We start from the raw sequence: 57,671 nt of genomic DNA, 5'->3' as shown, positions 1-57,671 counted from the left end.
CCTTCCATCCACAACTGTCTTGAATGTCACGTCAAATTGAGGAAGCAAGCCGATTTTGTCTAAAAGGTTGATGTTGTTTGTCCATGATGCCTTAAGTGTTAGTGAATCTGAAATGTTGAGCTTTGAATAGTCAGGAGTGAGGTTGAAAATCAGCCATGAGTTGATTTTATTCACATTTATTTTTGAACCGGTTGAATAAGGGTTTTCGTTGGTGTTCCACCAGTTATCATCCAAGCTGATGATTTCGCCGCCGTTGAAGTAGACGTCGGATGAAATGCCGTAAAAGTTATTGTTGTCTATAAAGGCGTTGTAGGTCAAATCCAGGTTACCTATATTGTAAATGTTTGGAGAACCCATATAAGCAGTTATTGGAGCTTCATAGTAAGCGGTATTGTTTCTGAATACGCTTCCCCTTGCAGTCAATGTTCCTGAGTTATAGATTACTCCGTAGATATAGTTGAAATTAGCCCTTTCGATGTAATTGTTTTCGATTATGGAATCTGTCAGTGTACAGTTTCCTGTATTGTAAATTGCTGAACCTTTGGTTTCGTGAGTGGATAGTGAATTTGAAACAGTACAGTTATTTAATGTAATATCCCCATCATTGGCGATTCCGGCACCATAACCGAAATCAACGCTTTTTGAACCTATGATGGAGGTGTTGGAGATAATTGCCTTTCCCTTATTGTATATTGAACCGCCATATGACAAAAGACCTCTTGTTGATAATGCGGTGTTGTTAGTGAATTTGGAATTTGTTATTGTCAAATCACCGAAATTGCTTATGGCACCGCCGTAGACAGACTTGTCGCCGGATCCATAGGACACTGCATTGCCTATGAATTCACAGTTGTCGATTGTTACTTTTGAATTTTTAATATCAAGACTTGCTCCGTAGACATTTTCATTGAATGTGGATGAATATGATCCCGGAGACTTGTAGGCATTTATGAATTTGATATTTTTGAAAGTGACTGAAATGCCATCGGCAACATCAAATATGTAGAACTGGTTTTGCCCGTTTATTCGGGTGTTGTCACTACCTATGAAAGTCAGTGACTTGTCAATTGTCAGTTTGGTGTTTCCTGCACCTGCAAATTCCCCATCTGACAGATATATTGTATCATTATCGCTGGCTATTGAAATTGCCTTATCTATTGTCATTAGTGGTGAGGCCTGAGTGCCGTTATTGGCATTTGCGCCATGTACGTCAACATATATTTCACCAATAGTGTTTTGGCCGTCCAAAGCCATTGTAGTGTTTTCACCGATGTCGGATGCTCCAACGCAAGATAGAGACATCACCATTAGGATAAAACACAGCAATAATATTATTCTGTTAAATTTCAAACTCTATACCTCTAAAACATTTAATGTAAATTTTTAGTCGCCAATGTTTTAAGGTATGATAAAAAGAATATATAAAATTATCTGAAATTACTATTAAAATAAAAAAAATAGTGAATTAGTTGAAAAAACAAACAACTAATCTTTATTCAAATCTTGATTTTTTTCGTTTCACTCCAATGAGAAGCAAAATGAATACAGGTATTATGAAAAATACTGATGGAATAAATCCGTTATCACTTTTCTCTTCAATTTCATAGACCTTTTTACTGACGGAATCGCCTGCAGCACCTGAATCCAAACCGCTTGAAGACTTGGACTGGCTTGCAGCACTGTTTTCCCCTTCTGCTGATGGAGTTGAATCACTGTTGTTTGAAACCGCATTCGTATTCTTTCCATTGAATGAGGTAGTGTTAACAGCTCCACCTTCAGTATTTGAGTTAATGAAATTAATCAAGTAATCTTTTAAAGACATACCCTCTTTTGATGAATCGCCGGTTGTACTTCCGGAAGGGAATGTTCCCTGATTTTGGGACTCATCATCCTTTCCTTCTTCCGGTTTGCTGTCATCAGGAAGACCCTGTTCCTTAGAGGAACCTGGAATCAAAGGATTGAATGAATATTTGCTTTCCTCTTCACTTTTTGAAAGTTTGGATCCGTCAATTTTATTTGAAATGTCCTTATCGTTTTTTGGAGTTGAATAATCGTTGTCATCCCCATTGTCCACATTGTTGTTGTTCAATGCGAAATAGTCAAATGCCCTCATGACCTGATTGTTGTAGAATTCCATGTTCTGATGGGAATTGATGTCCCAATATCTGAATCCTCCGTTGCCGTTGTTGGCTTTGGAGTTATATGAAACCAGCAGGTTATTGATAACATTTGAATCGACTGAAGATAAAAGATTTACAGCATAAAAACCGTCACTGAATACTGTATTGTTTTGAATGTCATACTGATGGTCACCGTTTGTTTTTTGGCGATAACTTATACCATATATGTTATCGTCAATTGAAACGTCTCCGACACTGTGAACTTCAATTGTATTGTTCAAGATTGTCGAATGGGAATCCTGAGATTCGATTCCTGCAACCAACGCCCATTCATGAGTTCCGGCAAGTCCTGTTACATTGATTTTGTTATTCGTAATGGCCAGTGAAGTTTCCCCAAAGAAGTTCTGTGAGTAAACTCCGATGTTGGGACCATTGGAGAATGAATACAAATCGTTTTCAGTTATTGTAACGTTTGAAATCGGACCGGTAATCTGAATAGGATATGCAGTACCGGCGGCAAGCTTACCGCCTGTTGTTACAATACGTATGTTGTTGTGACACGCTGTCAGATTATCCAAATTGTAAATGTCCAAACCATAAAGATAATTGTCTGTACCCGGGTAGGTCATAAAGTCTGTCATGAATATTGAATTGTTGCATATTAATGAATTGTATGATTTACTCACAAGCATGCAATCAAGAGAAGGATATAATGTCTCGGGTCTTTTGTTAACCTCTGAAAATAGAGTGTTTTCCATAAAAGACAGGTTTTGGCATCCTTCAACTCCAACAGTCAATACCAAATCGGATGCAAGTTCTGCACCGTTGATACCGAATATGATATCCTTTAAAGGCAATGCGGATGCAATGGTATTGTTTTTTATCACCGCATCATCACAATCCACAACCTTAAGCGCACAATTATATACATTTACATCGTCGTTATGCCCTTCAAAGTTAATGTAGGAATTCAATATCTTCAAATTCCTTAAAGGATTATCAGGATATCCTATTGCATAAATACCATACGCTTCAACATTTTTCGGCACGACATAATTGATGCTGATATTAATCAGGTTCACATAATCGGACAAGACTTCAATGCCCGCACCGTCATTGTCTGCAAATCTGCTGTCAAGATCCATCTTCAAATCCTGCAGAGTCACATGGTCGGCATCTATTTGAAATACTGTATTTTTCAGGTTATATCCGATGCCCTTTATTGTCACGTTATCGGCATCGATTGACAGTTTGCCCAAATCTTCAAAGTCCTGATTGAATATTATTGTTTTGTTGGAATATTTTGACAATAACACATTATCGGTAAAATAATCCTCAAAATTATCCGAATCAATATATATCGTATCGTTTGAAACCAAATCCGGCACGTCCGGAACCTCATCATCAGGATATGTCATTTCGCTTGCTGAAATTATTTCAGTGGCATTTTTAGACAAATCTGAATCATCGAAATCCAATGCTGAAACGGAAGACATCGATACAATAAAACAGACTACAACTATTCCAATCAATAGTTTTAGACTAAACCGTATATATCCACCTCCTTTAAATTAACTTGCTTTTAGGCAATTAAACAATGGATTGCTAAAAGATGGTAGTGGTTTATGTAAATAATACTTAATAAAGTTATCTTTAAAAAAATATCAAAACTGTTTAAAAAAAGAAAAAAAGTTAGTGAGAAGTCAATTCTCACTAGTTAATTTTTATTTTTGCGCTTGCCTTAGCAGCGGCGTATGTGTTGTCTCCTGCATAGCTTACATCAGCAGTGTAGGTACCTTTCTTGGTTATGTCAAGTTTGAAGGTAGCCTGTCCTTTATCATTTGTTTTAGCAGTGTATGTTTTACCGTTCAGTTTCAATGTAACTTTCTTACCGGCTGCGAAGTAAGTTTTACCGTCAAATGGGTTAGCATCGGTTTTTAAAGTTACAGTGTATGATTTGGTTTTAGCACTTGCTTTATATGATTTTGCAGGAGCGTTGATGGTAACTGCCTTTTTGGTTATGGTAATCAGGTATACTGACATGGATGCATCGTAGTAGTCATCACCTAAGAATGCTACAGCAAATGTTAATCTGTTTTCAGCAACGAGGTTGATTTGAACACTAGCGAATCCGTTTTCATCAGTAGTACGGTTGAGCATCTTACCGTTGTAACCAATGTATACAGTCTTGTTAGCTAATGGGTTGCCCATTATATCAACTAGTTTAACTGTGAAGTTACCTCCACGTTCACCTAAATTGTATTCAATTGCAGGTTGAGTGTAATTGTTTCCAACAACTACTGTTCCGGTTCTTGTAGGAGCGATGTTTTCCAATCTGATGTTTGCATCAGTTGGTAAAATAGTATCGGTTCCTGCATAGCTGATTACAACATTAGTGTTGGAAGCAGCTTTAATGAAGAACTCACCGGTGTCTAATGTAGTTGTGTTTCCACTTACGCCATTGATGCTGTAGATAATAGTAGCATCAGCAATAGGTTTGCCTGTACTGTCCATTAAAACAGCACTGATATATCCTTCACCGGATACGGTAATGTTTGCGAATTTACTGTCTAAAGCAGTTTGTTTGATTTCTTTAACTACAAAAGCAGAATAATGTGTATCATCACCAGAGTAGACAACAACAACACTGTGGTCTCCAGCAGCTAAACCTGAAACAGGAACAACAGCAGAACCGTTTTCATCTAAAGGCACAATAGTTTCATTACCGTCAACAATAACATCTACTTTGCCTGTAGCACCAGGAATGGATATGGATACATTGGTATCTATACCAATAGCAATGTCACCAATGGTTACATTAACATCAGCGCTCTTTTTAGCAACTTCTAAATTTTTGGATATTTCGTTAGGATAGTTGTCTTTATCACCACTGTAAATTACAAAAATGGAGTGTTTACCTGCGACTGCATCAGCAATTGCATATTTGGCAGTGCCGTTTTCATCTAAAGGTAAAATTGTTTGATTACCATCGTACACTACAAGAACATTACCTGTAGCGTTAGCAACACTAATGGTAATAGTAGCATTATCTCCAGCTGCAATTGATGGAATTTCAGCAGTTATTTCAGGGAATGCCTTTTCTGTGATAACTAAACTAGCAACATTGGAAATAGCTGAATCGTAAGTGTCATCACCTAAATAGACTGCAGAAACATTGTAGCTTCCTGCATCTTCGAAAGATACTTCAAATACATCCATATCTGCATCAATTCTGTAGTCAACATCACCAACAGTCAGAATAACACTGCCTGTAGCTTCCGGAGTCACATTTATAGTAATAGTTGCGGTTTCATCTACGTTAGCACCGACAGCAGATACGGTTATTGCACTGGTTAATCTGTCGACATTGAATGATATTGCAGATGCTGATGCTTCGTGAGTATCGTCACCTAAGTAAGCAACGAAGAATGTGTGAACTCCTGCTGCAACTTTTTCAAAGGTATAATTAGCTTTACCTTCAGTTACAGGAATTGTTTGAGCTTCACTTCCGTCAGCATAAACCATTAATGTGCCTGTGACATTGGATACTGATATGTTTACAGCAACATCATTATTGATTTTTACATCACCCCTTGTGATTATGACTTCAGTAGCTTGCCTTACAGGAGCAATGTCTTTTAAGGATATTGCGGCGTAACTTGCTTTGTAATCGTATGTTTCAGCGAAGTTGAATACAATATCATCATTATCTGCTGAAATTGCAAATGAACCGTTTTCATCGGTTGTGACATTGGAAATCAGATCACCGATTGTGTAATAAACTGTTGCATTTTCAATTGGATATCCATCAGCATCGGTTAAAACACCAGCGACATTTAAGAAACCGTCTACAGCAACAACAGCTATATTGGTATCTTTTCTTCCATTGAATACAGTTACGTTTTTCTCTGCATTTCCACCATAATAGGTATCATCACCATCATAGGATACAATAATGTCTACAACATCTCTTAATCCATTTATAGCTAATTGACCGTTTTCATCAGTGGTACCGTTGCCTTCTACACCATCAACAGAGTATGATACGAAAGCGTTGGCAATCTTATTGCCGTCTTCACCGGTTAAGGTAACAACAACTTGGTCTGTTACATTGGATTCGAATGAGAATTCTGTATCGAATTTCAAGACAGTTAAATTAGCTGAATTTGAAGCAGGATAACATAAATCATTGTCTTCAATGAAATATTCCAAGGTGTAGTCTCCATATCCTAATTTTTCAATTTCGAAACTTGCCACACCGTCAATGACAGGAGCGGAGTAATCTTTTTTGTTTACAGTTAAATTGATGTTGAAGTTACTGAGTGAAACGTTGTTTACTAAAACAGTGACGTTGAATTGGTTTTCACCGATTTTAAATACAATGTCTTCAGCGAGAATATCGGCAACTCCTTTTTCAATTATATTGAATGTTTGGTCGTTGACTGTGATTGTAATGCGGTATAGACCTTTGTCCAAATCTTCAAAGTGGCCGCTGACTTTATTGTCAATGGTTCCTTTTGTTAGGTTTAGGACACAGTCATATGAGGTTACTTCATATTCGCAAGGATAAATTGTATCATTAAAGTCTGATACGTTTTCACCGTCGGTGACTTTGAAGGTTAAGTTCAGATTGTTTTCTATGCTTGAGTCATTGTTGAAGTCCAAAGCCAATACCAACCAGGTATTAGGTGAAGTAGCTACATTGGATACTTTATATACTGGTTTGTCATTGCTTCCCCACCAGTTGTCATCTAAAACAACGTTAGCGGTAGCCCTTTTGGTCAACATGGTTGTACCGTCTGCGAAGCAGGAGTTAACTACAGTAAGATTGTAATCATATGAAGTTCCTTCAGCCACATATGTAACGTTTTCAATGTAACATGTATCAAACATGTTTGTTCCTCTTGAATTGGAAATCAGATCTCTTAAGTTCAGGAGTTTGGTATTTACAACTTCCAAACCATATGGAACAAATACACCGATACTTCCAGCACCACCAAATGCAACATTTGAGATGTATTGTGCGGAATATGCTTTATTATGTCCGTCAATTACTGAATCGATTACTTTTATATTACCGGTTGCACCTATGGATATTGCAAAACCAGGATTATTAGCCCAGGTTTGACCTGTACCGATAAGTTCGTTGGAAGTTTTACCTGATCTGAATATGGTTGAGTTGACCATTGTAATGTTACCTTTTCCACCCATAACCATTGCGTTACCTGTAAAACCGTTTACACGCATTGAATCTTGGAAAATGGAATCGAAAATATACATTTCACCGTCATTGTAAAGGGTTGAGTAATATTTAGCGTGGTTTGCAATGAATTCTGAGTTGTCAATGGTTAAAGTACCTGTGTTTTTAATTGCAGCACCGTTATTGGAATCCCCATTGTTGAAGAAACGTGAGTCAGTTACAATCAATGTTCCCTCTGAGAAAATAGCTCCACCTTCGGTTCCGTGACATCTGATGAATTCAACACCGTCAACCACTGCAAATGCACCATTTTCAATGGTTACAGCAGGCATTTGATTATATAATCTTGCATCGACATAGTTTTTGGTTATATTTGCTACAGTCATGTTGGATAGTCTGACTATTCCGTTACCAGCGAGGATTTTTAAGAACCAGTTGACGTCTTTACCGTCAATGATGGTTACTCCCTGACCGTCACCGACAATGGAAATGTCTAAAGATGAGGCAACTGTTAAATTATTGTTGGATTCACCGTAGTAACTTCCTTCTAAAACACGAACAACAATTACTGCAGACTGTTTATAACCATAGTTTAAAGCTGTTTTAATAGTTTTGAATGGGTTTTCCAAAGTACCGTTACCTTTTTCATCGTCACCTTTGCTGTTGGAAACATATACTGTTATATTGTCTTTCAATGGAGCAAGAGCGACAATTACGGTAGCGTTATTGTATACTGTATCTTCACTTGCAATGTTATATTCGCCGGACAATGCGAAAGTTCCATTGGTTTTAAATCCTAGGTAATCCAATTCTGCAACACCGTCAACAACATCTGCAACGCCCATGTAAGAACCGTCTAAATAGAATGTGACAGCTCCGCCACCAACGACAGCTCCTGATTCATGAGTTACATTTGCTGAAACGTAATCCTGTAATGTTGATGTTTTTAAATCGTTCATTGAAACGGTTATGCCGTTTAAGTTACAGTGTAAGTTGTTTGCATTTGTGGAAGGAACAATATAAATGTCCTGACCGTTGGTACCTGCGGCATTATCTGCAAATTTAGCTCCATCCAATGTCAAGTTATATAAATAAACAGAAGTTGAATGGGTAGGCATGTAAATTGCACCACCTAAGGTTTTTGCAGTGTTGTTTTCAAATGTACAGTTAATGAGTTCCCCACCGTAGATACCTAATGCTCCACCAAATCCATCAGCAGTGTTGTTGATGAATTTTGCATTGATGACTTGGACAGATGATTTTTCATTAGAACTGAAGAATGTAGCAGCACCGTAATTCTCTTTAGCATAGTTGTTTATGAATGTATCGTTAATTGAAACTATCTGGTTTGCATAAACATAAAGTGCACCATAGCTTCTGGAAGTTGCTTTGTTTGAATCGTAAGTGTTGTTTTTACTTATGAAATTACCTTGAACATATGCCACACCAGCACCTGAAGTACCGGAACATACCATATTAATGAATTTTGAGTTTTCAATGATTACCGCATCATTGTCGTGTGTGGCCAACCAGAGGTTACCTGTTCCGGTAGAAGTAATGTTTTCAAAGTGGCAATTGTAAATTTCACCATCATACATTGCCAGCTGTTTGGCGTTTGTCCAGATGACATTGTCGAGCACTACATTTGCAGGAGAGTTTTGCGCATACAGCTGTCCAATATTATTTACTATACAGTCTTTCATGGTCATGTAATAGGTAACGAAGGATCTGCTGTATTGGCCGGTTCCGTTTACAAACATTAAGTTTTGCAAGAACACTTTGGTGTATACACCGGATGTTAAAAATCCGTTGGCGTTTTTACCGTCAATGATTGCCTTACCGTAGTTTTCACCTATAATGGATAATGAAATTACATCACTGTAGGACAATCCGTAATCACCTGCAATGTCATAGATACCGTCTTTTGCATGAACTGTAATAATTACTGAATCCTCATCAATTGCATAATCAATTGCAGTTTTAATGGTTTGGAAAGGATTAGTTTCACTTCCGTTACCTGTTGTATCGTTACCACTTGGTGATACCCATACATCCATTGGATTGTGGTCGAAATCAACAGTTACGGTTGCATTTTTAATTTCACATTCCATCGGGTTTTCGTCACCGTAATCTCCAGACAATGCATATTTTCCGTTTTCCATTAATTTGTTAACTGTTAATGTGGCAACACCGCCTGTTGCAGTGGCTTCGCCTATCTTTTTACCTTCAAGATAGAAGTTAACTTTATAATATGAAGTTACCGGGTTGTCTGCATCATCAGTCAGGTTAGCGGTTAACTTGAATGTAGTTCCATCTACAGTCAAATCATTGAAAGCAACTTTAGCATTATAGTTCATCAATGCATAAATAGGAGCATTTGATGGAGTAGTACAATCTTCGAATTTGTTATTTTCAAGATAAATTCCGTTACCTGCAATGTATAAGATTGCACCTGAACTTCCAGTATAAGAACAGTTGTTAAATATGTTGTCTATAATTTTACCGTTAGGACTTCTTACATATAATGTACTTTTACCTGAAGAGGTTACGTTTGTGAAAGTGTTTCCTTGAACCAATGCATTTGTGGCCTGAATGACAACACTTGCTGAGTCTCCCCATTGGTAGCTGGAAGCAGCATTATAAAATGATGAATTGATTAAAGTAATATTGTATCCTGAGGATTCACTGATATAAGCATAAATGTCGTTGTTTGCTGAACCTGCAAGATTATCCCTGAATACTGAATTAACTACTTTGAGGTTGTTTGCCTTGTTTTGGTAAAGGGCAGCATATGCTCCTGCTGAGTTATTTTCAAATACACAGGTATCAATTGTCAAGTCACCATCATTTGTAATGGCTGAACCTAAATTCTTTTTACCGTTGATAAATGTAATGTCCTTTAAAACAACAATGGAATCAGCACTGATTGTGTCGAATATCGGACATTCCAAGTTTGCATCCAAGATAGTTTTGCCATTACCGGCACCGATAATAGTCAAACTACCGTTATAATTCTTATGAGCCAAATTAATTTTTAAATCTGTATTGTTCTCACCGGTGAAAATTCCAGCCCCCACATAAATGACAGCATTATCAGATGCATTCACTTCTGATATTGCCTTATTTAAAGAGGCATATGGGCTTTTGTCAGTGCCCGCACCAGAATCGTCCCCCTGAGAGTCAACGTAAATCGTTTTATCATAACTACCTGATTTTAACTGGGTTGTTTCATGACTTACTGATATTGCATCAGAATCGTCACTTATAGCTATATCATTAGCTGAGCTGTCCTGTGCGCTGACAGCAGCTAGTGATAACATAGCCAATAAAACAACAGTTAAAAATAAAAGTGTTTTACTAAATTTCAATTTCAATCGACCTCTATATAACAAATTAAGTATTCAAATATAATTGAATACTTATTAAGTATATATTAAAAAGAAGATATTTAAACATTATTACAGAAGGAAAAAAAAGGATTGTCAAAAAAAATTATTTCTTGATGACAATCGTATTTTTGTTATTCATACTGCCGTAACTTGAAGTGATGGAATATTTTCCTTTTTTCAAAGTCAATTTAATTGTAGCTATCCCTTTGGAATTTGTTTTGGCAGTATATTTTTTATTTTTGAACTTGAAGGTTACCTTTTTGCCTGACAAGACCTTACCTTTGTTGTTTAGAAGCTTTGCTGTGAATTTCACTGTGTGGGAATTCTGATTAACGTTTTTAGTTATCAGAGTAGGCTTAACGGTAATCTTGTTTGTAACCTGACGGCCCTTATATTTGGATATAATCTTATAGGAACCCGGTTTCAGATTTATTTTCAATGAAGCGTAACCGTTCTTATCCGTTTTGACATTGTATGTTTTTCCGGCTACCTTGAAAGTTACTGTTTTACCCTCGCCGATTGGCTTTCCTCCGGAAGTGAGAATGCGAACAGTGAATTTGGACCCGCTATTGTAATACATAGTCAAATCCTTGTTTTGAGATATAGGATGGAGAACCTTGATTGATTTTTCAGCGTATTCTTTTGATACGGGATTTATGACAGTTACAAGATATGTTTTTGGAGTCATTTCCATATTCAATCTGATTTCACCGTTACTGTCTGATGTTTTAACATGCTTTAAACCATCTATGATTATATCGACTGAAGCATTCGCCAGAACAGAACCGTTTGTATCGTAAAGGCGAATAAGATAATTCCATCCGTCACCTAAAACCTTAACTATGGAGTTGGTCTCGATTGTAGGAAGGATTTCCAAGGTATAATTCATATACAAGCCATCATAAGGATTGTTGGCTGAAATGACATGCATTCCGGAATCCAGGACAATATTCAAATCAAATATGCCTTCGCTGTCTGTTCTTGCAACATAATTCTTTCCGTCAACACCAATTACGAATTCAGTGTTTTTAATAAGCTCTCCCGCTCCATTTAAAAACTTAAATGACATGTATGGTGTTTGACCATAATATTTTATTTCATTGTGACCGATTACAGTCATCAAGACGTCTATTGTGGTTTTATCGAATGAATTTTCATCAGGATTTTCACCCCAATAGTAACATTCAACGTCATAATGGCCAGGTTTCAAGTCAACTGCCAGTGTAATCCATCCGTTTTCATCTGTTGTGCAGTTATAGGTTGCATTGTCCAGGATGACTGAAACTGTTCTTTTTGCCATAGGCCTGTCGTTTTTATCCAATAGCTGAGCGTGGAACTGGGTTCCGTTTCTGTAATATTTAACCAGCTTTTGGGCGTTGAGCTGTGTCAGACTGCCGGTGACAACAAGATTTGCTGAAGCGTAAACCGGTTTATATGATTCATCACCGTCAAATACTGCCTTTACAACATATTTTCCAGGAATCAGGTTTGCATTCAAATAGGCTTTGCCGGAACCGTCAGTATTGGCAAGGTAAGTCTCATTTCCAATTGAAAATCTGATTTGTCTGTCCTGCAATGGTGTGCCGTTTACATCGGCCAGGGATATGTAAAACCTTTCGTTTTTGTTTATTTTTGTTTCTGACTTAAAGAGCACTGTTTTTGTACGGTTGTCAGAAGATTGGACATTGATTGTATTTACACAACCGCTTGCAAGATAAAGGTCATTTCCCAAATAGGTTGCCCTATACAAATAGCTTCCATATTCAAGGTTGACATTGAAAACAGCAAAACCATCCCTGTCGGTGTTTGCGGAAACGTTTTTGACGGATTGGCCTTCCAAATCCAATATTTCAACATATATTTTTGAAGCAGATATTGGTTTGTCCAGTAAATCCCTCAACATAACTGTAAGATTGATCACTTCATCGTCACGGGCTTCCACGTCATTGGCAACCAGTTTTGAAGAGGTCTTGTCGCTGTCGACTACCATAATCCTGGAAGTGCCTGATGCAGGCGGGTAATTAGGATTGTCAACGGAATATGTAATGTTATATTCGCCAATGTCAAGGTTGACAAGCAGGCTTGCAATTCCGTTGTCATTTGTTGTGATTACATGCTCCTCACCGTTTATTTCCATTAAAACCTGGAGGTTTTTAAGTGGAATGTTGTTTACATCACGAAGAGATACTTCATAAACATTGTTTTGTGCGGATTTGATTATCAAATCATTTGCAAGCATCAAAACAGGCATTCTGAACACTGTTATTTTGTTACTTCCGTTTCCGTAAATGTCATAATAAGGATTGGAATATCTGTAGGTAATGTTGTATTCACCAGGGTCCAATTTGATTTGAAGCCTTGCCATACCGAATGCATCGGTATATACCTCATATGCCTTTGACCATGTTTTTGAAGCTATTGTGACAACGATGGTTTTTCCATACTGGCTGTATGCATTCGGATCATTGAATTCTATTATAAAGAACTTGTTTTCACCATAGTATTGGACTAAATCTGTTGAATTGATATGGATTGACTCGAAAGCCACATCCTTACTGACAACAATTGTTGCTGCATTTGTAGAATCCTCGTACCATGTGCTTCCTTCATAATCAAGGGTTGCCAAATAGGTTGCCTCATCCAAATCGATGAAAAATGAAACTTCCCCATTTGCATCGGTAGTTCCTGTGAAAGTTTTAATCAGCTGGCCCCTGTAGCAATTAAGAGTTACTGTTTCATTGCTGATGCGGTGGCCATAAATGTCACTTAAGACAACAGTGTAAAATCCGTTTAGAGGAATTATCTTATAGTGGAATCCTGAAACCATGGTCTGAACCTTTTCTATATTGATTACGGCCTCTCCGCTGGAAGGGCTGTAAATCTTATCTCCCAGATAGCTTGCCTTAATCGTGTATGATCCAGGAACATAGTTTATTGTCAGTCTTGCAACGCCGTCATCACCAGTCTTTAGTATGAATTTATCTGACTGCTTACCGTCACTTATTGTCACTTCAATGTTTTCTTCTGAAATCAGATTTCCGTAAACGTCCTTCAGGATGATGCCATATTCATTTGCGATACCGTGCAATGTTTTGTTTTCAGCAACAATAACTGTGTTGGCAGGTTTTATAATGATGTGGGCACTGGATGAACTTGGCATGTACCATGAATCGCCAAGATAATCAATCCTGATGTCATATTCTCCCAAATCCAAACTCAAAATCACATCTGCACGGCCATAAATGTCAGTGTTTGCAACTATTGTTTTGGAATTGCCGTTTGAGTCTTCAATTGTAAATGAAAGAGGGAAATTGACCAGATTTCTGCCGTTTTCATCCTGCAATATTCCATGAAACTTATTGTTTTTACCGTAATATGTGTAATTATATGATATTAATCTGGTATTTGATACAATAACCTCAATTTGGGCGGTTGCATTTGACTTTTCAAAAAATCCGTTTCCGAGATATGTAACCAGAACCTCATATTTTCCCACAGGGCAGTCAATGTCAAAGCTTGCATGACCATTGTCATCTGTTAGAACATTGAAAAGTTTTTTGGTTCCGTTTGAATCGCTCAATTCGACAAACAGTGTCTGGTTGGATATCTTATAACCGTTAACGTTAATCAGGTCAACTTCAAATTTGCCGTTGCTTCCTTTTACGGTTACATTTTCCATGATTATGCGGGTGTTAGAGTTTCTTACATCCACATCCATCATCTGATTGTCGATTATTGCATAGGCCCTGAAGTCACTTGCATTTTCATCATAGCTCAGATTTGCAGAAGCTGTGTTAGCATATGTAAATGCAATTTCAGGTGTGACATTAGCTCCATCAGCTCTGAAATAAATCGGCCTTACAGGAATGCTGTATTCCAACTTGCGTATGTTACCATCAACGTCCATGACTCGGTCAAGTGAAGCTTCAATGACATATGCTGAACGGGATTCCAAAGACATTACAACCCAGTCTGTCAGTTTCAGATTTCCCAAAAAGATGAAAATGTTTTGTGAGTCGGGCTTTTGGTTGTCTCCCCACCAGTTGGTTGAGTAATCCACATCACCTTCAGCGGAATAGACATCATTACCTGCATATTTGGCAGTATTGTTTACAAAAACACAATAATGGATTGTTTTGGTGTTGGAAACAGCCCCGCCGAATGAAGCCCTGTTATTGATGAATGTTGAGTTTAAAATTGAATTTGCTGATGCTATTCCCTCTCCTATGTATGCACCGTCACCGTCGACATACTGGTTTAAATTTCCCACAAACAGAGAATCTTCAATTGATACAGCCTCAACCAAAGGCTGACCGCCGTAAGCCTGACCTGTATTGTTGATGAATGATGATGAAACAACCTGATTTACAACGGCTATTTTACCCTTGTTGGCCAGGAATGTAGAGTTGATTATGCATCCGTCAAAAGAGCCGTAGCGGTCATATATATTAAATCCGACACCGTTTGAGGTGTATGAAGAATCAATATCGTTGAAAACGTTGCCTATGAAAGTTGAGTTTACAACATAGGCATATATTCCTCCAGGACGTTCGATATCAACGGCACCAAGCATTGAATTTGATGCTGATGAGTAATAGAACGGATGGAGATTGACAATTCCAACCGTATTTTCCTTAAACATTGAATTGAATATTTCAATGTAGGATGTAACTGAAAATACGGTATTGTAGCTTTCAAGACCTCTTGTGTAATAGTAGTTTGATACCTTTTCAAATGAACTGTTATCAACATGGGTTTTGGCAGTACCGCTTACCACCGCACCTCTGATTTTTGAAAAACTGGAATTGATAATATTGACAGCAGCATTTTTCTCATTTCCGAAACTTGCTGAAATAACAGCATCTGATTTGACGTCATAAACGCTGCAGTTGATTAAAGTCAGGTCTCCTCCGACAACCTGGAATATGTTGTTGTGGAAATCATCATTGGCTACTGTGATTTTGGCATTGACGATTGTCAGACTTCCCCATTCCCTTACATAAAACATTGTCTTGTCGTTAGCCCTGCTCAATAATACATCGCCAAGTCCCACAAGAGTGATATTTTTTTCAACGGAAATTTCAGAGTTTGCATTGTTTCTGTATACTCCTTCAAGAAGACAGATTGTATTTCCGTTTCCAACACGTCCTATGGCATATTTGATTGATTTGAACGGTTTTTCAAGAGTTCCACTATCAGGAGTGTTGGTTCCTGAAGGGGATACGAAATATGTGTATGCAGAAAGTCCCTTTCCGATTGTCATTGAAACTCTCTGATTGTCGACAATGGCAAAAACATTACAATCAAGAACATTTCCAACCAGGTAATTGCTGAAACTGCGTGAAATTACACCTGAAGAATACAGGAATCTTCCGCTTTGGGCTTCAAAGGAAATTGGCCTGTAAGGCAGGCTTTCATTGTCTTTAAACTCAGTAGTGATGTTTCCATCATACCACTTGAATGAAGCGATGAATCTGGAGTCAGTTCCGACGGACAGATTATTATCTTCCGCTTCAAATGTCAATACCGCCCAATCGCTGATTGAATTATTGTTGAAGTAGGTGTATGAAGGTCCGGCATTCTTTGCCCACCAGTTGTGAGGAGCATACAGGTAACCTGACCTGCCGCTTCCGCTGATTGTATCCAGAATTATGCTGTAGGTAATGTTTAAGTTTGAATGGTCTGCAGATACATAAGGTTTGAAAACACAATTTTTGGCTGTGAAATCAGTGTAAAAGACTGACATTACTGTCCATGATGAATCCGCCCTGAACACTGTGCCTGAAACATAGACACTCATGTTTTTGAAATATGCTCTTGCATTTATGTTTGAATCCAATATTGTGCTGCTTGCGTTTTCAAATTCAATTGTGGCCAATGTGGAATTTTCAATAAGAATGAACGCCTTTTTATAATTGAATTCATCATAGTTTGTATTTGAACTGAGGGATGTTATCTGAGAGTTGATAATTGTGATATTTTTGAAATTATAAACCGTATTCAAATTATTTGAATCTGGATCTGTCAGTTTAGAATTTGAAATGGTACATTTGCCCAGATTTGTAAGTGTCAATGCCATGTTTTTGGAATTGGAACCGCTTACATCAACATTGTCCATAATCAGTTCCCCTTCATTGAAAAATGTGGACATGACAGTTTCCATGGATTTGAATGAAGAGTTGTTGACAAGCAGTTTTCCCTGATTGTTTATGACTCCCAGCTGAAGGTAGGAATCAGTGTATCCGTTGATGAATCTGATATTGTTCAAGACCAGTGATGAATCCTTATTAACATTAAAGAAGTAATTTTTCTTTTCTCCGTTGATTGTTACTCCTGAAGAATTTGATTCTATTATGACATTTTTGTTTATGATAATCTTCGTATTCAAGTCACCCTTATAAACCCCATCCATCAGAATGATTCTGGAATTGTTTGATGCGCTTTCAACAGCATATCCAATTGACAAATACGGAGCATCTGAACTTCCGTTACCCCACTGGTCATCTCCATCTGGGCTGACGTAGACAGTCTGGTGAACGCCTTCATCTGATGTGACATTGCCATCATTTGCACTGACTGCCATCATGGAGGATAACAGTATAATAAAAACCACCAGAATCGGAATAAATCTTTTATTTAACATCATAACACCCCGTTTAATATTCATCCTCATTTTCCTTTTGTTTTCGTCTAAATCCGATAATCAGGAAAATCAATGCAATTGCAATCATAATTAATGCAATCCAAAGATTATTGTCATTAAAGTTATCGTCAATATTTTTAGTAACCTCATAAGCCCTTGAACTGTCAGAAGAGCTACTGCCTGACTCGCCTGATTCGGCACTTGCACCGGCAGACACTGAAGCTGCATTTGATGTTGTACCGACAGACTGCAAGTCGGAATTGTACTGGGAACTGTTTGATTTACTTAAGCTATCTGAATCAACTGTTCCATGAACTTTTGAATTGCCGTTGGAATCATCAGGATTATATGTTCCAATGATGCTCTGGCCGCCGTACTCATCACGTCCTGTCAGAGGACTTAATGAAGACCCGCTTCCGGAACCGCTTCCAGGACCCAAATTATTGCCATCACCTGAACCTGAATATTTTCCGTTGCCTGCTCCATTGCCGTTTCCTCCAATGGAAGTTCCTGTTGAAGTGCTTGAACCTGTGGAGGTAGGATTTACAGTTGCACTAGGAGTGCTTGGATGATTATTATCAGGTTCTTCCGGATCGACCTCAACCGGATTTACAGGATCTATTTCAATGGTTTTCGGTTCCCAGTGGACCCACTGCTTGTACCATGGCCTGAAAAGGTTATTGGCCACTTTCCAAACAGAATCATCAGGACCTGTGTATCCGTTTTGGGAAGTTCCCCAATAGTTGTATCTCATGTCAATGGCAAGACTGCTGCTTGATGATGAATGGATTGTTTCATATGCCGGAGCAAGATTGTCAACAATATTGGAATCTCGAATTGTAATGTTTCCGGCACCTACATTGAATGCTCCTCCCACGTTCAATGCCCTATTGTGGGAGATTGTTGAGTTATAAATGTTCAAATTGTCCTGAATGTGACCGTAATAGACAGGAGTGGTGTACTCAATGGCTCCACCATATCTTGCGGAATTGTTTGAGATGATTGTTCTCATAATGACAAAATTGCTTGAAAGCTCCAAAGCCCCTCCGCTGATTCCCGCTATGTTTGATATGAATTCGCTATCCAATATTTTACCGTCACTGGATTTTGCATATAATGCACCACCGTCATCGTTTGCGACGTTTGAATGGAATTTTGAATCTGTAATGTGAAGTTTGTTGAATGTTCCGTAAACAACACCCCCATGGTGTTCCCTGTTATAGCTGAAATCACCCAGGTCAATTGAACCTGAAGATGATCGGGTATCATTGGCCCGGTTGTTTGAGAAATAACAATCATCAATTATCAAATCGACCTGCGGGTCTGTTGATGATATGGATGTGAAGCTATCTGCTGAAGTTGCAATGACACCTCCAACCCTTGCAGAATTGCAGGTAAATGTTGAATTTGACAATTCCACGCTGGTATCTATAGTATAGACCACACCACCTATACCGACAGGATTTCCGCATTCAGAACGAATCTCATGCCTGTTTCCCTCATCAATGGACCAGACTGTAGTTACAATAACCAGTGAACAGTAATCTATTGACGCAATTGCAACATTTCCGTTGAAAAGTGAATTTTCAATTACCAAATCCTGTTTGGAGTTTGAATAAATGACCCCGCCATGGACACCCTTATTATCAATGAATTGGGATGAATCAATGGATGTTTTGCCGTAATTTGCTATAACACCACCCCAATGCCCTAGATTGTCATAAAACAGTGATGAATTAATCACCAGATTTCCCCTATTGAGTATTGCACCACCCATTCCAGTATTGATGCAGTCCTGAGTATGTCCCCTGTAGAGACCTCCATCGTTATAGACCAGGTCCCTGTCGAAAACAGGATTTGAATTGTCATGATATGCTGATGAATTGCAGATTACTGAATTGCAAATGTACAAATCACCATTGTTAAAGAACACTGACCCTCCCATCTTACTGTGTGCATTTTGGATTATGAGTGAATCAATGGTTAAAATTCCCTTTTTGGTAATGTTAAACAGCTGTCCTGCGTTTGCATCAATCACAACATTGCCCGGATTGATTGCAACGATGGTTAAATCCTTATCAACAACAATATCGGATTCGTTGTAATAACCGTCACCTACACATATTATTGCATGGTTTAGGGATTTTTCAACAGCCCCCCTAATGGTTGCATACGGATTTGAAAAGCTTCCGTCACCCTTGAGGTCATCCCCCTCGACAGAAACGTAAACGTCCATTGGAGTGTTCTTATCGACGTGGCAGTTAGGTGCAAAGACAGCTGAATTGGCCCTTTTCAAACCGTTTGAGCTTAAAAGATAATTCCTGATTATTTCATTTGATGAATCCATACTTGAAATTACAACCACAGCATAATCGTTGATGCCTTTTGAAGACAATATGATGCTGTTTGAGGCCACCATATTGTTTGATGATGAATCAGAATATGTGATTGCTGATTGGGATGCGTTTGCGTTTGAAGCGTTCAATAAAATATCATTGAATCCAACGAAACCATGATGCAGGTTTGATGCAATTAAAGCACACGGATTTGATGCATTTGCAAAAATACCGTTGTTTGTAACATTTTCATATTCGGAATTTATCGAACGGACAAATACCACATCACCGCCCAATGCATTGAAAGCGTTAGAGTCAATCAAAGTGCGGGTGGAGTTCAAATCAAGAATGATGTTGATGCTGCCACCATAAGCGTCAATACTATTGTTTATGATGTTGTTTGAGCGAGTAGAGTTCAGTATTATACCAAATGCATCAGTTGAATTGAATAGGACATCATTGCCAATCAATGTATTGTTATAACCCCCGATTACTGTAAGGAAGTTCGAATAATTGGACACTATTTTGGAATTGGATATCCAGACATTTGAAGTTCCGTTCAAAAGAATTGTTGAATTGACCAATTTCAGATTGTCCAATGTTGAATTTGAAGCATTTCCACACAACACAAGTGAAACGACAGAAGATGTGTTTTTAAATGATGAAATATTTAACGGCTTGTCAATTATCATCAAAGCTCCGCCAGTGATATTGTATAAAAGCAGATTGGAGTTGGAAGCTATTACATCAGATTTTAACAGCCCGTCAGAAGCAAAATAAACGTTGAAGTTGTCCCCATCAACAACAAATGAATTGACGACCAAATCAATACCTCCAACATCACTGACATTGATTAGTGAAATCGGATTTGCGGCATTCGCATAAATCAGGTTGCCGTTTATAGTTACGTTAGATGAATCGCTGATAACGGATATAGGTGAGTTTCCTATTCCCAACACATCTGAAACTGAGGATATCTTACTTAAATTGCCTGCAAACAGTGAAATGTTATTTCCTTCAACTGAAACGTTATTGGAGCGATATAGCCCAACCGAATAACTGCCGTTGCAGTCACTGTATAGAGTGTTGTTTGCAATCACTGAATTGTCCACATCATGAAGTTCAACAAGATATGCCATCTGCTTTGAGTGAATCACAATCTCATTTTCCGCAACTGTGATGTTTGAAAGTCTGCCCATAATATTTGCAAATGCAATGCCGTAACCGTAGCCTTTGGAGATTATGTTGATTTTATTGTTTAGAAATTCGCTTTGGCCAATCGCATCATTGTAGATGGCCTCTGCCACATCATCTGAAATCATGATAATGACGTTGTCCTTAACTGAAAGTCCCTTGGAAAGTCTCTTGTTCATCATTGCGTTAGACGGATTTATTGCCGAAGCGTCAATGGCGTATGCGTATTTCACTTTGGAGTTGACATAAATGTTGTTGCTTGAAACCGCTACATCGTCACAGACATCCTTAATGAGAATGACTGAATTGGAAACGCTTCCCTTTTTCATTATGCTTGTAATGTTGTTTCGGGAAACGGTGATGTCATTGACATGGTCTATTACAATGGATTCCCTGTCGTTGTTTATGAAATTGAAATCGCTTATCAATGAACCTTCGGAATCGCCGTTGAAAGTGATTGTAACGTCATATAATAAATTGTTTTGTTTGTTACTGATTACATTGATCTTATCGTCAAAGAATATGTTCTTGTTTGTCAGGAATGTCAATATAATAATCTTTGTCTTGCCTTCAGGGAACTGATATGTAAGATAACCGTATTCATCGAAGTACTGGTGGAAATTGGAGTCATTGACAACAATGGCTGTTGAATTCAGTATGATTCCGTTGACCATGTTGTCCAGTTCGGTATTTGACAGCCTGTCTGTAATCTCCAGATTTATTCCGTTTGTGGCGTTGGTTTCGATGACATTGTCTGTTATGACAGAGTTGTAAACCAGCCCCTCAATTGAAACACCATAGCTTTCGCTTGTAATCCTGTTGTTGATTATGGTGTTGTTGTAATATCTTTTGCCTGTTGAAGCGGCAGGAATTGAAACACCAACACTTTTTGTGTTTATTATGTTACTGTTTAAAGTGTTGAAGTTACCTAAAATTGAAACGCCGGCGTCATGTCTGTTTTTGATGTTGTTATTATGAACGTTGGAGCCGTTTCCAAATATAGATATTCCTATACCGTAATTGCTGACAGTTATCCGGTTATTGGATGCATCGACATTGTCCCCTATATTCATTGCAGAGACTACATCAGTGTAATTTAGAATGTTATTGAAGACTGCTCCTGATGAACCGTCATCGGCTGTTGCGGAAATTCCGCTCTGCATGCTTGAACCTGATACATTATTGTCATTTATGCAGAAATCACTTCCTGAAACTGAAATTCCAATGGCACTGCCTTCAACAGTATTTCCATAAACGGAAACATTTTCCCCTCTTAAATTGACACCGTATGAACCTTTAAAAATAGTGTTGTTTGCAATAACCGTACCGTCATGGTTTACATATGTGCACTGAAGGATAATGGACATAGGCATTGTGCAGAATCCCTTAAGATAATTATAGGAAATAACGTTTCCTCTGCATACAGGAGAGCCTGAATAGTCGGCATGGCCGAAGGGATTGAAATAAATCAGGTTTGTAACTGACACGTCCGAATAGGACAGGACCTCAATCCTGTTGTGTGAAATCAGATTGTAATGACATTCTCCCATGATGATATTTGAAGTGACATATGTTTTCATGTCATTGTAGATAATCCTGTTGTTGCTGGACCATCCCATAGGCATTGCATAAACACCTCCGGTATTTGCAATTCTTATTGTGTTGTATGCTATGAGGTTGTTGTTGGAATTTGAAAGCCAGATCCCATGCAGCTGACCTACTGTCACTCCCATGATTGATAAGGTTCCCTTGGTATTGTTGATTGTAAGGTTTGTGATTGTGGATCCGTCACTTCCCTTAACCAGATGAATGAATCCGTTGGAAATCTCATCTGCCGGTGAAATAGGCATTAAAGTAAGCGGACGGTCGATAACAAATGCACGGCCTGAAATATTACCTATCTTTAAGATATCTCCACTTGCTATATTTGCATCATCTAAAATTTTACCGGTTCTTGGATTGAAATAACTTTCATAATTGTCCTGAACTATTTCTATGACCTTTGGAGAACCTGCAGACAAATTCCGATTGTCAGAACTATCAAGAACAGATACCTGCTCACCAGCTGAAACTTCAGACACTGACAGATTGTCCTGTGACTGCGGACCGTTTTTTAGACATGAATCAGCATCGGCTGCAAATGCAAAATTTAGCGTAAGCACAATGCAAGACAGAAATATTAATGAAATCAGCATTTCCCGTTTTATGTTATCACCTCCACTACACCAATTGACTAAATTAAATCAAAATCAGTTAATGAAAACTAATTTTAAATTGATTATATTTTAAATTTACATTGAATAAATATTTAAATCTATGCAAAAAATTTGTTATATCCGAAAAATAAGAACATTTCCGCATTTTCTAAATAGATTTATGGCAAGAATTTTGTAAATAATCTGAAAGATATATATGGCAAATTAAAATGTTATGTAAAATTGACATAAATAGCATCAAATGAAAGATTTGATTGATAAAAATAAAAATCCATGAAAATATCATTGATTTAATCAAGCGTTTAATGAATTTAATCGAAGAAAAAAAGTGTCCGGATTATCGGATTAAAAAAAGAAAAAAAGTTAGTGAGAAATTAATTCCCACTAATTAATTTTTATTTTTGCGGTTGTCTTAGCAGACTTATATGTGTTGTCTCCTGCGTAGCTAATATCAGCTGAGAAAGTACCTTTCTTGGTTATGTCAAGTTTGAAGGTAGCTTGTCCTTTATCATTTGTTTTAGCAGTGTATGTTTTACCGTTCAATTTCAATGTAACTTTCTTACCTGCACCGAAGTATGTTTTACCGTCGAATGGGTTTGCATCGGTTTTTAAAGTTACAGTGTATGATTTGGTTTTATCACTGGCTTTATATGATTTGGAAGGAGCGCTGATTGTAACTGCCTTTTTGGTTATGGTAATCAGGTATACTGACATGGTTGCGTTGTAGTTGTCATCACCTAAGAATGCGACAGCAAATGTTAATCTGTTTTCAGCAACGAGGTTGATTTGAACTCTGGCAAATCCGTTTTCGTCAGTAGTACGGTTGAGCATCTTACCGTTATAACCAATATATACAGTCTTGTTAGCTAAAGGTTTACCGTTTTGATCTACAAGTTGTACTGTGAAGTTGCCTCCACGTTCACCTAAATTGTATTCAATTGCAGGTTGAGTGTAGTTATTACCAAGAACTTGTGTAGCCATTCTTACAGGAGCAATATCTTTAATAGTTATTGCAACATCAACAGGCAGGATTTCATCAGTTCCAGCATAAGCAATGACAACTTCAGTGTTTGAAGCAGCTTTGATAGTTACTAAACCATCTGCACCGGAAACAGTGCTGTTTGCAACACCGTTAATAGTGTATGTTACAGGTGCGTTAGCGATAGCTTTACCAGTACTGTCTTTTAAGATAGCAGATACAGTTCCATCACCGGATACAGTGATGTTTGTGAATTTACTGTCTAAAGCGGTTTGTTTGATTTCTTTAGCAACGTATGCAGCATCGTGTGTATCATCACCTGAGTAGACTACAACAACACTGTGGTCTCCAGCAGCTAAACCTGAAACAGGAACAACAGCAGAACCATTTTCATCTAAAGGTACAATATTTTCCTTACCGTCAACAATGACAGATACGTTACCTGTAGCACCAGGGATAGATACGGACACGTTGGTGTCTTTACCAATAGCAATGTCACCAATGGTTACATTAGCCTGGCTAGTTTCTTTAGGAACACTGAATGTTTTACTGTCATAAACTGCTTCGTGTGCTTCGTCACCTGAGTAGATAACTACAACATTGTGGTCACCAGCTGTTGCATCAATAGGAACGCTAGCAGAACCGTTTATTAATGGAGCAATAGTTTCGTTACCGTCTACAATGACAGAAACATAACCTGTAGCACCAGGAACATCAACGGTTACATTAGCTTTTTCACCTACTTTGATGTCAGCAGGAACAGTAATATTTGCTTCAGTTACTTCTTTTGCAGATACAACAACAGTAATGTCTTTACTGTTGGCAGGATCATAAGTGATGTCACCAAGGTAAGTTGCATAAACTATGTGGTTGCCTGCTTCATCAAATACTACGTCAACACTGCCAGTATTTTCATGCAAGTATTCAATTGCATAGAACTGTTCATCATCAACAGTTACAATTACAACTCCTACTGCACCTTCCGGAATTGTTACAGTAATAGTTGATTTTTGACCTACGAAAACATTAGTAGCGTTAATTTCAACTGTAGCTTCTTTTTTATTCACATTGTATGAATCGAATGCCATTGCAGCAGCAAATGCATCAGTTTCATTTACATATGCAACGATATCGTGAGCACCTTCTAAATTATAGATGGTTACAGTACCGTTGACAACTTCTCTTTCAATACCGTCAATTAAAACAACTACTTCAGCATCACTGTTGTATACAATGCTTATATTCATTTCTTCACCAATAGTGATGTTTTCAGGCAATTTGATTTCAACTGATGCTTCACGTTTGGTAACATCAAATACTGCGTTTCCGTATGCTTCTGTATAATTTTCATTTTCAAAAGCATAAATTTCAAGCAGATAACCTCTTTCTTCAAGAGGAATTACTGTAATTGTTCCATTGACAATTTCTACAGGTTCACTATTTACCATGACCGCTATGTCAGGATTATCAGAAGTAATATTGATTACTACTTCATCGCCGACTTTGATGTTTTCAGGAATTTCAGCATTAATGTATGAAGGCTCTTTTTCAATGATATTTAATGTAGCAACATCAGAGTAGTTGCTGTAATAAATATCGTCACCCATGTAGTATGCAGTGACATTATATGTGCCAGCTACATATCCAAATATTTCAAGAACGTTTCCTTCATCTAAATCAATGAAGAATGTACCATTGCCAACAGCAATAAGCACAATACCTGATGCACCTTCAGTAACGTTTACAGCAATAGTAACTTTTTCATTCACTTTAGCGTCAGTGACATTTACAGTTACTTCACTATCTAATTTTAATACTTCAAATGATACATCATCGACAGCTGCAGTGTATTTGTTAGTTTCATCTGCAAATGCAATAATGGTATGAATGCCTGCAGTAGGAATAAAGGTTACTTTATCACCTATTATATCTACAGCCTGACCGTCAATAGTAACGACTACTTCAGCATCAGTATCACTTAAAATGGTAATTTCCATTTCTTTACCGACAGTGATGTTTTCAGGCAATTTGATTTCAACAGATGATTCGTATTTGTAAACATCAACTACTGCTACTGCTACTTCATATTTATAGTCTTCATTTTCAGAAGCATAGATGGAAATTATGTAATTTCCTTCTTTATCAGGAGTAAATCTAATTGTTCCATTGACAATTTCTATAGGAGTCTCGTCAAGCATTGCAATTAAATCAGGATTATCAGCTGTAACATTAAGTACAACTTCATCACCAACTTTGACGTCTTCAGGAATTTCAACTGTAATGTTAGAAGGAGATTTATCAACTATTTCTACAGAAATTACATCAGAAGCATTAGCTTCATAGTATGCGTCACCTAAATATATTGCAGATACATTGTAAACACCAGATTCAAGGAAAGTAATGTTTACTGATTTGCCCATATTTAAGTCAATACCCCAAATAAACTCATCAACAGTAACTAATACCAAACCGCTAGCAGCATCAGGAACATCAACTGTAATAGTTGTGATTTCACCCACTTTAGCAGGAGTGACGTTGAATGAAATAGGAGTTTCAGTTCTGTTGATTGTGAATGCTGTAAAGTTATAAGCATATTCGTTGTTGGCATCACCTTCATATATTGCAACAATGCTATGCTCACCAGCAGCGATTTGTTTAATTGTTGCAGTAGCAATACCTTTATAATTAATTCTTAATACTTGTTTTTTACCGTCTATAATTGCAATTACATTACCTCTTGCATTACCTAAATCAAAGGTAACTTTTGCATCCTTGCCCGCTTTTACATCAGCGACATCAATAATAATATCAGTAGGATATTTAGCTACGGTTAAAACAGCTTCAAATTCGTCAGGTCCGTATGGAGCAACTTCAGTCAAGTATGCAATTACGGTGTATTGATTTGCTTCCAATCCGGATACGTTTACCTGACCTGTACCGTTGGTAACATTTACATCGTAAGCTCTTCCGTTAACGATTAATGTTACTTCACCAGTGTCATTAGCATCGAAGGTGATGTTGAATACTGCAGTTTCACCGACAGTAATGTCATCAAATTCAACTAATAAGTATGGGTTCATTGGAGTGTTGTTTGCAACAATACTCATGGATTCATCAACATTTACAGATCTGTCACCGTATAATTTTTCAGCGAATAGGACATTGTCAGTTACATTGACCGGACTTCCTTTTTTGACTGAAACAGCATAGTCTCCGTTAACATCAATAGAGTTATATTCAATATCTAATGAACAGCCATAACCCCATTGAGCATAGCTTATACCGTATACCGGAGCGTTTTTAACGTAACCTGCTTTGTTGACAACATTAATTGTATTCAATACTATTTCAGCTTCACCATCTTGCACTTCAATACCTGATACTAAAGCATCAGTATTTTTAGAAGTAGCATATCCTGCAACATTAATATTGTTACTTACAATATAAAGTTTAGTTTTAGGTTCTGCAGCCATAGGAATAGACACATAAATACCTAAGTTAGGTCCACTTGATTCAGTTGTAATGTTATTGCCAGCTATATAAAGTTGGGAATTAAGAATTTGCATTGCGTATGCTGCTCCAGCGGAATCCTTACCTGCTTTAGTGTATAAATTGAAATTATTCTTCATTACAAAAGTATTTTTATCATATCCAAAGTTAATTGCATAAAGATAAATTGTATCTCCTGCTTTTGAATAAGTATCAACCATTGTGAAGTTATTGTATGCAAATGAAGCATTAGTAACTCCAACTACATATAAACATTGAACAGTCGGGAAGCTGTATACGCTTTTTACTCCGGAATCAATAGAATTATATGTGAAATTAATATTTGTACTGTTCCTTATTCTAACAGGATTAACAGTATTCAATCCCATCATGTAGTAATTCCAATCATAATTAGAAGCATATAAACCAGGCAATTTTGTAGTTATGGTGTTGTTGTAAACTAAAGCATAGTTAACACCATCTAAATTGATTGCGTTTGCACTATATTCATCATCAGAAACGGTACTTTCAAATACAATTGTGTTGTTAGCAATGGTAATATTGTTAACACCAAATGCATCAATAGCTATTGCATCGTAATCTCCTCTAGTAACTTTGTAAGTAATGTCTAAATTAGTTAAAGTTACATTGTTTCCGCCAACGGTTATTAAATCACCTAAAGCAGAAGTTGCACTGTTTACAGTAGTGGTTAATTTTAAACCATCAACAGTTACATTGTCAGAAGCAATTACTAATCCCATGAGGCTGAATGATGCAGCATCACTTGAAATAAATACTGGTCTGTCAATAATAATGTATTGAACAGTGCTAGATTTAGCGAAAGCTCCTTTAAAGACCAAATCATCGTAAGGGACATCTGCTTTCAAGAAACCTTCTTTATCAAAGTAGTTGAAGAATATTTCAGAAGTTATGACATTATCCAATCCGTGGAAAGTTACGGATTTGGTTTCAGGATTAATTATGTCATCACCACTGTAATCTACAGTAAGATCATTTAATCCCACTTCAATAACGTTTGCAGGAATTTCGAAAGTAGCTTTACCATATTTATCTAAAGTTATAGGTTCAAATTCTTTACCGTTGACTCTGATAGTTATGTTACCGGAAGCTTCCACTACAGTCACATTAATTGTGTTGTTGTATCCGCTCCAAGAGTCAGCCACATCAATTTCAATAATAGCATTTAATCCATTGTATTTAACTACATTGTCTTTATCTTCCGCATATTTAACAGCTTCATCACCCATTTTGTCAGCACTGGATAAAACATTCTTGGTAACTGTGTTACCGGAAGTTGATTTCAAATCAACAGCATATGCTTTTTCTGTAGAAATTTTGTTACCAGTGATGATATTATCACTTGAACTAACAGTTAAAGCATCTTTAAGATAGTTATTGGTGAAAGTAGTGTTTTTAGCGCTGGATGAAGATATATAAACTGCACCATTATTACTTACACCGAAAAATGTATTGTTGTCCACAACAGCATTTTTACCGGAAATAGTAGCTGTTTTTGCAGTGTTGCCGGTAGCAGTACAACCTTCAGTAATAGTCATTGCACCATCAATATTGTTGTTTTCAATGATACTGTATGTACCTGCAACAAAGCTTGCTCCACCAGTCATAGTATTGTTTCTGTAGATGTTTTTAGTGGAAGTTGTACCCCATTGATTTACAATACCGCTTCCTTTGAAATTGTGGATAGTGTTATTTTCCACTAAATTATTGTCACTGGATACAGTCATTGCATACATTGTTCCAGCTTCAGGCATTGCATTGTAAATAATGTTGTTAGTATAGTTAACAGTACCAGGTTCTTCACCTGTACCTACAAAAATGTTGGATGCTACTACATTACCTGATGAACCGGTTACATTGAATATGTTGTGGTCGAATGAAGCGTATTTACCACCATTACCAAGTACTAAAATACTTGAACCAGTTCCACCATTTTCAAAGTATGAGTTTGTAACAGTTGTGTTGTAAGATCCTGAGTGAATAGCAACAAATCCAGTACTCTTACCGATTCCACTCATATTAGCTTTTACAGTAATTTTATCAATATTTACGCCAGAAGCACCTTCAACAAATAAATCACCGTTAAGAATAGTGATGCCTGTAATATTTGTGTTATCTCCACCAGCAACAACCTTGAGTTGAATACAATTTACTTTGTTAAGGTTACTATCGCCTAAATCTGTAGCATATTCAAATACTGCATCACCAGTTGAAGAAATTATATTTACAGGTTTGTTGATGAAAGCGGAATATTGGCTGATATTTCCTATGAATACACCTTGGAAGTCTAAGGTAGCTCCTTCAGGAATATGTTTAGCTAAGTAATTATTTTCATCAAAGAAACTGTAGAAAGTTGCATTAGTTATGACAAATGGAGGGCAGTTGTTTTCTACAACAGAAGATCCACCAACAACAGATACAGCGTCGTTACCAAGTAAGTCATGAGCGTATAAAGTGTTTTCAGCAACAGTAGCATTTGATTTTTCTAAATAAACCGCATATTTACCATTAGCTTTAACAATATTATCAGCAATAGTTAAATTATGACTTACACCGTCATGAGCTTGAGCATAACTTACACCATAAACGTTATTTGCATCAGCATATGTATTATTATTTACAACAATAATTTCATTTCCGATAATGTATACATCAGAAGCTGACATTTCAATACCAGAAAGTAATCCCCATTGACCATCACTAACTTTACCCATTACTCCAATACGGTTATTAGAAATAATTCCTTCAACGGAACCTGCCCAATCTTGAGCATAAATTCCTAAATTGTTACCTTTACTAAATGTAACTAACATATTATCATCAATGATAAAATCAGTTACAGGACCAGTAATTTGAATAGGATAAGCAGCACCGGAATCAGTTACACCAGAAGTGGTATTTACAAAAATATCATTTCCGGAAATAACAATTCCTTTAGAGTTGTATAAATCCACCGCATATAAATAAAGTACAACACCGTCGTTTGTTGAAGCAAATTCAGTAAATTCATTACCAATTATTTTTAAGTTTGTGGCATTATCAACCATCATAACATCAAGTGTTTGGTAATCATTCACAGTATTAACAACTGCACTTACAAGGTTTTTTTCAAAAGTGAAATTTATACAATCCTGAACACCAATTGCCAATGGATAATCTTTGTTAATACCTATTTTAGACCATGAAGCAGTTATAGTTGGTAATTGTGCATCAATACTGTTCTTTTTAACGTTTACATTATTTGAAGCACGAACCTCAATTACATGTTGATATATTTCAGTATTGGTTGCATTATATCCTGCAGCATAAGTAATAATATTGTTCAGTAACTTGAGATTATCACTTTCAATTGCACGAATAGCAAATGAATCCTTGTTACCTACACTTTTAATATCAATAAGTACATCGTCAACAGTTACATCTGAAGCTTTAATATCAATTGCAGCACCGTCAATGGTCCTTACAATATCAAAACCATTTAATGTAACCTTATCGGATAAAATTTTAAATCCAATATTATAAAATACGGTATCATTTTCACAAGTAATAACTATAGGAGTATCGATAGTTATGGTATCAATTCCCAAACCGGAAAAATTACCGTCAAATGTTAATTCTTTTGCGGAAATACTTTTGTTAATAACACCATTTTCATCGAAATAATTGAAGAAAGTGGAGTTGGTTACAACATCTGTTGCAAGTATTTCACCAGAGCTACTGCCCTCATCTGTATCAGATAGAGTTTCACTCTCCTTCACATTACTAACAGATAAATCTACAGCATCAGATGCATCAGCACCCAAATTTGCATTAAGATTATCTTCTGCACTAACCGCACTGACACAAACAAGCATCATTACGACCAGAAATGCGCAAATAAAAATATTTTTATTCATCTTCATTTTTCTTATGGCAATAATTACTCAACAATTACCGTTGAGAAGGAATTGCCGACCTCCTTTTTATTAAATAGCCATTAGATTTAAATAAATTCAACTAATGGGTTTTTAAAGCCCCTACTGAATTAAAACAGTAGTTGACTCAATCACTCGATTAATAATTATAAAGTTTACCTAATCAAAATTAAACCAAACTTTACAAATTTAATGTATGTGTAACATCCTATTTAATATTAATGAAAATGAGAAAAATAGAAAATATTTGAAAAAAAGAATAGGAGAAATCAGTTCCCCTAGTTAATTTTTATTTTTGAACTTGCCTTAGCGGAACTGTATGTATTATCACCTGCATAAACAATATTTGCAGAGTAAGTTCCCTTCTTGGTAATATCAAGTTTAAAGGTAGCTTTCCCATTACTGTCTGTTTTTGCAGTGTATGTTTTGCCGTTTAATGACATTGTAACTTTTTTGCCCGCTGCGAAATAAGTTTTACCGTCAAATTTGTTTTTATCGGTTTTTAAAGTTACAGTGTATGATTTGGTTTTCGCACTTGCTTTAAATGATTTTGCAGGAGCATTGATTGTAACGGCCTTTTTGGTTATTGTAATCAGATATACGGACATTGAAGCGGCATAATCATCATCACCTAAAAATGCAACGGCAAATGTCAGTCTGTTTTCAGCTACCAAGTTAATTTGAACTCTGGCAAATCCATTTTCATCTGTAGTACGTTCCAGGCATTTACCGTTGTAGCCTATATAAACAACCTTATTAGCCAACGGCTTGCCATTTTGATCTATCAATTGAACTGTGAAGTTACCTCCCCTCTCGCCAATTGCATATTCAATGGCAGGTTGGGTGTAGTTATCTCCGACAACAGATGTGGCCAATCTGGATGTGGCTAACTTAAGAGTTATGGAAATTTTACTTGGTAAAATTAAATCAGCACCCTCGTAAACGATTTCAACGATTGAATTTGAATTAACTTTAATTTCAAATTCCCCATTTTCATCAGTTGCAGTTGTATAGTTGCTTTCTCCTATTTTATAGGTTATTTCGGCATCTCCAATACCATTTCCATTACCATCAACTAAAACAGCAGATATTATTCCCTTACCGCTTACGACAATGTTTCTGAAACTGCTTAAAACGGCACTTGCAGGTATGAATTTACTAACAGTTGCAAAATAATGAGATTCATCACCATAATAGACCACATTAATGTTATGGCTTCCGACAGCAAGACTGGATACGTTGAAATTAGTTTTACAACCTATTAATTGCTTAATATACTCATTTCTATCCACATAAACATAGACTTCTCCAGTGGCGCCAGGAATTTCTATATTGATTGGAGTATCAGCACCTATTTTTATATCACCGACTGTTAAGTTAATCTCGCTGGCAACTTTGGAAACATCAATGATTTCACTAGCATTAGACATCTCATAAATATCACTGCCAAGATAAACAACATCTAAAACATGCCTACCAGCACCAATCTTTTCAATAACAAAACTAGCATAACCACCTTCATCCAAAGAAACAGTCTCATTAACATTATCAAACACAACAAGAACATCACCACTGGCATTCACAACACAAATACCAACACTAACATCCTCACCAACAACAACATCACCAACAGTTAAATTAACTTCACTGGCAAGTTTAGAAACATCAATGATTTCACTAGCATTAGACATCTCATAAATATCACTGCCAAGATAAACAACATCTAAAACATGCCTACCAGCACCAATCTTTTCAATAACAAAACTAGCACTACCATTCTTATCCAAAGAAATAGTCTTATTAGCATTATCAAACACGACAAGAACATCGCCACTGGCATTCACAACACAAATACCAACACTAACATCCTCACCGACAACAACCTCACCAACAGTTAAATTAACTTCAGTAGGTATTTTTGAACCTCTAAATACTGTGAAGTTATAAGAGATTTGTTTTGATTTGAACCTTCCATCCCCTGAATAAACAATATGAGCAGTTTTATTACCGACACTTAAATTAGGAACTGTAATTGTAATATTATTTTCTGAAATGTTGCAGCCATAATTGTTTAAATCAACTTCAACATTAAATGTGCCTGTCAAATCATCGTGAACTGTTATTATTACAGAAGCATTTTCACCCAAGGTAATGTCTGAAATGTTTACATCGAATTTCGGATCTAATAAACTTGATTTTCCAATGGATTTCAGTGCATTGGAAGTAGTCAAATAGATTATTCCGTCTTTATTCATCACAGGTGTTCCTACAATTTTTTCACCCATATCAGACTTCCATAGAATATTTCCACTATCATCAAATGCATATAACATTTCATTCAATCCAACATAGACATTTCCGTCAGTTCCAATCAGCATTCCTGATGTGAAATTTAAAGAGGAAATTAATTTTTCACTACCGTCAACAAGATTATATTTGTATAAATTACCTTTAGAATTAATGAAATACAATCCATTGTCTTCATCCAAAGCCAACTGACCTCCCAAACTGGTTATAGGAGTTTTCCAGATGATATTTCCTTGTGGAGTCATTGCCTGAATATTATTATTCAATACTGCATAAATAATGCTTTCAGAACTTACAGCTGGACGTACTGACTGAGTATTGCCTGACAATGAGGAAGATATTTCTTTTTTATCCAAATCTATGATTTTAATGCCATCATTGCATGCAATTACTGCATATTTATCCCCAACAAGCACCGGAGCAGATACCGGCTGAGATTTACCCAATGAAATCATTATAGGATTTCCTCCATATTCCCATAATGAATAAGGAACAATAACTAATTTATAATCACCACTGGCGTGTTGATACTCGCTTGAAACATAGATATTTGATTTTGAATCAACTATAGGGGCAAATAAGCTTGATGCCTGATATACATGAGAATAACCATAGCGTTGACCGGATGTCTGATTAACAAAGTATAATGAATTGGCTGAAATAGGCACAATCACTACATCACGACTGATGGCAATTCCAGAGATATTTTCACTCACATAATTATAGTTCCAGCGCTCTTTTCCAGCATCATCAATAGAATAAACGCCAGATGATGTGACTATGCAAATATTGCCTTCACTATCAATGACAATATTTTCAGTTACATTTCCATTAGTGTTATAACTCCAAACAATTGCACCATTAGAATTACTGTAATATGGAGATTTTCCATCGTTTCCAACATCATAGCCCTGATTAGGCCATTGCGGAGTCTGATAATCTGAAACAGTGAAATTGGTTGTATTTCCAGCATTATTGTAATTATCACTAATTAAAGTTGCTGATACTGTGTATGGACCTACAGGCAAGTCAGATAATGTCCATAAAACCTTTCCAAGTACATTGACTTCTTTTGTAATGTTATATTCGCCACAAACAATTGTAACCTTACCAGTAACGCCACTTGGGACAGTTACTTCAATATTTTCTTTTGCACCAACTTTAATGTCCGTGGCAACAATTGTTAAAGTAGTATTCGCTTTTAAAACATTGAATGATGCTGTATCATTGATTGAATCATAATAATTATCACCGTCATAGCTTACATAAACTGTTTTTGGCCCAACACTTAAATTGGAAATGGAAACATTTGCTTGGCCGTTTTCAAGTTTTGAGGTTTTATTTTTACCGTTCACATCAACATATACATATCCGGTTGCATTTCTATTCAATACTACCTTAATGATGGCATCCTGACCATAAACAATATCCGAAACGTTGAGTGAAAACTCAGGTTTGATTCTTCCAACACCAAAATTAATATTGTCTCTGCTTGATAAATACTTTGAATCACCATCATAAATTGCAGTTATATTGTAATTGCCCTGAGGAATGGATTTTATAGTGTAGTTGGCATTGGAATTTGTAAGTGTTAATGTTTTATTTTCATTGTTGATGATTAAAGTCACATTACCTGTTGCTGTTTCTGTTACCTCAACTGTTAATGTAACTTCCTTACCTATTTCAACATCACTGGAAGTGATTTTTGTTGTTGAATTGTTTTTATATACCGTAACTGTGACATTTTCTGCTGAAGGTTCCCAGTGATCGTCACCGGAATAGAATACTTCAATCACATTTTCTCCAGAACTCAAATTATTAACCTCAAATAAAGTCTTAAATCCGGCAACAGGTTTTGTTTGGTTGGCAATTGTCAAATTACCAGTTACATCTTCCGAAAATTCAACTTCAACAATCACAGGTTTTCCAACATAGCTATCATTGGCATTTACGGTCATGTTTACCTTACTTCTCAGATGTGTGAAGTTAAATGTCACTTGAACACCATAATAGTCCGCTGTAATTTCCCCATAAAAAGATGTTAAAGTGTAAATTAACTGTGCTGTACCATTAACCAATAATAGTTCCTCGTCTGATGAAATACCACCAATGGTTTTGACTTTAAATATCACATCGGCCAAATTACTTGCATCATAATATGAAATATCACCCGCTCTTGTAACCAGATTATTTAAATCAAAGGTGATTAAAACCTTTTCATTTTTGGATATTGAAGTAGCATTTGCAGATACATTCAAAAACAGCCAGTCCCCACATGCAGATGAGTATGCTGCAGGTACGACAGTGTAATTTTGCCAGGTATTGCCCCACCAATTTCCGCTAAGATTACGGTAAACACCCAAATAATCAGATTTTGATGCAGAAAATACTACCTTGTTTGAATTTTCATATGAATTATTTACTATGATTGAATTTGATACATAAACATTGGCACTGTTGCCATCAACATAGATTACTGCAGATCTGGTTCCCAAATCAACATTGCCGTTAAACGCACAGGAATCTATTTTAACTTCAGGAGAGTTTGCAACTTTAATACATGATGCATGATCAGCAATTGAGGATACCCTATTTGCAATGAATTGCGTGTTTGTAATGGTCAGTGGCCTATTACTTGCATCAAAGAATATGCAACCATATTTAACTGTGTTTGATTTGAAAATTGAATTTGTTACAGTTCCTTTAACGCCAGTTTTTTCACCGCCAGTTGAAATTAAGGAATAGTATGTTGAATCTGAAGCCATATTATTTAAAAAAGTACAGTTATCAATTAAAAATTCATTTGATTTGATCAACATTAACTGATTTTTACTGTTATTTGCAAATTTGGAATTGAACACGTTAATGCTTCTCGCTTCGATTAGTGTAGTTCCAGATGAGCGATAAATATTATTAAATTCACAGTTGTCAATTTCGGTAAAACCTGTGGATTGCCTTATAATTCCCGTATTTTTGGCAGCAAATACCATGTCCTCAAAAATGATATTTGAAATTTTGAAATCGGAATTGTTTGTAAGTGTAAAAATTGTATTTGGTAAATTTCCGGTGAATTTTACATCATCTTCACCTTTTATTATCAAGTTATAGTCTATTGTAATATTGGACTCTGAATATGTTCCATCCATAATTATTATATTTTCAGATTCCCTTGCAAGTTGGCATGCCTTTGCAATTGTGGCAACAGGGCTTTGTCTTGTTGATCCGTTATTGTCATCATTTCCATATTTTTGTGAGACAAAAATATATTGCTTAGGAGTACCGATAGAAACTTCATTACTTTTACTGTTTGATATACATGGGACGATATAAACTTGACTGTTTTCAATGTTTTTCACATTTATTGTAAAATCTCTGCCAGTAACGGTCCTATAATAATTGCCGTCCATGTAAACATCATAATCAGATTTATCCAAAATGTCTGAATCATAATATTTTTCATTGGTTAAGCTTGCGTCAATGTGTAATGTTACTTCATCCCCTACCTTTTCATCAGCAGTTAGTTTAAGTTTGGAAAACTCGATTGAATTATTTAAATAAAAATTATCCTTGATTTCACATGAAGAAACAGAATTCAGATTAACAATTAAAACATCACCCACTCTTGTATGGTTAATGAATCTATTACCTATAATAGTAGTATCAGTAGGATTATTATCACCTTGAGCAATAATACAAACAGCAGTACCTATAGCAGCACTATTTTTTATAAAAGTATTATTCAATAAAGTAACACTACCCTTACCAGTAAAAGATATACCTCCACCACGACCAATACCATTAGTAGACAGTTCAGACAATGACCAGCATAGGTTCTCATTATCCTTAAACAATGAATCTTTAATATAAACTTGTGGAGTACCTATAGTTGCTGGTTGGTCATATGCAAATATAGCACCACCACCATTATCAGTAGTACAATTATTACCAACAAAGGTAGTATTATAAATCTGCAAATAACTATAGGTACATAATGCACCACCATTCCAACCGGCTAGATTATCAGTAAAGTTGGAATCATATATTGTTGTATTAGCACTTTCATGAGTATGTATTGCGCCTGCCCACCAGAAAGCGGCGTTTTTATAAAATGTTGTATTCCTTACAACCAATTGACCGCAGTTGTTAATACAACCGGGTTCTGTTTTTGCATAGTTACCTTCAAAGTATGAATCGGTAATATCCATACGTGCACCATTACAGACCCCAATATTAACATTATCCATAGGGTCGTAAATGCTCACACATCCAAAATCAGAAATTATGTTTGTAAATGTGGAATTTTCAATTGATGCATAACCTCTCAAAAGATAAACCAATGAAGAGTGGCCTCCGTCCAAGGTACAGTTTGTAAAGTAACAGTCTTCAATTAAATTATTGGAATTTCCAGCCATTTGAAGAAATACTGCATTAGGTTGATATTCAGTTGCAATCCATTTGAATGTTACTCCCCTCAATGTTATTCCCAAACCTGAATTTTCAGGAACATCTATTGCCAAGTAAGTGATAGGTATTGCTTCAGGATTTGCATCTCCAAAATAGGCTCCTGAACTACCAATAATAGTCACGTTATTCCTAACTTTAATTTGATAGGAATTATCCTCAGGATCTGTCGGATAATAATTTGTATTTTCCTTAAGTTTCAATACATAATCTTTATCATCCAATGAGCAATATTTTTGTAAATCATTCCAGTCATTGACAGTAATTACACCAGATTGCTCTGTTAACAAATCATTTTGGGAGTCAACCTCCAAATCCAATGATTCGTCAACACTGGCTGTAAGATTAGTGTTTTCCAAATCATTAGCATATGCACTACTGATACCGAAAATCAGAATCAATAATGCTAAAATCATTAAATACTTTTTATTTAACACAATAATACCAACCTATTTTAATAAAATATTAAATTATGTTAAATATTTATGTTAATTACATTATATAAACTTTAAAGTCTGTTTGAAAAAAAATAATGAATGGAAGAATTAATCTTCCTAATTAATTGTTATTTTGGCGGTTGATTTTGCAGAAGCATAAGTATTGTCCCCTGCATAGCTAATGGTGGCAGAATAAGTTCCCTTTTTGGACATATTTAGTTTGAATGTTGCATGACCGTTACTGTCAGTTTTTGCAGAGTATGTTTTGCCGTTGACAGTCATTGTAACCTTTTTACCTTCACCAAAGTATGTTTTACCATCAAATTGATTTTTATCAGTAGTTAATGTTACTGTGTATGATTTGGTTTTTGCACTTGCCTTGTATGTTTTTGGCTGAGCATCAATTTTAACGGCCTTTTTGGTTATTGTAATCAGATATACAGACATTGTTGCATTGTAGTATTCATCACCAAGGAACGCAACAGCAAAAGTCAATCTGTTTTCAGCCACAAGATTAATTTGCACCCTAGCAAATCCGTTTTCATCAGTAGTTCTTTCAAGACATTTACCGTTATATCCAATGTAGACTGTTTTATTGGATAGCGGCTTGCCGTTTTGGTCAAGCAATTGTACTGTGAAGTTACCTCCACGTTCACCTAGTTTATATTCAATTGCAGGTTGTGTGTAATTGTCTCCAACAACAGTTGTAGATGATCTGATTGGAGCAAGATTGTTTATTGTAATTGCAATATCAGCCGGTAAAATCAAATCATCGCCACAATAATTAATCTCAACAACAGCATTTGAGTTAATCTTAATCGCAAATTCCCCATTTTCATCAGTGAAATTGGAATAAGTAGTGTTTGCAATTTTATAGATTATTTCTGCATTAGGGACAATGTTTCCAAATCCGTCAACCAAAACAGCAGAAATCAATCCTTTACCATCAACTGTCATGTTTGTAAATCTGCTTGAAATTGCACTGGCAGGTATGAACTTATTTAAATAAGCCCAATCATGAGTATCATCACCCAAATAAATTATATGGATATTATGGTTTCCAACTGCAAGACCTGACACATTAAAATCAGTTTTTCCATCAGTCAGTTGTCTTACTGTTTCATTTTCATCAAAATAGATGTGAACTTCCCCAGTTGCTCCAGGAATTTCAATGCTTATTGGCGTATCAATACCAATTTTTATATCTCCAATTGTCAATTTGATATCACTGGTCAGTTTAGAAACATCAATGACCTCACTGGCATTTGACATTTCATAAATGTCGCTTCCAAGATAAACAACATCCAAAACATGTCTGCCAACACCTATCTTTTCAATGACAAAGCTAGCAGTGCCATTCTCATCTAAAGAAACACGATTACTGACCCCATCAAACATAACAAGAACATCCCCACTAGCACCAGGAACACTAATAACTACATCAATATCCTCACCAACAACAGCAGAACCAACAGTCAAATTAACATCACTGGACAACTTAGAAACAATAATGGAAGCACTAGCGTTAGACACCTCATAAACATCACTACCAAGATAAACAACATCCAAAACATGACTACCAGCACCAATACTTTCAATGACAAAACCAGCAGTGCCATTCTCATCTAAAGAAACACGATTACTGACCCCATCAAACATGACAAGAACATCACCAGAAGCATTCAAAACACAAATATCAACATTAACATCCTCACCAACAACAGCAGAACCAACAGTCAAATTAACATTACTGGACAACTTAGAAACCTCAATAACCTCACTGGCATTTGACATTTCATAAATGTCACTTCCAAGATAAACAACATCCAAAACATGCCCGCCAGCACCAATACTCTCAACAACAAAAACAGCAGAACCATTATCATCTAAAGAAACACGACTGCTGACACCATCAAACATGACTAAAACATCACCACTGGCACCAGGAACGTTAATAACTACATCAACATCCCCACCAACAACAGCAGAACCAACAGTCAAATTAACATTACTGGACAACTTAGAAACCTCAATAACCTCACTGGCATTTGACATTTCATAAATGTCACTTCCAAGATAAACAACATCCAAAACATGCCCGCCAGCACCAATACTCTCAACAACAAAAACAGCAGAACCATTATCATCTAAAGAAACACGACTGCTGACACCATCAAACATAACAAGAACATCACCAGAAGCATTCAAAACACGAATACCAACATTGACATCGTCACCAACTTTAGCGTCAGTGAGATTAATCAGCACCCGTGTAGGTTCCTTAATGAATTTCTCAACACTGATATTTACTGTTGCATTGGATTTGAAATGATTATTGTCCCCATTAAATTCAACATAACACCCATATTCACCATTTTCCAAGAAAAGAGGAAGAGTATATTTGCCCTCTTCATCGCTGATGCCGATAAATGAGTAATTTCCCAATTTGAAGTTTAACAAACGATTGGCTAAAGGATTGGAGTTTTCATCAACCAATGTGACATTCAATTTTCCAACTTCCCTTTCTCCAAATGTCAAATCATCTGCAATTATTCGTGTTTTGCTGACATTTACAACAAATGAGTCAATTATATCCTCACATTCATAAATTGAATCAACCGGAAGAGTAATATTAATATTATAAACACCATTGGAAAGATTGATTAGATTGATTCTGGTTTTACCGTTGATTAACCTTGATTCGGAAGATTTATCGTTTATATTAATAATTAATGTTGCATTAATTTCATTAAGACATGTTATGTCCAATACAGCATCATTTAATGTCTGAAATATTTCCAAATCCAAATCAACTTTTGTTTTTGGAAAAACAACACTGTCTTCAGCATAGGATGGTGAATAACCGACAGCACCAAAAACAGCAGATACATTATTTGAAACCTTTTCAAAGTCATATCGCATGCTGGCTTTACCATCAGAAAGGTTTAAGACATATTCAATACCACTTAAATTTAATGTAACATTACCATAGCTGACCAGATTCCCATACTGATCAATTACAGTAACTGTAATGTTTACAGGATTTGTAAGATTATAGGAAATATTCAAGCTTAAAGATGTTTCAATCGGATTTAAGAATGTAAACGCTTTAATGCAGGCAACCTGTGAATTATATGAATGACTGGAATACTTAAATTCAAAATCATATAAATCAACCCAATTTTCACCATCCCAACTTGCATAAGAGGTGCCTGCTGAATAAATTTTACTGGTTAGTGCTACAGCTTCTGAAATTGGAAAACCTGCACTGCCGTCAGTTGTAATATTAAATATCACTTCAAAAATATCACCCTTTTTAAGAGGTACAAACTCATCCAAGTAAAATGTATAATAGCCTGAATTGGAAATTCCAGATTTGAAAGTCTTAAACTCTCCATTTACCTTAACTGTTACAGTCCAATTGGTTAATTTTTCAAAGTATGTTGAAACCGCTGCCAAAAACTCATCATCGGTTGATGTGTATAGATTCTTATAGAGAACACTTGAAGGAGCATTGTAGAAATAATCTGTCACACCTGCAATGTCATACTGATAATTCTTGTCAAGGGCAATGGTATCGTTTAAAATGAAAGTATATGCAATTGCCCTTTGAGGATTTAAGAAAATATTATCATAATATGAAATATAAAAATCACCTTTATCTCCCCAATCTGAACCCCAACTGTTTCTTACAATCCATGCTCCATCACCTTCAATGCTACTTCCTGATTTAAAGTTTGATTTGGAGTAATTATCATCCCATCCGACAATTGTTACAGCATGATTTGGTGAGTAATCATCCTTATACCAATAGCTGTGTGTATTGAAATTATAATAATTATAATTATAATACATTGCAGTAACTACAGCACCGTATTTCATTAAAGCCGTCTTGATTGTATCCCTGTCACCAGAATATTTAGGAGTTACATCCACTATATTTTGAACATGAACAATACTGTTAAAAACTGGAGATAATGTGGATAAGGCATCATATACATCATCCATATCATTTATAGGGCCCAACCAACTTGAAAGATAAGCCCAAGACATCATATCGAACCCACCATTATTGGTATCGAGAGTTACTCCGTAATTATGATCCCATCCATAATTGGAATATAAAGCCATCAGATTTTTTATGTTTTCTTCTGAAAAATCATAGGTGACATTTGAAATCTTTAGGATACATGATTCCAGGGCAGTAACCGGTGCAAAAGCCCAACAGTTCCCGCCGTTCTTTTGATCCTTTGCAACTGTAACATAACCTTCATCAACAAGACTGAATTTGCTGGGCAGGTCACCAACTGATGAGGGATTAACTTTAAACATGGCATAACTGCCGTTTCCAAGGTTTAGATTAAACTTATCGGTTACATATACATCCTTATTTATTTCGGCAGTATTATCCAAATACCAGTTGTAATTTGTAAGAGAAACTTCAAGTGTGTTTAAAAGAGAATAGACTGCACCGGCACATGATGCATTATTATGCTCAAACCTGTTGTTTTTAACATTGAGGGCACCGGATTTAACAGCAAATAATGCTCCACCGTTCAATGCATGATTGTATTGTAAATTGGAACCTGTTAATGTGAAATTTCCATACATATGATATATTGCACCGCCGTCAAATACTGCAGAGCTATTAAGACAGTGGATATTGCTTAAATCCACAGTGGTCTTTAAAGTGGTGATTGCTCCACCATAATTTGCACTGGAGTTGACAAATTCCAAAGTATTGCCTGAAAACTCGGAATCCTTTATATAAATTGCGCCGCCGGCATCAATGAGGGATGATGAATTATAAAACTTGGATTTTGAAATAGTTACTTTATTAGCGTAGTCACATGCAATTGCACCACCATAGCTGTATGCTGAGTTTCCAATGAAAACTGAATTGGAAACATCCAGAGTTCCATAAATCATGTAAATGGCTCCACCATATGTGGCATAGTTATCTGTGAAAGTGCAATTGCTGATTGTTAAAACAGTATTTTCATAATTTTCATTATTATAAATTGCCCCACCATATCGGTTTCCATAGGAATCACTGCCACCGATACCCTGAGAAAAAATGGTGTTGGTAGCTGTGATTTTTCCACGATTTTGAATGGTACAGTCAAGCAATGTGACATTTTGAAGCGTTAATGAATTTTTAACGATAAAACCTTGACCGCCATAAGCGATGACAGTTTTATCAGCGTCATGACCTATTATGCTAACCAGTTCAATATTTTTTGAACTATCCAAATCATATCTGCCGTTTGCCAAGTGAATATTGCAATTCGCCTTGATTCTATCTGCAGTTAAATATTTATAAGGTTTTTCAAGTGAACCGTCACCTGTATCATTTTCAAGCGATGCATCAAAGTAATAATCGTTTGATGCTTTCAACATATCCTCTTCACTGATGGAAACTACTGGACTTTCAACATCCAATGCCAAATCAGTGCCATTGGTTGAAGCAAAAGATACTGGAATGACCATCAATAGAACAATCAGTGAAAAAAATAAAACGAATTTATTTTTTCTTTTAAACAAAATAATCCCTCAAAGTTTTAATTATTCTATATTTTTATTTGAAAGACTATAAAATATTAATTATATTTTAATTTAAAATGAAAAACTAAAAGAAAAAAAAGATAGTGGGGGCTTAAATCCCACTAATTGATTTTAATTTTTGTTGTTACCTTAGCCGCAGCATATGTACCGTCTCCGGCATAATTGACAGTAGCGGAATAGGTTCCCTTCTTGTTTAAGTTAAGTTTAAAGGTTGCCTGACCGTTAGCATTGGTTTTTGCAGAGTATGTCTTGCCGCCAACACTCAATGTTACAGCTTTACCTGAACCGAAGTAGGTCTTGCCGTCAGCTGCCTTGACTGTAGTTAATGTTACAGTGTAGGATTTTGTTTTTGCACTTGCCTTGAATGTTTTTGTAGGAGCGCTGATTGTTACAGGCTTTTTGTTTATTGTAACCAGATATACTGACATGGTTGCATTGTAGTCTTCATCTCCTAAAAATGCCACTGCAAATGTCAATCTGTTTTCGGAAGCAAGGTTAATCTGAACGCTTGCAAATCCTTTGCTGTCGGTTGTACGGTTGAGGCATTTTCCGTTATATCCTATATAAACAATTTTATTGGCTAACGGTTTGCCGTTTTGGTCTACCAGCTGCACTGTGAAGTTTCCACCGCGCTCGCCTATACCATATTCAACGGCATATTGTGTGTAGTCCTTACCGATTACATTTGTGGCCTGTCTAGGTTTTACAAGATCCTTTAAGGTCAGTGAAATATCAGATGGCAATATCCAATTGGTCCCCTTATAGGAAATCTCCACAACGGTATTTGAGTCTGCCTGGATTGTAAGCTGACCTGCCCTGTTTGTAGTGGTTTTAAACTTGGCTCCATTAATGGTATAGTCAATATCTGCATTTGAAATTGGTCTTCCACTCTCATCGACTAAAATTGCATTGATTTCTCCACTGCCTGAAACTGTAATGCCTGTGAATCTACTTTCTAAAGCTGTTCCATTGACAACCATGTTTGCGTATGATGATTCATATGTCTCATCACCCACATAAACAACGACAATATCGTGATTACCCACAGCAAGGCTTGGCACGCTCAATTGGGTTTTTCCATTGTCAAGAGTCCTGCTATATCTTACGCCGTCAACAAATACAAGAACGTTTCCTGTTGCACCTGATACTTCAATTCCGATTGTAGTGTCTGCACCGATTATTGGTCCGCTTACCGCCAGAGCGATTTTGCTTGGAAGTTTGTTTACATAAATTATTTCCGAACTGTTGGACATTTCATGGTTTTCATCACCAAGATATATTACATCCAAAACATGCTCACCAGCACTAATTTTATCAATAACCACTGGACAATAACCATTTTCATCCAATGGGAACTGATTGCTTCCACCATCATATATTACAAGCACATCACCTGTTGCATTAGGAACATAGATATCCAAATCAACATCTTTTCCTATTTCGGCTTTGCCAATGCTAATTAGAACCTGACTTGAGTTTTTGGTGAATTTATCAACATTGATAATTATTGTTGCAGCTGACTTTATATGACTGTCATCCCCATCGTATCTGATGCTGCAGACATAATTTCCCACATCCAACATCAATGGAAGGCAATAAACTCCATTGACATCGCTGAATCCGCTGAATGAGTATCCTCCAACAGTAATGTTAATCAGACTGCCGCTTAAAGGATTTCCCACATCATCAAGCAATGTGACGTTCAATATTTTCATGTCTCTTTCGCTGAATTTCAAATCTTTTGCAATTATCTGTGTTTTGTGTACATCAACCACAAATGAATCTGTTAAAGCATCACACTCATAGATGGAAGTTTGAGGAAGGTAAACGTCAATGTCATAAACGCCATTTGAAAGGTCTTCCAACACAAGCTTTAGCCTACCGTTGACAAGTCTGTAATTGAAAGGATTATCATTAATTTCAACAATTACGGTTTCATTGATGATATTTGAACATGATATAAGCAGGCTAGCGTCATACAATTCCTGTGAAATATCAAGATTCAAAGTCACTTTTGTTTTTGAAAAATCAACTATTGCTTCATTAAATGAATGGGAATATCCTGGAGCATCAAAACTGGCTGAAACGTATTTTGAATCGCCTTTGAAGCTGTACTGTATGCCGACAATTCCGTTTGTGAGGTTAAATAAATAATCGACACCATCTAAATTAAGGATTACATGACCGTGTTCAACAGGGTTTCCGTCCTCATCAACGACTGTTGCGATAATGTTTATGAGATTTTCAGCCTCCTGCTCGAAATACAAACTCAGGAATGTCTCAATAGGATTTAATATTGTAAATGCCTTAATGCATGCCACCGCTCCGTCATTGGCATACAATTCATCTGCATAGAGATCCATCCATGTTTTACCACCATTCAAACTTTCATAAGACATTCCGGCAGAGTAAATGTCATTATTTAAATCCTTTGCTTCTGAAATTGGAATGAACGCATTGCCTTGGGAAGTTACATTGAATATTACCTCAAAAACATCACCCTTTTTTATAGCAATAAGGTCATCCAAATTAATGGTATAATATCCAGGATTGGAAGTTCCTGATTTAAATGCTTTAGATTCGCCATTCACATTAATTGTAACTGTCCAGTCTGTTAAATTCACAAAGTATGTTGAAACGGCAGCTAAAAATTCATTGTCGCTTGCAGTGAAGACATTTTTATACAACAGATTGGAATAGCCCTCATAATACATTTCATTGGTTTTACCTGCAATGTCATACTGATAGTTCTTATCGAACCTGACAGTATCGTTGAGTATAAATGTATATGTTCTTTGAGAAGTAAATGTAAAACTTCCATCATAATAGGAAAGATAGAAATAGCCGTCATCATCTTCGGTTGTACCCCAGCTATTCTTAATAATCCATGCCCCATCTCCTGGAGGAGTAAAAGTGAAATTGCTTGCCGGAAAATCATCATCCCATCCGACAATGGTTACAGCATGATTGGATGAATATTCATCCTCACAATAATAGCTGTGATGAACATCATCAAATAAATCCTCATCCGAATACATTGAAGATGCAACAGCACCATATTTCATTAATGCCTCCTTAATTGCATCATTGTCTGTGAAATTGTCCCGATTCAAAAACAGAATATTTTGAACATGGACAATACTGTCAAATACTGCAGATAAAGTGGACATGTCATTATATTCGTCATCTGCATCATAAACAGGACCTAACCAACTTGAAAGATATCCCCATGCCATGTAAGGACGTCCTCCATCATTGGTATCATCCTCATATCCATAAATAGAATAAAGACCCATCAGGTTTTTGAGGTTTTCTTCGGAAAAATCATATGTGACATTGGATGCCTTAAGGATACATGACTCCAAAGCTGCAAGTGCAGCAAATGCCCAACAGTTACCTCCTTTTGCCTGATCCTTAACGCTTGTAACATAACCCTCATCAACCAGACTGTATCTGCTTGGGAATTTGTCAACATAAACTGGAATAACATTATACATCGCATAATCACCATTTCCAATGTTTAAGTTGAATTCATCAGTTATCCAAAATGTGTCATTAACCTCAGCAGTATTTCCCAGAAATACATTGTTTTCAAGAGAAACAACGAATGTGTCTAAAAGGCAATAGACTGCCCCTGCACATGATGCGTTATTATAATAAAACTTATTGTTTTCGACATTGAGGGCATTTGAATTGACAATATATAATGCACCACCATTCAATGCATTATTGTTTTCAAAATCGGAAAGTGTCAGGGTGAAATCACCATACATATGATAAATTGCCCCTCCATCCCATTCAGCAGTGCTGTTAATGCATTTAATGCCGTTTAAGCTAACATCAGTGCCCAGGGTTGTTATTGCTCCTCCAAATGTGGCGGAGGAATTTATGATTTCCAAATCACTGGCAGCGAATGTGGAAGCTTTAATGTAGATTGCGCCTCCGGCATCGTCAACGGATGATGAGTCATAGAATTTTGATTTTGAAATTTTTACTCGAGTGTCATAGTCACATGCAATGGCACCACCATAACTGTATGCCCTGTTTCTGATGAAAATGGAATCACTAACATCAAGAACACCTCTGGACATGTAAATGGCACCACCCGCTGTCGCATTATTGTCCATGAATTTACAGTTGCTAACGGTTAAAACTGAACCGTCATCACTTAAAATGGCTCCGCCAAGAAAATTGCCATATCCGTCATAAGTACCGTCACTTCCTGCAAAAATTGAATTTGTAGCAGTGAGGTTTCCCATATTTACAATCCCTAAACCCAAAAAGGTAATGTTTTTAATTGTTGCAGAACCGTTAATGAAAAAACCTAAATCCTTGGAGGAGATAACAGTCTTATCCACATCACTGCCTATGAAATTTACATATTCAAACACTGAATCATAATCAAGTTCATATTCACCGTTTGCCAGGTGAATAGTGGAATTATTCACAATTCTTTTTGACTTCAGATATTTATACGGACTGTTTAAAGTCCCATCACCATCATTTTCAGCTGATGCATCAAAATAATAATCAGCCGTACCTTTTAACATGTCATTTTCACTGACAGAAATTGTACTGTTCTCAACATCTGCAGATTCATCACATGACAATCCGGCATCATCATCCAAAGCAAATGATGCCGGAATAATCATCAGAAGAACCATAAGTGAAAAAAGTAAAATGAATTTATTTACTAATTTTGTCAAGTCAATCCCTCAATAGTTTTAATTATATTTATTTATGTACCAATTCATATAAAAAATTAAGTAAAGTCTAAAAGAAGTTCAGATTATGAAAGGATGTTACTGTTTAATAATTCATTTAAATCAGAAAAAAGAGATTGAAATTGGTAAAAGATTGGGAAAAATCAGTTTTAAGAAAGGCAATTACGTTTATGTTGGCTCAGCAATGAATTCACTCAAATCAAGATTGAAAAGACATTTGAGCGATGAAAAAAAGATGCACTGGCATGTTGACTACCTTTTGAAAAATAGCGAAATAACAGATATAATCTATAACAGATCGGAGAGAAAAATAGAATGTGAGCTGTCACAATACCTATCCATGCAAACAGAAGGCATTAAAGACTTCGGATGCACAGACTGTGATTGTGAAAGCCATCTTTATTATTTTAAAACAAAAAATGAAGCTATTGAATGTGTGGAAAATGCATATGATTCAATAGCCATGGAATTTGAACATTTTAGAAAATGAATCCCCGTTTTTTCTTGTGGTTATAGGAAATTTCAAATGAATTGAGGGCAAGATTTCTTAATGCATCCAAATCAGCTTCACTTACACCTACAACATCTTCCCATTCGCTTTCAAGCTCAGAGATTTCATCCAGAATCTCAACTCCCTTATCAGTAAGGCTGCAGTCATAGGCAAGACCCTTATCCGGTGCCTCATCGACTTCGATTAGTCCCTTTTTGGCCAATTTCTGATATTTTTTAAGATACAATCCCAGATGAAGGTTGAACAAATCATCCTTTTGCGCCTTTTCGAACTGTCTTATGCGAATCCGTTTGTGATGAGGCTTTTCGTGCTTTTTGACTTGTTTTAAGAGTTTCACCTGTGACTCATGAAGAGATATGCTTAGATTTTCCCTGACATATGTCATCTTTGACTCTTCAATAATTCCTATTAAAGAGGATGCATTCATGTTTTCTATCGCATTTACATGGGGATGTGCCATTTTACCACCTATTTCATTTGTCCGAAGATTCCTCTCATTATTCCTTTTGTAACTTCACGTGCGGCGGTGTTCATTGCCTGTGTAGCTGCCTTTTCAACCATTTTCTGTTGTGCTGATTTTTTGGTTTTCTTGCCGCCTGCAGGTTGTCCGCCACCTAAAACTGTTCCTAAAAGATCTCCCAAAACAGATTCTGCTCCCTGTGCCGGAGCTTCCTGTTGCGGTGCTTCCGGGACAACTTCAGGAGCCGGTTCCTGAGCTTTTACCTCTTCAATGATTTCCTTATCAACTGCTGCCACTTCACTTTCTATGTTAGGATTGGAATCGATTTTTTCAAGAAGCATTTCATAAGCGGAAAGTCCGTCAACAGCTTCACCGTATTTAGGCTTAAGTTCTGAGAGATTAATCAGTTCTGATCTCATTGTATCGTCAATTGCACCAATATAACTTTGCGGAGGTACAATGTCGACCTTTTCGACAATTCCAGGAACTCCCTTTTCATCGAGAACAGACACCAATGCCTGCCCGATTCCAAGCTCGGATATTACATCGGCAGTGCTGAACTCAGGATTTGGTCTGAATGTTTCTGCAGCAACCTTTACTGCCTTCTGATCTTTTGGAGTGTATGCATGAAGTGCATGCTGGACCCTGTTACCCAATTGGGCAAGAATATCATCAGGAATATCGGCAGGAGACTGTGAAATGAAATATAATCCCACTCCTTTAGAACGGATTAATCTGACAATCTGTTCTACCTTTTTGGCAAACTCTTCAGGCATGTCATCAAACAAAAGGTGTGCCTCATCAAAGAAGAACACGAATTTAGGCTTATCCATGTCGCCCACTTCAGGCAGGTTTTCAAACAGCTCGGAAAGCATCCAGAGTAAAAATGTGGAGTATATTTCAGGAGAAAGGGATAACTTTTGAGCATCCAAAATATTGATTATGCCTTTTCCGTTGTCATCGACCTTCATGAAGTCATTCAAGTCAAGTGCGGGTTCGCCGAAGAAATCGTTTCCACCCTGATCTTCAAGAGTGAGAAGGCTTCTTAAAATGGTATTGGCTGATTTTTCAGCTATTGCACCATATTGGCTTTCATATTTGTCCTTGTTTTCAACAACGTGATTAATCATTGCCTTTAAGTCTTTCAGGTCAATGATTAGAAGTGATTCCTCATCAGCAACCCTGAATATTATATTCAAAACACCTTGCTGTGCTTCAGACAGGTTTAGAATTTTGGAAAGCAAAACCGGACCCATTTCAGACAATGTCACTCTAATAGGCAATCCTTTGGCTCCGAAAAGGTCCCAAAATTCAACAGGATATGCCTGATATTTGAATCCCATTTCTGCGAGATGATACTTTTCAACATTTGTTTTGATTTTTTCTGTTTCAGAACCCAATTTGGCAAGTCCTGAAATGTCCCCCTTCATGTCAGCTAAAAATACAGGAACACCCAAATCGGAGAAGGATTCAGCCAGTGTCTTGAGTGTTATTGTTTTACCGGTTCCAGTTGCACCTGCTATCAAACCATGACGGTTGGCAAGTTTTGGTGATAATGAGACATTAACGTTTTCATTACATCCAATCAATATTTTATCTTCTGCATACATCTTTTTCACCCGTTTTCTATTTTCTTAATTAACCAATTAGTTTTTTTAACAATATTCTGTCGTCTGTAAGCCTTTGCAATTCTTTTGATTGCATCCAAGTTTTTAATGAAATTGTCCAGCCATGAGAAAATGTCTCCAGGATAGACTTGAATCTGATACTTTCTAAACAGCTTGTTTGATATGTCCTGCGGGTCACGTCCCTTTAGACGCTCATGAATGATTACCTCGGAAATTCCTCTCTGCATGCAAGAACAGAACGGCCTGTCCTGACATCTGCACTGCATGAAATCGCTTTGAAGAGCAATAAGCGCATCCTGGAATTTCTTGTCAACCTTTTCAATCGCTTCACCTGAAGAGATGATATCCAAAGTGGACTCTGCAAACAGTCTTGTTGAAAATTTGATTTTCAGGGCATTTGCAATCTGATTGTGGATAACGCTTGAAAGATATGCGTTTTCAAACATCTCCAAATCCATAGCCACCGCCAATATCAGCACTTTCAATTTGTCATACTTATCCTTTTTTTTATACATCGGCGAGAGGCCGACATAACGTTTAAGATAATTGTAATCGTTTAAAGTATTTTTGATGAACTCCGCATCCTCAATCGATAAAAAGGATACTGATGTTGCCCTGCCGTACTTTGTAACTTCAAGCCTGCCGTTAGGGCTTTTCTCAACAAGACCAAGTTCACACATATCGTCAATAGCTATCTTTATACTTACAGGTACATCAATATTTTTATAAAACTTATTCAAACCGTCCATCGATTTTATTGAAGTCGACGAGATATCAGCCAGAATCTGCTCATAGGCGGACTGCTCATCATATTCTATGTATACGTCTTCACTGTTGCTTTCCAAAAGGTCCAATGCCATTGCCTCTTCGGATTCACCTGCAAAATCGTTGCCAACTTCAGGAAGCAGGTATACTATTCCACGGTCATGATAGGAAGGTCTTCCTGCACGCCCGAGCATTTGCGAGAACTCATTCGGATTTATCCATTTGTTTCCCATTACCAGCGAATCGAATATTACCTGGGATGCCGGAAAGTCAACACCTGCCGCAAGGGCCGCAGTTGTTACCACACATGAAATCTTTCCCCTGTCAAAGTCCTTTTCAATCTTTTCCTTTTTATAATAGGACAATCCTGCGTGATATGCTCTTGCGTTGACCCTTTTGTTTGTCAGAAAGTTTGTAATCTGATGGGTTTTGCGCCTTGAATTTGTAAATATGATAGTCTGGCCTCTGAATCCCTTTTTGGATTTGGTATTGAATTCCCTTTGAACCAGTTTCTGCATGATATGCCTCTTTTGGGATTCGTTTCTGACATAAACCAAATGTCTTTCCAAAGGAACCGGACGCTCATCATACTTGACCAGCTTCATGTTAAATTCAGATGCCAGAAATTCAGGGTTTTTGACTGTAGCGGAAAGACCGATTATTTGGGTTTTAGGATACAATAGCTTCAAACGTTTGATAAGACCATTGAGACGTGTTCCACGGTCTTCATCATCAATCATATGAATTTCATCAATCAGAACAACTCCCAAATCGGATAATGATGATGAGTTGCCGTTTCTTAAAAGATAATCTATTCCCTCATAGGTTGCAACAACAATGTCCGCCTTGGATACATCACTGTCAGGAAGATTAAGCTCACCTTTTGCCTTTACACGATTTCTGCCAACTTTAATTGCAACCTTCAGACCCAATCCAGAGTATTTCCTTTTAAAATCCCTGTATTTCTGATTGGCAAGCGCCACCAGAGGGGTTAAAAACACGAATTTCCTGCCTTTAAGGGCTTCGGTGATTCCTGCAAGCTCTCCTACCAGAGTCTTTCCGGAACCTGTTGCGCTTACGACAAGCAAATCCTCTCCCTTTAAAAGCCCTTCCTTAATGGCCAGATACTGAACGGGAAGCAGTTTGGTGTTGCCCGAGTCAAGAAGCACCTGTTTAAAGTCATTGTCTATCTTTAAACGTTTCATGTCAATTGGAGGAATGATGTGCTTTGACTTTTTGGTCTTATCGAAAAGAGTCAGGTTTCTGTTTTTCAGCGGATCAAAGTGAGGAGATAATATTGATAATGTTTTTTCAAGACTTCCAGTCTTTTCCAGTGTCTTTTCAAGGTTTCTAAAAATTGCTCTGTCAAATCCCTGAAGCTTCAACTCCTCTTTGATTGTATCATGGGCACAATCCTTGCAAATGAGCTGATTGTTGTGTTTATATGAATATGATGAATTCACGATTGTAATGTTTCCTTCAAAGGCACAGAAATCACATACCTGAGTGCGTCTTACCTTAATGTTAAGTGATTTCAAAAACTTTTCAACCTTTTCATCTTTGGTTGCCAGAAATACCGCCTGTGAGCGAAGCAATTTAATGACTTCTGAAGGAGGAAGCAGTTTTTCATTTAAAGTGGAGTTGTCATTGAAATTATAATCGGCAATGAATCTGGAAATGGAAAGTGAGTCACCATCATTGCTGAATTTAATGTTTCCAACAAATTCAGGAACCCTTTTGTGATTTAGAGCGCCTTTCGGTGAACCTATCGGATATAATCTCCACTGTTTTTTTACCTTTTTTAAAACTAGCATCGTACTTAATTATATTATTCGTTGTTAATAAATCTTTAAAAAAAAATATGAAAATTCAACTACTCCATGTAGTCGAATTTGGTTTCCAGAATGATTATTAAAGCAAAACCGATTACTGCAACAAGAAGGCAAGGGAAAAGTCCTGCAAAATTAACGCTTACTGAGTTGATGATTTCAGCACCAGGAACCCTAAGAGAGCCAAGCATTACACCAATCAGAAATGCCATTGTAATCTCTTCATGGTTTTTAAGCAGGTAATTAAGGATTTTGGAAAATCCTAAAATTCCAATCAATGCACCAACGACAAAAACAATGATTTCAACAATGTTTAATGTGTGAAGTGAATTCAGCATATATTTGTACTGGCCTAAAAGCAGCAATAAAAATGATCCTGAAATTCCAGGCAAAATCATTGCACAAATTGCTATCATACCTGAAACGAACAATATCGGCAGTGAATGATTGGCTGCAATCGGATTCAGACTTACAAATATGTAAGTTAAAACCAAACCTATTATCGCAAAGAGAATATTTTTCAAATCTATTTTTTCAAGCCTTCTAAATAGAATAACAGCTGAAGCTATAATCAGACCCAGGAAAAATGAATATGTCCATGCAGGATATGCGTCCATACAGAATGTCACCACTTTAGCAAGGGTTAAAAACGCAATACCTATACCCAAAACCAGCGGAATGAAGAATTTGAAATCAATTTCATCAAACAGCCCTTCAATAAATCCATTGATGTCTCCTTTTAGAAGGGGTTTTACAAATCCAAATTTGATTCTACTAATTGCTTCGATTAAATGGGCATAAATGCCTGTAATTAATGCTATTGTCCCTCCAGAAACGCCAGGAACAATATCTGCAGAACCCATCAGGACTCCGCGAATAAATATCAAAATAGCTTCTTTAAGATTAAAATTCAAATTATCACCTAAAAAGTAATTACTATAATATTTGATTATAACCATTAAATAGATTTTGATACCAAATGGTTATTTGGCCAATGTTTGATTTACAAAATCCAAACTGACATCAGCAAGTCTTACAATATCCTTAGTTGAATAACCCTCATTACTTAAGATAATAACCATCTTTTGCTGAGATTCCAATAACTTCTCATCCTTAGCGGCCAACTCCTTATCTTTAATAGATAATGCTTCATCCTTAATAGACAATTCCTTATCCTTAATGGACAATTCATCATCTTTAATAGACAATTCTTCATCTTTAATAGACAATTCTTCATCTTTAGCCTGCAATGTCTTTTGGAATTCTTTATTTGCCTCATCAACCTTCCTTTGAGCATAATCCTCAATTATTTTCATATTTCCACCCACCAAATTTGAAATTGTTTTATTCAACGATTTATTTTTAACAAATTTGTCGCATAACAACAATATTACTCCCTTTACAAACTGACCTATTTCCGAATTCAACCCAGGAATATTTGTTATTGTTATTGCAGAATCATATATCAACTGATCAGTTCCAAGTTCTGATTTCATGAAACAAAGTAAGCCAATCAACAATAATTCTTTTTTAGAAAATTTTTCCTTGTTTTCTATTTTAACATTCATCCTATTTAAAAATTGATTTGCATCATAATTTTTCAGAGAATGAATATATATTGGAAATCTAGACTGCGAATTAACACAATAGCACTTGGTATCTGCCTCTTCAACAGTGCTTAAAACATGCACTTCAATATCTTTTTTAGATTTGATTGCAACGTTGTCAATTAAAGCACTGTAGAATCTAAATCTCCTCTTGTCATTAATATCGACATGAGAACTTTGAAATTCAAGTATGATGACCTTGTCTTCAAGCTCAAAAACCATGTCAGGCTTATATATCTTTGGGTCGATGATTGTATATTCAGTAGGATGAACTTCAACAATTTTTCCAGAAATATTAATGATTTCAATCAGTTTCTGACCATATTCCTGACCCTGAATTTTAAAAATTATATCCTCGTGAAATTCCACAAAATCCAACCTCCTTTAAATTATTAATTATTCTTTAATTTATAATTAAAATAATATAAACCTTTTAATATTAATTTAAAGCAATATTTACATCATTATAGAAAAAATAAGCAAGTTTAAAATATTATTTTTAATTTAAAAAAATTATGTAGCTTTGTAAAATAATTATTAAAATAAAAAAAAGAGAATAATTCAAAATGAATTATTCATCATTGAAAGGTTGTGGAAGTTCACAGACTCCACTGTCTTTTGCAAGGTATGCATAAGCAAATGCAGCACAGATTGCACCGAGAATAGGTCCGACAAGATATATCGGGAAGAATCCCCAAAGGTTTTGACCTCCCAAAATCATGTCCATCAGGTATGGGCCAAATGTACGTGCAGGGTTAATTGATGCCCCGGTAAATGCACCTAAAACAGCAATAACTGCAGCCACTGTCATACCTATTGATATTCCGGCAAAACCAGGTTCTGCCTTTTTATCGACTGCAACACCCATTACAACCATCATAAGGAAGAATGTTCCCAAAAATTCGGCAAACATTGCCTGAAGATATCCTACACCAACACCAGGAGCAGTGGCACCAAGTCCTCCGATTGTTACGGCTGAAGCGCCCATGAAAAGATATAGCGCCAAACTTCCAAGACATGCTCCAATGGCCTGCGCAACTATATAGTAGATGCTGTCGATTAAATCTATGTTTTTGGTTACAAGCAGTCCGATTGTTACAGCCGGATTTAAATGTGCACCGGATATCTTACCGAATACGTAAATACAAACCATTACTGTTAGACCAAACACAAGCGCAATTGCAATCCAGTCACCCAAACCACCAAGAATACCAATTCCCGCATTTCCAGGATCGATGCTATCTGAAATCAGAAGAGTTGCAACAGCAGATCCTGTACCGAACAGTACAAGGAAAAAGGTTCCCAACAGTTCTGCAAAGAATTTCTTTCTTATATTGCAAGTCATCCAACTCACCTATACGGATTCTCTCCATTGACAGTATTCGTGTTTGTTGTCAACCAAAGATGCGGCAGCACAGTTTTTACATCCCCTTACAGGAGAACCGGGAGCGCCTTTGTTAAGCGCAATGATGTTTGTCATCATGGTTGCTGTAATAGGTTCTGAAGTCAAAAGACATGGGTAGTCGGCAAGTCTCATCAGGGATGAGAACCTTACTGTTATTGCACATGCAGGATATGTGTATCTTTGCGGATTCATTACAGTTTCATTAGCTAATATCGGGCTTAAGTCAACGTCAAATCCATTGATTTTCGGCACGAGTTCTCCTCCGGTGCCGGCCCTGAATTTACGGGCGCCGCTAATGGCATTGAATCCTCTGTAAATCATGTCCATGAAGTCACAGTTGTGCAATTCGGCGGCTGCACCCCTTGTTGGATATTGCTGTACGAAGTTGTGGAATCTTTTTGAAAACAGATCTACAACCATCGGTGCGTTAAATCCGTCAAGTTCCAATATAAA

At 36.6% G+C, this 57,671-nt stretch carries 17 protein-coding genes (1 of these 17 running past the window's edge); 1 reads left to right on the top strand and 16 read right to left on the bottom strand.

Annotation, left to right across the window (positions count from 1 at the left end; translation table 11 throughout):
* The 9 genes from Q0W04_RS05255 to Q0W04_RS05215 form a co-directional block, all read right to left on the bottom strand.
* Nucleotides 1–1,302 carry the 5' end (the start) of a hypothetical protein gene (locus Q0W04_RS05255; RefSeq protein ID WP_298501052.1) on the bottom strand. Its footprint begins 3,807 nt before the window's first position, so the window shows 1,302 of its 5,109 coding nt (coding positions 1–1,302); it begins with the start codon at nucleotides 1,300–1,302; its stop codon lies off the left edge, out of view.
* Between the two features lie 190 nt (nucleotides 1,303–1,492).
* Nucleotides 1,493–3,652 (bottom strand): right-handed parallel beta-helix repeat-containing protein, encoded by a 2,160-nt coding sequence (locus tag Q0W04_RS05250; RefSeq protein ID WP_298501051.1) that lies wholly within the window; start codon nucleotides 3,650–3,652, stop codon nucleotides 1,493–1,495.
* A 181-nt stretch (nucleotides 3,653–3,833) separates the two neighbouring features.
* Complete coding sequence (locus Q0W04_RS05245; protein WP_298501055.1) at nucleotides 3,834–10,640, bottom strand: Ig-like domain-containing protein; 6,807 nt, start codon at nucleotides 10,638–10,640, stop codon at nucleotides 3,834–3,836.
* A 172-nt stretch (nucleotides 10,641–10,812) separates the two neighbouring features.
* Nucleotides 10,813–17,352: an Ig-like domain-containing protein gene (locus Q0W04_RS05240; RefSeq protein ID WP_298501050.1), complete on the bottom strand. Its 6,540-nt coding sequence runs from the start codon at nucleotides 17,350–17,352 to the stop codon at nucleotides 10,813–10,815.
* A gap of 13 nt (nucleotides 17,353–17,365) precedes the next feature.
* The gene (locus Q0W04_RS05235) at nucleotides 17,366–23,044 is read right to left on the bottom strand and encodes an adhesin (RefSeq protein ID WP_298501049.1); all 5,679 of its coding nucleotides are present in this window, start codon (nucleotides 23,042–23,044) and stop codon (nucleotides 17,366–17,368) included.
* Between the two features lie 438 nt (nucleotides 23,045–23,482).
* Nucleotides 23,483–31,507: an Ig-like domain repeat protein gene (locus Q0W04_RS05230; protein ID WP_298501048.1), complete on the bottom strand. Its 8,025-nt coding sequence runs from the start codon at nucleotides 31,505–31,507 to the stop codon at nucleotides 23,483–23,485.
* A 290-nt stretch (nucleotides 31,508–31,797) separates the two neighbouring features.
* Nucleotides 31,798–38,703, bottom strand: a complete 6,906-nt coding sequence (locus tag Q0W04_RS05225; RefSeq protein ID WP_298501047.1) for an Ig-like domain repeat protein — start codon at nucleotides 38,701–38,703, stop codon at nucleotides 31,798–31,800.
* Between the two features lie 138 nt (nucleotides 38,704–38,841).
* Nucleotides 38,842–44,268 (bottom strand): C1 family peptidase, encoded by a 5,427-nt coding sequence (locus tag Q0W04_RS05220; RefSeq protein WP_298501046.1) that lies wholly within the window; start codon nucleotides 44,266–44,268, stop codon nucleotides 38,842–38,844.
* Between the two features lie 122 nt (nucleotides 44,269–44,390).
* The gene (locus Q0W04_RS05215; protein ID WP_298501045.1) at nucleotides 44,391–48,995 is read right to left on the bottom strand and encodes an Ig-like domain repeat protein; all 4,605 of its coding nucleotides are present in this window, start codon (nucleotides 48,993–48,995) and stop codon (nucleotides 44,391–44,393) included.
* Nucleotides 48,996–49,080: 85 nt separating this feature from the next.
* On the opposite strand from Q0W04_RS05215, the gene Q0W04_RS05210 reads away from it, so the two are divergent.
* The gene (locus Q0W04_RS05210) at nucleotides 49,081–49,503 is read left to right on the top strand and encodes a DUF123 domain-containing protein (protein WP_298501044.1); all 423 of its coding nucleotides are present in this window, start codon (nucleotides 49,081–49,083) and stop codon (nucleotides 49,501–49,503) included.
* Here Q0W04_RS05210 and Q0W04_RS05205 read toward each other — a convergent pair.
* The 7 genes from Q0W04_RS05205 to Q0W04_RS05175 all read right to left on the bottom strand — a co-directional run.
* Nucleotides 49,493–49,984: a hypothetical protein gene (locus Q0W04_RS05205; RefSeq protein ID WP_298501042.1), complete on the bottom strand. Its 492-nt coding sequence runs from the start codon at nucleotides 49,982–49,984 to the stop codon at nucleotides 49,493–49,495. The genes Q0W04_RS05210 and Q0W04_RS05205 overlap by 11 nt on opposite strands.
* Before the next feature lie 8 nt (nucleotides 49,985–49,992).
* Nucleotides 49,993–51,594: a helicase HerA-like domain-containing protein gene (locus tag Q0W04_RS05200; RefSeq protein ID WP_298501040.1), complete on the bottom strand. Its 1,602-nt coding sequence runs from the start codon at nucleotides 51,592–51,594 to the stop codon at nucleotides 49,993–49,995.
* 5 nt (nucleotides 51,595–51,599) lie between these two features.
* Nucleotides 51,600–54,191, bottom strand: a complete 2,592-nt coding sequence (locus Q0W04_RS05195) for a DEAD/DEAH box helicase (protein ID WP_298501039.1) — start codon at nucleotides 54,189–54,191, stop codon at nucleotides 51,600–51,602.
* A gap of 59 nt (nucleotides 54,192–54,250) precedes the next feature.
* Nucleotides 54,251–55,069 carry a DUF368 domain-containing protein gene (locus Q0W04_RS05190; protein WP_298501054.1) on the bottom strand — a complete coding sequence of 273 codons (819 nt, stop codon included), beginning with the start codon at nucleotides 55,067–55,069 and terminating at the stop codon, nucleotides 54,251–54,253.
* Between the two features lie 120 nt (nucleotides 55,070–55,189).
* Nucleotides 55,190–56,182 carry a hypothetical protein gene (locus tag Q0W04_RS05185; RefSeq protein ID WP_298501038.1) on the bottom strand — a complete coding sequence of 331 codons (993 nt, stop codon included), beginning with the start codon at nucleotides 56,180–56,182 and terminating at the stop codon, nucleotides 55,190–55,192.
* A gap of 202 nt (nucleotides 56,183–56,384) precedes the next feature.
* Entirely contained in the window at nucleotides 56,385–57,158 is a 774-nt protein-coding gene (locus tag Q0W04_RS05180; RefSeq protein WP_298501036.1) for an MIP/aquaporin family protein, read from the bottom strand.
* A 9-nt stretch (nucleotides 57,159–57,167) separates the two neighbouring features.
* Nucleotides 57,168–57,671: DUF2193 family protein (locus tag Q0W04_RS05175; protein WP_298501035.1), on the bottom strand; the 504-nt coding region annotated here is incomplete at its 5' end.

The organism is uncultured Methanobrevibacter sp., assembly GCF_947170395.1.
Classification (GTDB): Archaea; Methanobacteriota; Methanobacteria; order Methanobacteriales; family Methanobacteriaceae; genus Methanocatella.
Note: the sequence above shows the minus strand (reverse complement) of the source record. Positions and strands in the feature narration are given on the sequence as shown.

Bases quoted from the DNA above. Each gene is read 5' to 3' on its own strand.
- Q0W04_RS05245 (WP_298501055.1), bottom strand. From the start codon at position 10,640: ATGTTATCACTAGCTGCTGTCAGCGCACAGGACAGCTCAGCTAATGAT.
- Q0W04_RS05240 (WP_298501050.1), bottom strand. From the start codon at position 17,352: ATGTTAAATAAAAGATTTATTCCGATTCTGGTGGTTTTTATTATACTG.
- Q0W04_RS05230 (WP_298501048.1), bottom strand. From the start codon at position 31,507: ATGAAGATGAATAAAAATATTTTTATTTGCGCATTTCTGGTCGTAATG.
- Q0W04_RS05225 (WP_298501047.1), bottom strand. From the start codon at position 38,703: ATGATTTTAGCATTATTGATTCTGATTTTCGGTATCAGTAGTGCATAT.
- Q0W04_RS05210 (WP_298501044.1), top strand. From the start codon at position 49,081: ATGAAAGGATGTTACTGTTTAATAATTCATTTAAATCAGAAAAAAGAG.
- Q0W04_RS05205 (WP_298501042.1), bottom strand. From the start codon at position 49,984: ATGGCACATCCCCATGTAAATGCGATAGAAAACATGAATGCATCCTCT.
- Q0W04_RS05200 (WP_298501040.1), bottom strand. From the start codon at position 51,594: ATGTATGCAGAAGATAAAATATTGATTGGATGTAATGAAAACGTTAAT.
- Q0W04_RS05195 (WP_298501039.1), bottom strand. From the start codon at position 54,191: ATGCTAGTTTTAAAAAAGGTAAAAAAACAGTGGAGATTATATCCGATA.
- Q0W04_RS05190 (WP_298501054.1), bottom strand. From the start codon at position 55,069: ATGGGTTCTGCAGATATTGTTCCTGGCGTTTCTGGAGGGACAATAGCA.
- Q0W04_RS05180 (WP_298501036.1), bottom strand. From the start codon at position 57,158: ATGACTTGCAATATAAGAAAGAAATTCTTTGCAGAACTGTTGGGAACC.